At 55.6% G+C, this 57,671-nt stretch carries 42 protein-coding genes, 4 tRNA genes, 3 pseudogenes and 1 riboswitch (1 of these 50 running past the window's edge); of the genes and pseudogenes, 27 read left to right on the top strand and 22 right to left on the bottom strand.

The genetic code is table 11. From position 1 onward, the window contains the following. The 5 genes from astA to astE all read left to right on the top strand — a co-directional run. Positions 1-446, top strand: the 3' portion of a protein-coding gene (gene astA, locus P406_RS23210) for an arginine N-succinyltransferase (RefSeq protein ID WP_046237487.1). It extends 583 nt beyond the left edge of the window; only the last 446 of its 1,029 coding nucleotides appear in the window; the start codon falls outside the window, past its left edge; the stop codon is at positions 444-446. Next, positions 443-1,909, top strand: a complete 1,467-nt coding sequence (astD, locus tag P406_RS23205; RefSeq protein ID WP_046237486.1) for a succinylglutamate-semialdehyde dehydrogenase — start codon at positions 443-445, stop codon at positions 1,907-1,909. The genes astA and astD overlap by 4 nt, the downstream gene beginning before the upstream one ends. Before the next feature lie 46 nt (positions 1,910-1,955). Beyond that, positions 1,956-3,302, top strand: coding sequence for an N-succinylarginine dihydrolase (astB, locus tag P406_RS23200; protein WP_046237485.1), 1,347 nt, complete (start codon positions 1,956-1,958; stop codon positions 3,300-3,302). A 61-nt stretch (positions 3,303-3,363) separates the two neighbouring features. Next, the gene (locus tag P406_RS23195) at positions 3,364-3,651 is read left to right on the top strand and encodes a hypothetical protein (RefSeq protein ID WP_032699247.1); all 288 of its coding nucleotides are present in this window, start codon (positions 3,364-3,366) and stop codon (positions 3,649-3,651) included. 11 nt (positions 3,652-3,662) lie between these two features. Then, on the top strand, positions 3,663-4,670 hold the full coding sequence (astE, locus tag P406_RS23190; protein ID WP_046237484.1) for a succinylglutamate desuccinylase: 1,008 nt from the start codon (positions 3,663-3,665) through the stop codon (positions 4,668-4,670). A 78-nt stretch (positions 4,671-4,748) separates the two neighbouring features. Here the strand turns inward: astE and P406_RS23185 are convergent, their stop codons facing one another. Further along, a complete protein-coding gene (locus P406_RS23185) occupies positions 4,749-5,261 on the bottom strand; it encodes a 6,7-dimethyl-8-ribityllumazine synthase (protein WP_003369893.1) in 513 nt (170 codons plus the stop codon). A 126-nt stretch (positions 5,262-5,387) separates the two neighbouring features. Continuing rightward, positions 5,388-5,553: riboswitch (FMN riboswitch) on the bottom strand. A 212-nt stretch (positions 5,554-5,765) separates the two neighbouring features. On the opposite strand from P406_RS23185, the gene ltaE reads away from it, so the two are divergent. From ltaE to P406_RS23150, 7 genes are all read left to right on the top strand, one after another. Continuing rightward, a complete protein-coding gene (gene ltaE / locus P406_RS23180) occupies positions 5,766-6,770 on the top strand; it encodes a low-specificity L-threonine aldolase (RefSeq protein WP_046237483.1) in 1,005 nt (334 codons plus the stop codon). Positions 6,771-6,914: 144 nt separating this feature from the next. Then, a complete protein-coding gene (gene alaS / locus P406_RS23175) occupies positions 6,915-9,539 on the top strand; it encodes an alanine--tRNA ligase (protein WP_004412798.1) in 2,625 nt (874 codons plus the stop codon). 91 nt (positions 9,540-9,630) lie between these two features. Next, entirely contained in the window at positions 9,631-10,863 is a 1,233-nt protein-coding gene (locus P406_RS23170) for an aspartate kinase (protein WP_003369901.1), read from the top strand. A 169-nt stretch (positions 10,864-11,032) separates the two neighbouring features. Continuing rightward, positions 11,033-11,221 (top strand): carbon storage regulator CsrA, encoded by a 189-nt coding sequence (gene csrA, locus P406_RS23165; RefSeq protein WP_002554426.1) that lies wholly within the window; start codon positions 11,033-11,035, stop codon positions 11,219-11,221. 62 nt (positions 11,222-11,283) lie between these two features. Next, a tRNA-Ser gene (locus P406_RS23160) sits at positions 11,284-11,374 on the top strand. A gap of 109 nt (positions 11,375-11,483) precedes the next feature. After that, a tRNA-Arg gene (locus P406_RS23155) sits at positions 11,484-11,560 on the top strand. Between the two features lie 87 nt (positions 11,561-11,647). Next, a tRNA-Arg gene (locus P406_RS23150) sits at positions 11,648-11,724 on the top strand. Between the two features lie 44 nt (positions 11,725-11,768). Here P406_RS23150 and bamE read toward each other — a convergent pair. Beyond that, the gene (gene bamE, locus P406_RS23145) at positions 11,769-12,260 is read right to left on the bottom strand and encodes an outer membrane protein assembly factor BamE domain-containing protein (RefSeq protein ID WP_046237482.1); all 492 of its coding nucleotides are present in this window, start codon (positions 12,258-12,260) and stop codon (positions 11,769-11,771) included. Between the two features lie 325 nt (positions 12,261-12,585). On the opposite strand from bamE, the gene mgtE reads away from it, so the two are divergent. Next, positions 12,586-14,028 carry a magnesium transporter gene (gene mgtE / locus P406_RS23135; RefSeq protein ID WP_003412626.1) on the top strand — a complete coding sequence of 481 codons (1,443 nt, stop codon included), beginning with the start codon at positions 12,586-12,588 and terminating at the stop codon, positions 14,026-14,028. A 187-nt stretch (positions 14,029-14,215) separates the two neighbouring features. On the opposite strand, the gene P406_RS23130 is transcribed toward mgtE, so the two are convergent. From P406_RS23130 to P406_RS23120, 3 genes are all read right to left on the bottom strand, one after another. Beyond that, on the bottom strand, positions 14,216-14,542 hold the full coding sequence (locus tag P406_RS23130) for an Arc family DNA-binding protein (protein WP_002554423.1): 327 nt from the start codon (positions 14,540-14,542) through the stop codon (positions 14,216-14,218). A 429-nt stretch (positions 14,543-14,971) separates the two neighbouring features. Further along, positions 14,972-15,157 carry a PA3371 family protein gene (locus tag P406_RS23125; protein WP_003369912.1) on the bottom strand — a complete coding sequence of 62 codons (186 nt, stop codon included), beginning with the start codon at positions 15,155-15,157 and terminating at the stop codon, positions 14,972-14,974. A gap of 36 nt (positions 15,158-15,193) precedes the next feature. Further along, the gene (locus P406_RS23120) at positions 15,194-15,433 is read right to left on the bottom strand and encodes a hypothetical protein (protein WP_010434882.1); all 240 of its coding nucleotides are present in this window, start codon (positions 15,431-15,433) and stop codon (positions 15,194-15,196) included. A gap of 317 nt (positions 15,434-15,750) precedes the next feature. On the opposite strand from P406_RS23120, the gene P406_RS23115 reads away from it, so the two are divergent. Further along, positions 15,751-15,827, top strand: a tRNA-Arg gene (locus P406_RS23115). 99 nt (positions 15,828-15,926) lie between these two features. Here P406_RS23115 and P406_RS23110 read toward each other — a convergent pair. Next, positions 15,927-16,259 carry a hypothetical protein gene (locus P406_RS23110; protein ID WP_046237480.1) on the bottom strand — a complete coding sequence of 111 codons (333 nt, stop codon included), beginning with the start codon at positions 16,257-16,259 and terminating at the stop codon, positions 15,927-15,929. Between the two features lie 357 nt (positions 16,260-16,616). Continuing rightward, positions 16,617-17,071 (bottom strand): annotated as a pseudogene (locus P406_RS23105) (DUF2280 domain-containing protein). Between the two features lie 142 nt (positions 17,072-17,213). On the opposite strand from P406_RS23105, the gene P406_RS23100 reads away from it, so the two are divergent. Next, positions 17,214-17,480, top strand: a complete 267-nt coding sequence (locus tag P406_RS23100) for a hypothetical protein (RefSeq protein ID WP_046237479.1) — start codon at positions 17,214-17,216, stop codon at positions 17,478-17,480. Between the two features lie 496 nt (positions 17,481-17,976). Here P406_RS23100 and P406_RS29210 read toward each other — a convergent pair. Further along, positions 17,977-18,112 (bottom strand): annotated as a pseudogene (locus P406_RS29210) (IS3 family transposase); the annotation flags it as partial. 301 nt (positions 18,113-18,413) lie between these two features. Here P406_RS29210 and P406_RS23095 point away from each other — a divergent pair. The 5 genes from P406_RS23095 to P406_RS29890 all read left to right on the top strand — a co-directional run bounded on the left by P406_RS23095 (position 18,414) and on the right by P406_RS29890 (position 33,840). Further along, a complete protein-coding gene (locus P406_RS23095; RefSeq protein ID WP_046237499.1) occupies positions 18,414-19,820 on the top strand; it encodes a TolC family outer membrane protein in 1,407 nt (468 codons plus the stop codon). Positions 19,821-19,874: 54 nt separating this feature from the next. Further along, a complete protein-coding gene (locus P406_RS23090; protein ID WP_046237478.1) occupies positions 19,875-22,037 on the top strand; it encodes a type I secretion system permease/ATPase in 2,163 nt (720 codons plus the stop codon). After that, entirely contained in the window at positions 22,030-23,451 is a 1,422-nt protein-coding gene (locus P406_RS23085) for an HlyD family type I secretion periplasmic adaptor subunit (RefSeq protein ID WP_046237477.1), read from the top strand. Before P406_RS23090 ends, P406_RS23085 begins: the two co-directional genes overlap by 8 nt. A 100-nt stretch (positions 23,452-23,551) precedes the next feature. Then, positions 23,552-24,310, top strand: a complete 759-nt coding sequence (locus P406_RS29205) for a hypothetical protein (protein WP_144431114.1) — start codon at positions 23,552-23,554, stop codon at positions 24,308-24,310. Between the two features lie 2 nt (positions 24,311-24,312). After that, a complete protein-coding gene (locus P406_RS29890; protein ID WP_052739354.1) occupies positions 24,313-33,840 on the top strand; it encodes a calcium-binding protein in 9,528 nt (3,175 codons plus the stop codon). A 438-nt stretch (positions 33,841-34,278) separates the two neighbouring features. Here P406_RS29890 and P406_RS29885 read toward each other — a convergent pair whose 3' ends face one another. From P406_RS29885 to P406_RS23055, 4 genes are all read right to left on the bottom strand, one after another. Continuing rightward, a complete protein-coding gene (locus P406_RS29885; protein ID WP_235810431.1) occupies positions 34,279-34,617 on the bottom strand; it encodes a hypothetical protein in 339 nt (112 codons plus the stop codon). Between the two features lie 918 nt (positions 34,618-35,535). Beyond that, positions 35,536-36,057, bottom strand: a complete 522-nt coding sequence (locus P406_RS26880; protein WP_144431147.1) for a hypothetical protein — start codon at positions 36,055-36,057, stop codon at positions 35,536-35,538. 893 nt (positions 36,058-36,950) lie between these two features. After that, complete coding sequence (locus P406_RS29480; protein WP_052739351.1) at positions 36,951-37,187, bottom strand: hypothetical protein; 237 nt, start codon at positions 37,185-37,187, stop codon at positions 36,951-36,953. Between the two features lie 644 nt (positions 37,188-37,831). Beyond that, positions 37,832-40,243, bottom strand: coding sequence for a DUF3772 domain-containing protein (locus tag P406_RS23055; protein WP_046237476.1), 2,412 nt, complete (start codon positions 40,241-40,243; stop codon positions 37,832-37,834). 339 nt (positions 40,244-40,582) lie between these two features. Between P406_RS23055 and P406_RS23050 the strand changes: the two genes are divergently transcribed. Continuing rightward, a complete protein-coding gene (locus tag P406_RS23050) occupies positions 40,583-41,284 on the top strand; it encodes a glutathione S-transferase family protein (RefSeq protein WP_010422548.1) in 702 nt (233 codons plus the stop codon). A 198-nt stretch (positions 41,285-41,482) separates the two neighbouring features. Further along, on the top strand, positions 41,483-42,067 hold the full coding sequence (locus P406_RS23045; RefSeq protein ID WP_046237475.1) for a TetR/AcrR family transcriptional regulator: 585 nt from the start codon (positions 41,483-41,485) through the stop codon (positions 42,065-42,067). 39 nt (positions 42,068-42,106) lie between these two features. Here P406_RS23045 and P406_RS23040 read toward each other — a convergent pair whose 3' ends face one another. From P406_RS23040 to P406_RS23025, 4 genes are all read right to left on the bottom strand, one after another. Beyond that, the gene (locus tag P406_RS23040) at positions 42,107-42,919 is read right to left on the bottom strand and encodes an oxidoreductase (protein ID WP_046237474.1); all 813 of its coding nucleotides are present in this window, start codon (positions 42,917-42,919) and stop codon (positions 42,107-42,109) included. A gap of 65 nt (positions 42,920-42,984) precedes the next feature. Continuing rightward, the gene (locus P406_RS23035) at positions 42,985-43,986 is read right to left on the bottom strand and encodes an NADP-dependent oxidoreductase (protein ID WP_046237473.1); all 1,002 of its coding nucleotides are present in this window, start codon (positions 43,984-43,986) and stop codon (positions 42,985-42,987) included. Positions 43,987-44,045: 59 nt separating this feature from the next. Next, on the bottom strand, positions 44,046-44,834 hold the full coding sequence (locus P406_RS23030) for an SDR family NAD(P)-dependent oxidoreductase (protein WP_046237472.1): 789 nt from the start codon (positions 44,832-44,834) through the stop codon (positions 44,046-44,048). A gap of 255 nt (positions 44,835-45,089) precedes the next feature. Then, positions 45,090-45,692, bottom strand: a complete 603-nt coding sequence (locus P406_RS23025; protein ID WP_003412585.1) for a TetR/AcrR family transcriptional regulator — start codon at positions 45,690-45,692, stop codon at positions 45,090-45,092. A 117-nt stretch (positions 45,693-45,809) separates the two neighbouring features. Here P406_RS23025 and P406_RS23020 point away from each other — a divergent pair, with 117 nt between their 5' ends. Together P406_RS23020 and P406_RS23015 are read left to right on the top strand one after the other, a co-directional pair. Further along, positions 45,810-46,673, top strand: a complete 864-nt coding sequence (locus P406_RS23020; protein ID WP_046237471.1) for an alpha/beta hydrolase — start codon at positions 45,810-45,812, stop codon at positions 46,671-46,673. 217 nt (positions 46,674-46,890) lie between these two features. Then, the gene (locus tag P406_RS23015) at positions 46,891-47,205 is read left to right on the top strand and encodes a hypothetical protein (RefSeq protein WP_032699219.1); all 315 of its coding nucleotides are present in this window, start codon (positions 46,891-46,893) and stop codon (positions 47,203-47,205) included. Positions 47,206-47,279: 74 nt separating this feature from the next. Here the strand turns inward: P406_RS23015 and P406_RS23010 are convergent, their stop codons facing one another. The 3 genes and pseudogenes from P406_RS23010 to P406_RS30415 form a co-directional block, all read right to left on the bottom strand. Then, entirely contained in the window at positions 47,280-48,074 is a 795-nt protein-coding gene (locus P406_RS23010) for an NYN domain-containing protein (protein WP_046237470.1), read from the bottom strand. A gap of 117 nt (positions 48,075-48,191) precedes the next feature. Then, positions 48,192-48,956, bottom strand: coding sequence for a methyl-accepting chemotaxis protein (locus tag P406_RS30420; protein ID WP_370737613.1), 765 nt, complete (start codon positions 48,954-48,956; stop codon positions 48,192-48,194). Positions 48,957-49,046: 90 nt separating this feature from the next. After that, positions 49,047-50,081: pseudogene (locus P406_RS30415) on the bottom strand (HAMP domain-containing protein); the annotation flags it as partial. Positions 50,082-50,475: 394 nt separating this feature from the next. On the opposite strand from P406_RS30415, the gene souR reads away from it, so the two are divergent. Continuing rightward, positions 50,476-51,459, top strand: coding sequence for a transcriptional regulator SouR (gene souR / locus P406_RS23000; protein WP_046237469.1), 984 nt, complete (start codon positions 50,476-50,478; stop codon positions 51,457-51,459). A gap of 57 nt (positions 51,460-51,516) precedes the next feature. On the opposite strand, the gene P406_RS22995 is transcribed toward souR, so the two are convergent. From P406_RS22995 to P406_RS22985, 3 genes are all read right to left on the bottom strand, one after another. After that, entirely contained in the window at positions 51,517-51,855 is a 339-nt protein-coding gene (locus tag P406_RS22995; RefSeq protein ID WP_054991838.1) for a hypothetical protein, read from the bottom strand. 1 nt (position 51,856) lies between these two features. Continuing rightward, positions 51,857-53,932 (bottom strand): hybrid sensor histidine kinase/response regulator, encoded by a 2,076-nt coding sequence (locus P406_RS22990; protein WP_046237467.1) that lies wholly within the window; start codon positions 53,930-53,932, stop codon positions 51,857-51,859. A gap of 289 nt (positions 53,933-54,221) precedes the next feature. Then, the gene (locus P406_RS22985; RefSeq protein WP_003417967.1) at positions 54,222-55,673 is read right to left on the bottom strand and encodes an NCS1 family nucleobase:cation symporter-1; all 1,452 of its coding nucleotides are present in this window, start codon (positions 55,671-55,673) and stop codon (positions 54,222-54,224) included. Positions 55,674-56,017: 344 nt separating this feature from the next. On the opposite strand from P406_RS22985, the gene P406_RS22980 reads away from it, so the two are divergent. Continuing rightward, complete coding sequence (locus P406_RS22980) at positions 56,018-56,737, top strand: GntR family transcriptional regulator (RefSeq protein ID WP_046237466.1); 720 nt, start codon at positions 56,018-56,020, stop codon at positions 56,735-56,737. A 10-nt stretch (positions 56,738-56,747) separates the two neighbouring features. Next, positions 56,748-57,479, top strand: coding sequence for an aspartate/glutamate racemase family protein (locus P406_RS22975; RefSeq protein ID WP_003412566.1), 732 nt, complete (start codon positions 56,748-56,750; stop codon positions 57,477-57,479). Positions 57,480-57,671 lie beyond the last annotated feature (192 nt).

Here is a 57,671-nt window from a genome sequence, read left to right as displayed (position 1 = left end):
TGGGCAACAAGGCATTCATCGCCGAACTGATGCCCAAGTTTCCGTTGTACAGCTGCTTTCTTTCCGAAGATGCACGCAACGTGATCGGTCGGGTGCATGCCGACACCGAGCCTGCGCTGACCATGCTCAAGAGCGAAGGCTTTTCGTATCAGGGTTATGTCGACATCTTCGATGCCGGCCCGGCCATCGAGTGCGAGACCGGCAAGATTCGCGCAATCAAGGACAGCCAGGCGCTGGTGCTGGCCATCGGCACGCCAGGTGACGACGCTCCACAGTTCCTCATCTACAACCGCAAGCGTGAAGACTGCCGCGTCACGGTAGGCGCTGCGCGTTTTGCCGCCGGTACGCTGGTCGTCGCTCCGCAAACCGCCAAGCGGCTGCGCATGAGTGCGGGCGACAATGTGCGCGCGGTGCCCTTGTCTGCGGCGCGGGAGGGCGTTCGATGAATAGCCTTTACATCGCAGGCGCGTGGCAGGACGGGCAGGGTGAGGTAGTCAATTCGCTGAACCCGGTGACCCAGCAAGTGCTGTGGTCCGGGCGTGGGGCGAGCGCCGTGCAGGTCGAGCAAGCGGTGCAGACGGCGCGACAGGCATTTCCCGCCTGGGCGCTGCTGTCTCTGGATCAGCGCATCGCGGTACTGGAGGCCTTCGCTGCACGGCTCAAACATCACGCCGACGCGCTGGCGCAGTGCATCGGTGAAGAGACCGGCAAACCGTTGTGGGAATCAGCGACCGAAGTGACCAGCATGGTCAACAAGATTGCCATCTCGGTGCAGAGCTATCGCGAACGAACCGGCGAAAAGAGCGGGCCACTGGGCGACGCCACTGCGGTACTGCGCCACAAGCCGCACGGCGTGGTCGCCGTGTTCGGGCCGTACAACTTTCCCGGGCATCTGCCCAACGGCCATATCGTCCCGGCCTTGCTGGCGGGCAATGTGGTGCTGTTCAAGCCCAGCGAACTGACACCGAAAGTCGCTGAACTGACCGTCAAGTGCTGGATCGAAGCCGGGCTGCCTGCCGGGGTCCTGAACCTGCTGCAGGGCGGTCGCGAAACCGGTATCGCGCTGGCGGCCAATCCGGGTATCGACGGCCTGTTCTTCACCGGGTCGAGCCGGACCGGCAATGCGCTGCATCAGCAGTTCGCCGGTCGGCCGGACAAGATCCTTGCGCTGGAAATGGGCGGTAACAACCCGTTGATTGTCGATCAGGTTCAGGACATCGATGCAGCGGTGTACACCATCATTCAGTCGGCTTTCATTTCTGCCGGCCAGCGCTGCACCTGTGCGCGTCGTCTGCTGGTGCCCGAAGGCGACTGGGGTGATGCCTTGCTGGCACGACTGGTTAGCGTCAGCGCTACTATCGAAGCCGGTGCGTTCGATCAACAGCCTGCGCCGTTCATGGGTTCGGTGATTTCGCTGGAGGCTGCACGCGGCTTGCTCGACGCGCAGCGCAATCTGCTCGCCAACGGCGCACTGACCCTGCTGGAAATGCGCCAGCCGCAGCCCGGCTCGGCGCTGCTGACGCCGGGCATTATCGATGTCAGCGCGGTGCCCGATCGACCCGACGAAGAGCTGTTCGGCCCGCTGCTGCAGGTCATCCGCTACGCCGGTTTCGACGCCGCCATCGCCGAAGCCAACGCCACCCGTTATGGCCTGGCGGCAGGTCTGCTGTCTGACTCCGAAGCGCGCTATCAGCAGTTCTGGCTGCACAGCCGTGCCGGGATCGTCAACTGGAACAAGCCGTTGACCGGAGCCGCCAGCAGCGCCCCGTTTGGCGGGGTAGGCGCCTCGGGCAACCATCGCGCCAGCGCCTATTATGCGGCCGATTACTGCGCCTATCCGGTGGCTTCGCTGGAGGCCGGCAGGCTGACCCTGCCTGCGACACTGACCCCCGGTATCAGGCTGAGCTGACAGTGCGCACGATTGCTTATAAAAACAGATCCACGGAGCCTTGCCGATGAAGTCCTGTGAAGTGAATTTTGACGGTCTGGTCGGGCCAACCCACAACTACGGCGGGTTGTCCTACGGTAACGTTGCCTCCCAGAGTAACAGTCAGCAAAGTGCTAACCCGCGTGAGGCGGCGCTGCAAGGCCTGGCAAAAATGAAAGCGCTGATGGACCTGGGTTTTACCCAGGGCGTGCTGGCACCGCAGGAACGTCCTGATGTGTCCGGCCTGCGCCGTCTGGGCTTTACCGGCAGCGATGAGCAGGTGATTGAAAAAGCGGCCCGTCAGGACATGCCGTTGCTGGTCGCCAGTTGCTCGGCTTCCAGCATGTGGGTGGCCAACGCGGCTACGGTCAGCCCCAGTGCCGACACTGCTGATGGGCGCGTGCATTTCACGGCCGCCAACCTCAACTGCAAATACCACCGCAGCATCGAGCATCCGACCACCACCCGCGTGCTTGGCGCGATGTTCGCGGATGCAAAGCATTTCGCTCATCACCCTGCGTTGCCGGCTGTCGCGCAGTTTGGCGACGAAGGCGCGGCCAACCACACCCGTTTCTGTCGTGATTACGGCGAGGCCGGTGTCGAGTTCTTCGTGTTTGGCCGCAGTGCCTTCGACACGCGCTACCCGGCGCCGCAGAAGTACCCGGCCCGTCAGACCCTGGAGGCGTCACGCGCCGTTGCGCGGCTGCACGGCCTGAGCGAGGCCGGCGTGGTCTATAGTCAGCAGAACCCGGCGGTCATTGATCAGGGGGTGTTCCACAACGATGTGATTGCGGTCGGCAACGGTGAGGTGCTGTTCTATCACCAGGACGCGTTCCTGAATACCGAACCGATGCTCGATGAGCTGCGCGACAAACTCAGTCGTGTCGGCGGGCAGTTGCGGGCGATTTGCGTACCGCGTGCCGAGGTCTCGGTTCAGGATGCCGTGCGCTCCTACCTGTTCAATAGCCAGCTGTTGTCGCGGCCCGATGGCTCGATGCTGCTGATAGTGCCGCAGGAATGCCAGGCGAACGCGAGTGTCTGGGCTTACCTGCAACGATTGATCGCCGATGACAGCCCGGTTGCCGAGGTCAAGGTGTTCGACCTCAAGCAAAGCATGCAGAACGGCGGTGGTCCAGCCTGCCTGCGCTTGCGTGTAGCACTCAACGACACCGAGCTGGCGGCGGTGAATCCGGGGGTGATCATGACGGCGCCGTTGTACGAAACGTTGACGCAGTGGGTCGACAGGCACTACCGGGACCGCATGAGTGAAAGCGATCTGGCCGACCCCCGATTGCTCAACGAATGCCGCACGGCATTGGATGAATTGACGCAAATCCTTAAACTGGGCGCGGTTTATCCGTTTCAACTGAATTGAAGCATCCTGCGCGTCGGGCCACTGTCCGGCGCACTATTTCCTTTATAGAGAGCATTTTTATATGAGCGACGCCCTGCAACTGATCCTTGAAGACGCTGATGGCACCCAGCTGGAAACGTCCTGCACCCGCGTTGCCGTCATCTGGCAGGGCAAGGAATTGTGGATTCAGCAGGATGGCCGTGGCCAGTTGCTGATCGGCGTTGACGTCGAAGAAGACGATGCCGAATACGCCAACCTGTTGCTGCGTCCGCTGGCGACCAACCTGGTCAGCCTGCAACTGGAAATGGAACCGGCCGACATGGGCGTCGAGGAAGACGGTCACGTTCACGGTCCTGACTGCAACCACTAAGGAAGCGCGCCATGCTCGCCCTCGGCAAACTGCTTGAACTGACCCTGGCTGGACGTGAGCCGGCGGAGAAGACTCAACTGACCGTCGAAGGCGTGCGCATGCGCTGGATGGGCGAGGGCGCACTGGAAGTCCGCCCGCCGGAGGCTCGTGACAACGGCACTGACCTGCTGCTGTCTGCCGGTATCCACGGCAACGAGACTGCGCCCATCGAGCTGCTGGATGAATTGATCCGCAGCATTGCGCGCGGCGACCTGAAACCGCGCGCACGTATTCTGTTCCTGTTCGGCAATCCCGACGCAATGCGACGCGGGGCGCGTTTTGTCGAGCAGGATGTCAATCGGCTGTTCAACGGCCGTCATCTGCAAAGCGGTGGCGCCGAGGCCTTGCGGGCCTGCGAGCTGGAACGACTGGCCGCCAGCTTTTTCAGTCTGCCGGAGCGTTATCGGCTGCATTACGATCTGCACACCGCCATCCGTGGTTCGGCCATCGAGCAGTTCGCGCTGTACCCGTGGAAGGAAGGACGTCAGCATTCCCGGCTCGAGCTTGCCAGGCTACGAGCGGCGGGCATGAGTGCGGTGTTGCTGCAGAACAAGCCGTCCATTGTGTTCAGCGCCTACACCTACGATCAATTGGGGGCCGAGGCTTTCACTCTGGAACTGGGCAAGGCGCGGCCGTTCGGGCAGAACCAGCAGGTCAATCTTGGGTCACTGCGCGTGTGTCTCGAGCAGCTCATCGAGGGCGCCGAGCCCGAGTGGGATGACGATCTTCAAGGGTTGCAACTGTTCAGCGTGGCGCGGGAAGTGATCAAGCGCACCGATGCGTTCACGTTCAACCTGGCCGATGACGTCGAGAACTTCTCCCCGCTGGAAAAGGGCTACGTGCTGGCCGAAGACGCGGGTGGTTCACGCTGGGTAGTGGAAGAGGAGGGCGCGAGGATCATCTTCCCCAACCCCAAGGTCAAAAACGGCCTGCGGGCGGGGATTCTGATCGTACCTACTGATGCGGACAGCCTCGGCTGATCGCTCGGCACCCTCAGGACCTGACGCAGAGCGTCCAGAACGATAGGTGTCCGGGAGAACACCTACCGATGCTGCGTCTCAGCAGGCCGCTTTCTGCTGTGCATCCAGACGGCGCAGGCTGCGTACCTTGTTCAGGGTGTCAGCGCAGGTCTTGGCTGCTTCTTCGCCCTTGTGCACGAAGTGATCGAAGAAGAACTTCTGATGCTCTTCGCCGGCATGGAAGTGATGCGGTGTCAGGACCACGGAGAACACCGGTACTTCGGTTTCCAGCTGGACCTGCATCAGCGCGCTGACCACTGACTGCGCGACGAATTCGTGACGATAGATGCCGCCGTCCACTACCAGTGCGGCGCCGACGATGCCGGCGTAGCGGCCGGTATTGGCCAGCAGTTTTGCATGCAGCGGGATTTCAAAGGCGCCGCCCACTTCAAAGATGTCGATATCGCTTTCGGCGTAGCCCTGATTGGCCATCTCGGCGATAAAACCTTTACGGCTCTGGTCGACGATATCCTTGTGCCAGCAGGCCTGGATGAACGCGACACGCTCGTTTGCGTGGCTTTTGCTTTTGCTGTCGATTGCAGTTGGTTGCACGTGTTCTGACTCCTGTTTATGGAAAAAACAGGGCGTTTGGATCGAAAGGGATTCAAGCTGCGTAGGAAAGCCTCCTGAACGATGTCGTTCATGGATAGGTTTTACAGACGTTCTTGCTGACACCAATCCCGCTCTCTCTTCATCCGGACTATGACCGTCGGCCCCGGAATCACACCGGGTCTGCTGACCTTGCAGATCGCGGCCAACGCCACGACCCCCAAGCGCTCGCGGGCTAGACGCATTGCGCGTCATTACCGCCGGTGGGGAATTACACCCCGCCCTGAGAACGTTGCCGTCACTTTACGTAGCCGGCGCGAGATTTTTATCATAGTTCGCTGGATCATGCATGGACACTTTCGTACGGTATACCTGCCTTTTTCTTATAAGGGGTCGGAGTATCGAGAGCGGCGGCGCTTGATTATCATGTACCGCGTCGTCAGTAATGCCTTGTTGCAAGCCAAAGGTTGCATGCATTATCGATCTTCAACTTCAGGGAGCTTTTTCGTGACTGTCATCGATCTGCGCAGCGACACAGTGACTCTGCCCACGGCCGGCATGCTCGATGCCATGGCACGTGCGCCCGTTGGCGATGACGTCTACGGCGAGGACCCTACCGTCAACCTGCTCGAAGCAACGCTTGCCGGACGCCTCGGGTTTGATGCCGCGCTGTTCGTGCCGTCGGGCACCATGAGCAATCTGCTGGCGCTGATGGCGCACTGTGAACGCGGCGACGAGTACATCGTCGGTCAGCAGGCCCACACCTATAAATACGAAGGTGGCGGTGCGGCAGTGCTGGGCTCCATTCAGCCACAGCCGCTGGAGGTACAGGCCGACGGTTCTCTGGACCTGCAGCAGGTGCTCGACGCCATCAAGCCCGATGATTTTCACTTTGCCCGCACGCGCCTGCTGGCCCTGGAAAACACCATGCAGGGCAAAGTGCTGCCCCTAGACTACCTGGCTGCCGCGCGTACCCTGACTCTGGAAAAGGGGCTCGCCCTCCATCTGGACGGCGCACGACTGTACAACGCCGCGGTCAGGCTGGGTGTCGATGTCCATGAGATCACCCGGCACTTCGATTCGGTTTCGGTCTGCCTCTCCAAGGGGCTGGGCGCGCCGATCGGCTCGGTGCTGTGCGGTTCGCAGCCGTTGATCGCCAAGGCCCGCCGCTTGCGCAAGATGCTCGGCGGTGGCATGCGTCAGGCTGGAGGGCTGGCGGCGGCAGGGCTCTACGCGCTGGATCATCAGGTCGAGCGGTTGGCGGACGACCATGCCAACGCGGCGTTTCTGGCTGAAGGCCTGAGCGGGCTCGGCTACTCCGTCGAGCCGGTGCAGACCAATATGGTCTATGTGCAGATCGGCGAGCGCGCGGCATCGCTCAAAGCGTTCTGCGCCGAGCGTGGCATCGTACTCACGGCCGCGTCGCGGCTGCGCATGGTGACCCACCTGCACGTGTCGCGCGCTCAGATCGAACAGGTCATCGCCGCATTCGCAGCCTTTGAACACTCATGACATGCCGATAATCCAGTTACTTGTTTCTATCGCACAAACACACTGTACCGAGGGCGCAACGCCTATATAATGCGGCCCTTTGCCGTCGCTACGTCATTTGACGTTTTGCACTTGCCTCTGGCCGCAGTCTCCGTGGAAGAACCTATGAAAAGCGCAGAAATCCGTGAAGCCTTCCTTGGCTTCTTCGAAGAGCAAGGCCACACCCGTGTCGCTTCAAGCTCCTTGATTCCGGGCAATGACCCAACCCTGCTGTTCACCAACGCAGGCATGAACCAGTTCAAGGATTGCTTCCTGGGCCAGGAAAAGCGCGCCTACACCCGCGCCGTTACCAGTCAGAAATGCGTGCGTGCCGGTGGCAAGCACAACGACCTGGAAAACGTCGGCTATACCGCTCGTCACCATACTTTTTTCGAAATGCTGGGCAACTTCAGCTTCGGTGACTATTTCAAGCGTGATGCCATCACCTACGCCTGGACCTTCCTGACCTCCGAAAAATGGCTCAACCTGCCCAAGGAAAAACTCTGGGTCACGGTGTACGCCACTGACGACGAAGCCTACGACATCTGGACCAAGGAGATCGGCGTACCTGCCGAGCGCATGGTCCGTATTGGCGACAACAAAGGCGCACCGTACGCCTCCGATAACTTCTGGACCATGGGCGACACCGGCCCATGCGGCCCTTGCAGCGAGATTTTCTTCGACCACGGCCCGGAAATCTGGGGCGGCCCGCCAGGCTCGCCGGAAGAAGACGGCGACCGTTACATCGAGATCTGGAACAACGTATTCATGCAGTTCAACCGGACTGCAGATGGCGTGCTGCACCCGCTGCCAGCGCCATCGGTCGATACCGGCATGGGCCTGGAGCGCGTCAGTGCGGTCCTGCAGCACGTGCATTCCAACTATGAAATCGACCTGTTCCAGAGCCTGCTGGCTGCGTCGGCCAAGGCCATCGGTTGCAGCAATGACAACCAGGCTTCGCTGAAAGTCGTGGCTGACCACATTCGCTCGTGCGGCTTCCTGATCGCCGACGGCGTGCTGCCGTCCAACGAAGGTCGCGGTTATGTGCTGCGCCGCATCATTCGTCGCGCCTGCCGTCACGGCAACAAACTGGGTGCCAAGGGCAGCTTCTTCTACCAGATCGTTGCCGCGCTGGTTGCCGAGATGGGGTCTGCGTTCCCTGAGCTGGTGCAGCAGCAGTCGCATATCGAACGCGTACTGAAAGGCGAAGAAGAGCAGTTCGCCAAGACCCTCGAGCAAGGTCTGAAAATTCTCGAGCAGGATCTGGCCGACCTCAAAGGCACCGTGGTTCCGGGCGAAGTGGTGTTCAAGCTGTACGACACCTACGGCTTCCCGATGGACCTGACCGGCGACATCGCCCGCGAGCGCAACCTGACCCTGGACGAAGCAGGCTTCGAGCGTGAAATGGACGCCCAGCGCGTGCGCGCCCGTTCGGCCAGTTCGTTCGGCATGGATTACAACAGCCTGGTCAAGGTCGATGTGGCCACGCAGTTCACCGGTTACTCGGCGACCACTGGCAGCGCCAGCGTCGTGGCCCTCTATAAGGAAGGCCAGTCGGTTTCTCACCTGAATGAAGGCGAAGAGGGCGTGGTGATTCTCGACATCACCCCGTTCTACGCCGAGTCGGGCGGTCAGATCGGTGACAGCGGTTTCCTGCTGGCCGGTGACGCGCGCTTTGACGTCAGTGATACCACCAAGACCGGTGGTGCGTTCCTGCACCACGGCGTTGTGGCGTCCGGCAGCCTGAGCGTTGGCGCGCAGGTTGAAACACAAGTGGCTGATGAAGTTCGCGATGCAACCAAATTGAACCATTCGGCCACTCACTTGCTGCACGCCGCATTGCGTCAGGTGCTGGGTGAGCACGTTCAGCAGAAAGGCTCGCTGGTCGACAGTCAGCGTCTGCGCTTCGACTTCAGCCATTTCGAAGCGATCAAGCCCGAGCAACTGCGCGCGCTGGAAGATATCGTCAACGCCGAGATTCGCAAGAACACCGAGGTAATGACCGAAGAAACCGATATCGACACGGCGAAGAAGAAGGGCGCCATGGCGCTGTTCGGCGAGAAGTACGGCGACAGCGTTCGTGTACTGAGCATGGGCGGCGAGTTTTCCGTCGAGCTGTGTGGTGGCATTCACGCCAGCCGCACCGGTGACATCGCGCTGTTCAAGATCGTCAGTGAGGGCGGTGTTGCAGCAGGCGTGCGCCGTATCGAGGCCGTCACCGGCGCTGCGGCCCTGGCATGGCTGAATTCGGCCGAAGATCAACTCAAGGAAGCCGCGACGCTGGTCAAAGGCAATCGCGACAACCTGCTGGACAAGCTGACGGCGGTGATTGAACGCAACCGTCTGCTGGAAAAACAACTGGAACAACTGCAGGCCAAGGCAGCCAGTGCCGCCGGTGACGACCTGTCGTCAGCTGCGCTGGATGTCAAAGGGGTCAAGGTTCTGGCCACGCGCCTGGATGGTCAGGATGGCAAGGCGCTGTTGGCGCTTGTCGATCAGTTGAAGAACAAGCTCGGCCGCGCAGTGATCCTGCTCGGCAGTGTTCATGAGGACAAGGTTGTCTTGGTCGCAGGCGTGACCAAGGACCTGACTGGCCAACTCAAAGCCGGTGATTTGATGAAGCAGGCAGCTGCCGCCGTAGGTGGTAAAGGTGGTGGCCGTCCTGACATGGCTCAAGGCGGTGGTGTCGATGCCGGTGCGCTGGATTCAGCGCTGGCACTGGCCGTTCCTTTTGTAGAGCAGGGTATCTGAGTCGGGTCAGCGGGCCTGCCGCACACCGGCAGGTCGTACTGGGGCTCGAATGTTAATGGGTGCTCTTAACGGGATTTGAGGCGGCTTTGAGATGGCTTTAATCGTACAGAAATTTGGCGGCACCTCCGTGGGCTCTGTAGAGCGCATCGAGCAGGTGGCCGACAAGGTCAAGAAATTCCGTGAGGCGGGTGACGACCTTGTGGTCGTGCTGTCGGCCATGAGCGGTGAAACCAATCGTCTGATCGAGCTGGCCAGGCAGATCAGTGATCAGCCGGTTCCTCGCGAGCTGGATGTCATTGTCTCCACGGGCGAGCAGGTCACCATCGCGCTGCTGGCGATGGCCTTGATGAAACGTGGCGTTCCGGCGGTGTCCTACACCGGCAATCAGGTGCGTATTCTCACCGACAGCGCGCACAACAAGGCGCGCATCCTGCAGATCGACGACCAGAAGATCCGCTCCGACCTGAAAGCGGGTCGCGTGGTGGTGGTCGCCGGCTTCCAGGGTGTCGATGAACACGGCAACATCACGACCCTCGGGCGTGGTGGCTCGGACACGACCGGTGTTGCCCTGGCGGCGGCGCTGAAAGCGGACGAGTGCCAGATCTACACCGACGTCGATGGCGTCTATACCACTGATCCGCGCGTCGTGTCGCAGGCCCAGCGCCTCGACAAGATCACCTTCGAAGAGATGCTGGAAATGGCCAGCCTCGGTTCCAAGGTGCTGCAGATCCGTGCGGTCGAATTCGCCGGCAAATACAATGTCCCGCTGCGCGTTCTGCACAGCTTCAAAGAGGGGCCGGGCACCCTCATTACAATCGATGAAGAGGAATCCATGGAACAGCCGATCATTTCCGGCATCGCCTTCAACCGCGATGAAGCCAAGCTGACCATCCGTGGCGTGCCAGACACCCCCGGCGTGGCGTTCAAGATTCTCGGTCCGATCAGCGCGGCCAATATCGAAGTGGACATGATCGTGCAGAACGTCTCGCACGATAACACCACCGATTTCACCTTCACGATCCATCGCAACGACTATCAGGCGGCCTTGCAGGTGCTCGAAGCCACTGCGCGTGAAATCAGCGCGCGTGAAGTGTCCGGCGATACCAAGATCGCCAAGGTGTCCATCGTCGGCGTTGGTATGCGCTCGCATGCCGGCGTTGCCAGTCGCATGTTCGAAGCGCTGGCCAAAGAGAGCATCAATATCCAGATGATCTCCACATCGGAAATCAAGGTTTCCGTGGTCATCGAAGAGAAATACCTGGAGTTGGCTGTGCGCGCATTGCACACGGCCTTTGAGCTGGATGCTCCGCGGCAGGGTGAATGACCCTGTCATCGAAGGTCGCGGCGTGACCGCGTCTTTCGGGTGCTGCGCAGAAGGGCTTTTGTTTTCTTTGCGTTAGTCGATATACAGGTAGTGGTCATGGCGTTTTGCTAGTGTCACTGCCTATAGGTTGCAGACTGTTGTCCCTGAATAAAGGCGTAAGGAGAAAAGTATGCTGATTCTGACTCGTCGGTGCGCGGAAAGCCTGATCATTGGGGATGGTGAAATCACCGTCACCGTGCTCGGAGTGAAGGGTAATCAGGTGCGTATTGGTGTCAATGCGCCCAAGGAAGTCGCTGTCCACCGTGAAGAGATTTACCTGCGTATCAAGAAAGAGAAGGACGAAGAACCAAGCCATTAATTTTTATTGAATTTTTGGTTTGCAAACGGGGAAAAGGGTGGTTATTATACGCCCCGTGTTGCGGAGAGCTGGCCGAGTGGCCGAAGGCGCTCCCCTGCTAAGGGAGTACACCTCAAAAGGGTGTCGGGGGTTCGAATCCCCCGTTCTCCGCCATTATTTATGTAGTGCGTAAAACTGGGCTTGATCTGTAAGTTGTTGAATTTACTAGAAAAAGTGCTTGACTAAACAGTTTTACGACCTATAATGCGCGGCACCAACACATGCACTCGTAGCTCAGCTGGATAGAGTACTCGGCTACGAACCGAGCGGTCACAGGTTCGAATCCTGTCGAGTGCACCATTTAAAGTTGTTTGAAGTGTTGTAAGCAATTACAAGGTTTCCGATAACTGGCTCCAACCAGAGGTGATCTGGTATAAAAACACCAATGCACTCGTAGCTCAGCTGGATAGAGTACTCGGCTACGAACCGAGCGGTCACAGGTTCGAATCCTGTCGAGTGCACCATACAAACGAAAAGCCCACATCGAAAGATGTGGGCTTTTTGCTTTCTAGCGTTTTCCTTTAACGCATCCGTGCTCGTCGAATGTCACCTTATTGCTGCGGCCTTTTTTCTGGTTGTACACATAGTGCAATTCGCCGTTGCGGTTGGTGACCTTGTCGGGGCGCCCCAACAGGCTCTCCACATCACGCTGCGTCATGCCGGGAGGGGTACGCTGGTTGATGATCGCAGCCCGGCGCTGTTCGGCGCTCAAGCGGTTGCCGCAGCCATCATCGCGTGTGCCGACCACGACCAGTGTCTGATCTGCCGGTTTTCCACGCGCGGTTTGCGCAGTGTTGGCGGGCGGCAGCACATCGATACGGGTGCCCGGTGGTGCATTGAAGGCTCTCTGCAGGCGGGTGCTGTGCCCATCCGGGCAGCCGAGGGTGGTAAACGTAATCTTTCCGGATGCATCCTCGCAGCGATGAACGTTGCTGGCGGTTGCAGTTGCAGATAGGCAGAGCAGGGCGCTCCACAGCAGCAGGTGATTGGCAGGTCGCATGCTCAAGGTCCTCCGTGACGGGTGTCAGCAAAGGCTAACTGCCGTCTTTGGACGGGGCGAGCGTGTTTTGTTGGCTGAATGTGACGTCGAACTCTGGCTGGCTTACGGAGTTGTGCAGGTTTGCACTGCAAACGGTTGTTCTGAGCTGAATTTTCTCGCGTGCGCTTCGCTCAAAGCGGTGTATCATTGCGCCCGTCAGCTCCGCCGGGGCTTGTGGAACACCTCCATGGACATACCCAGTCGTTACTCGATAATGTTTTTCAACAATCATGAATTAACTGATTGATCTCCCGGCGTGCTCCGCTGCTGGGAGTGGAGTTCGCCTATGACCGAAAGAGAAGTAAAAAAAACGCAGGAAAGCTTGCAGGATCGCCTGGCTCAGGTTGTCGATCTGCTGCAGCGCCAGCGTATTGTTGAGGACCTGACCCATCGTCAGGAAGGTCAGCATCAGGACCGTGTAGAAAACCTGGTTCACCGGCAGAACCTCGTCGAGTTGCAACGCAAGCTCGAAGACCTTCACTCTGCCGACGTCGCTTATATCCTTGAAGCCTTGCCCCTGGAAGACCGTCTGACCGTCTGGCAGTTGGTCAAGGCCGATCGCGACGGCGACATTCTTCTTGAAGTATCCGATTCCGTTCGTGAAACCCTGATCGCCGACATGGACGATCATGAGTTGCTCGCGGCGGCACGGGACATGGACGCCGACGAACTGGCCGACCTTGCTCCCGAGTTGCCCCGCGACGTCGTTCACGAGCTAATGGAAACACTGGATTCACAGCAGCGTGAGCGCGTGCGGTCGGCCCTGTCCTATGACGAGGATCAGGTCGGTGCGCTGATGGACTTCGAGATGGTGACGATCCGTGAGGATGTCAGCCTTGAAGTCGTGCTGCGCTACCTGCGCAGGCTCAAAGAGCTGCCCGGTCACACCGACAAACTGTTCGTAGTCGATTCCGAGGGCGTGCTCAAGGGCGTGCTGCCGATCAAGCGTCTGCTGGTCAATGACCCGGAGAAGCAGGTTGGCGAAGTCATGGCCAATGATCCGGTCAGCTTTCACCCGGAAGACGATGCCTACGATGCGGCACAGGCGTTCGAGCGTTACGACCTTATCTCCACGCCGGTCGTGGACAAGAACGGCAAGCTGATCGGCCGTCTGACCATCGATGAAATGGTCGACCTGATCCGTGAGGAAAGCGAAAGCGAAGTCCTCAACATGGCGGGTCTGCGTGAAGAAGAAGACATCTTCGCGTCAGTATGGCGTTCGCTGCGCAACCGCTGGGCCTGGCTGGCAGTCAACCTGGTAACCGCGTTTCTGGCCTCGCGTGTGATCGGCCTGTTCGAAGGCTCCATCGAGAAGCTGGTGGCGCTCGCTGCGCTGATGCCTATCGTGGCCGGTATCGGTGGCAACTCCGGTAATCAGACCATCACCATGATCGTGCGCGCGATGGCGCTGGACCAGGTCAATACCGGTAACACGGCGCGATTGCTGCGCAAGGAGCTGGCTGTTGGCCTGATCAACGGCCTGATATGGGGGGGTGTGATCGGCGTGGTCGCCTACTTGCTGTATGACAGCTGGTCGCTGGGTGTGGTCATGACCGCAGCCATGACGCTCAACCTGTTGCTGGCAGCGCTGATGGGCGTTTCCATTCCCATGGCGCTTTCCCGCCTGGGACGAGATCCCGCGATGGGGGCAAGCGTCATGATTACGGCGATGACTGACAGCGGCGGCTTCTTCATCTTTCTCGGACTGGCGACGATCTTTCTGCTCTAAGCCTCGCGACTGCTACAGTCTTTTGAAATAAAAAAACCGCCATGACCAGGCGGTTTTTTTATGCTTCGGCCAAGTCTTCATGTCGCTGTGTAACGCAATAAGCCGACGACTAATAAAGAAAAAGACTACAAAAAGGCTACAACGAAAAAGGCCAGCTTTCGCTGGCCTTTGTCTGTTACGTCAAGTCTCAGGACTCTTCGGAAGCGAGTTCCGTGTCATGAGCAATCAGCGAAACAAGGGCGTTCTGTTGACGATGTGAAAGCTGACGAAAGCGCTGCAGCAGCTCGCGTTCGTGCAAGGACAGCTCAGGACTATCGAGGCGCAGGCTTGGTTCATCACCAAGAGCACCTTCCTGAATCAGGCTTTGTTCGAGACGAGCGATGATTTCCGAGTTCATGCTGCGGTGATGATTCTTGGCTACCTCTTGCACGCGATTACGCATGCCGTCTGGTAGGCGAACGACGAACTTGTCAGCCGTGCGGCTGGAATAAGTAGCCTGTTTCATAGGGCTCATATATTTAACCGGTTAGTTCAGGGGAAGCGGTTCTAGCAAGTGGCCGCAAGATTGTCACAGTCAGACAATCATTTTGGCCAAATGTTCAACCGGGGTTCCAAGGGGCCGACATCATGCCGTATTACGTCGAATCCTTGGCGTCAATTCTGTGACAAATATTGACTCAGGTAGCGGCGTATTGCCAGCACCAATTATCAGAAATGCGAGCGAATTTGCAAAGTCATCGTATTTGTCCCCGGATAAAAGGGCACGCCACTGGCCTTTTTAGCTGTCATGGCCATTTGACTCTGAGTATGCGTCTAAATTCAGCTTGACCGAGGTTAGCCGACAAAGGGTTGGCTGCGGTGCAGGAAGGTTCTTTCGGAGGAGGGGAGATTCTGGATGCGAACGGTCAGACGACCGGGCAAATTGATGCAGGTAGCTTCGCTGTCAGCGAAGCACCGGGTCGAACTTGAAGCGACGACCGACGAACAACGCAACCACGAAGAGACTGGCGAACACACCGGCGGCGATGTTTGCAGCGATACTCATGGCTTGTGCATTAACAGGAAGCAAAAGGTCGGCGACGACAGCCATGATCGCCAGGACCAGAAATGACAACGCGGATTTTGACATGGCTACTCTCTCTTGAAAGGGTCGTTGCGGGCGTTATCAGAAAACCCAGCGCTGTTCGGCGCGTGGAAACTGAAGTGACTCATCATCGTCATTGGCCAGCATCGCTGCGCTTGCAACGCGTTCAGTCATGATTGCCAGCTTTGGCGCCTGGCTGATCTGGTGGTGGACAGGAGCAGGCGTGATGGCCTGAGCATCCTTGATACCAGAATCCTGGAAATGAAATGCCACCAGAGCCACCAGAGCTGCCGCGTTCAACGCTGAGAGAGTCTTGTTCATTTTCCAGTACCTGTGCCCGACCGTTTGGGATGAGATGTGTTCCACAGATATCAATAATGCAGTCTGCATGCCAATCAGAAAATGATAAAAAATCCTTTTAAATCAGTAACTTATTAAATTAAAAAAAGTGCTCTGCAGTGCGTTTTGCAATGATGGCTTTTTGGGGTATTGCAAATTGCATGATCGGTTTATCAGGCCGTGGATCCAGGCGACATCGGCTACAGGGTCGAAGGGCAATGACGACATGACAAAAGCGCCACATGCCGCTAAGATGCACGCCGTCCTCGCTGGCACCGATCGGTGTGTCGGCACGCAGTGTCTCAGTAGCTCAATTGGATAGAGCATCCCCCTCCTAAGGGGAAGGTTGCAGGTTCGAACCCCGCCTGGGACACCATATAAATCAGCGCTTTCAACGACTTCTTATATTTCCGAACGGCGGCCGTGACAGCGGGCATACTTTACGGTCTGCCTTTTTGATCTTTCATCGCGTGTCTTAATTCTCCAAGTTCATTGAGCGCATAAGCAGCCCACGCTCACGGGTGTAGGCAATGGCAATCTCTGCGCTTACGAACTCGTCCTTCTTAGGCGCGGCCCTTTTAGGTATCTGTTCGTCTGCGTACTGTTTCAATTGCGGAAAAACACACTCCTTGTCTGCCGGGTCGGTAACGTTGTCCTTGAAAACAAAGATTTCCTTCTCCAGCGCTTCCATCCGTGCGATCAAACGACTGGGATCGGCGACGCCAGATTCGCGGTTGATGTAGTCGATCTCATCAGCAATTTTTTTCAGCGTCTCACATACACCGGTTCGTGCCTCCGTACGCAGCACGCAATCATCGCGAGATTTCGTCAAAAACAGGCTTTCGGATATCGCGTAGTCCGATACGCGCTTGGAGTCTGTCGTGAATAGCTCTACGCCCTGCCGTAAGTCGGGATACAGGGCTATAGGAAAAGTGATACAGGGTTGGGATTTCAGCTTAATGATCCAGCCTTAAATTGAAGTTGTGGCAGCAACTCCCCCTAGTGGGAAGAGTTAGTCCGCGCCATAAAATGAAGGTGCGCGAAATTGTGGCCCGAGATGCCGGGGATGCAATAATTTGGTGAGTACCGCAGTGGATACCAGCTTGGAATGGTTCTAAACCTTGGAAACCTCAGTGGGAACCATCGCCTTTTTTCTCCGCCAAGATCATGGCCGGATTAGTGCATTTAGCGAGCCCGGAATACCTGGTGCGAGTGATAACTCAGCTTCGATACGCGTCGCCGGCTCTGCGCTAGATTCTGCACCAGCGGTACGGCGCACGGTGTAGATATCGCCACACTCCTTGGCGGCCTGCTCTAACAACTTGGCACACTGAGCAAGATGCCTACGCTCCTCTGCCTACTCCTCCATCCGTCCGAGCGCACGGAAGACGGTAAGCCCGGTTTGCCACTGGCACTTCTACCATCGTTTCGCGAAAGTTCGTCCGTGTGTCTTTGAAAAGCGTTACCCAGCGCTCGGCTAGATCGTGATTCTCAACCTACTGGCGCGACAAAGTCACCCATGAAATTAGTCTTGACAGCCTCAGCGACCTGCGACGGCGAATCGAAACAAGTCAGAGCTTGGGCGATAAAGGTTTTGATTTCGGGAGTGAGCGCGGCCATGGGGTCTATTCTGCCTAGGGGCAGTCAATAATACCTCCGTCTAATAAGACTGTCAGGAGGTCGATCGGATAACTCGTCAACTCAGACTTCAGGTTTACCTATTTAGGCCGAAATAAAGTCAAACCATCAAGGAAGAATTGCGATGCTCTCTTACCTCGGTGTTACCGGATCAGCGATCGAGCTTATACTGAAAACCGTGACCGGCATTAGTATCAAAAAAGCTGCTCCAGAGGAGTTCAATCATGCGAAGCTGCAAGCGGAGACTATGTCCAGCATCGTTTTGGCCCAAGCCAGAGCTCAGCAGGAACAGGCAATTGCGCCAAGGGTAGCTTGTGCGAAAGAAGTCCAGGTTGAGGAGTATTATGACTTCACCGGCAAGGGGCACTTGGGCGTTACTGCGATGGAATAGGGCATTACAGCTTGACTCGTAGGCGAAGATCGTCGTGTCGCCAAGCGTATCATCAAGTTCACAGGGAATCTCTGTCCCGAGGCTATTTATCAGAGCTTTTCAATCGGAAGCGGCATAGAGATTGATAAGTGATCTGACGATGGTGCGTCTACTCCGACGTGCTGTCAGGCTCTAGGGGGGGGCTACTCCCACAACGTCTCGTCCTTTTTTCACCATTGTATAACTCCGGAATGCTGCCCTGACTACAGTCGGCAGATCGGCCGACTTTGAACGGCTATCGTTTTTTGAAAGCGTCGATGGCTCAGTCGTCGAAAAATAAGCGGCTACTTCAGACCATCCTTAGTTATCAGGCCAGCTGATAGGTTTGCCACGGAAAAAATAAAGATCTATGAAGAACGCTTCGAGTCCAAAAACCGGATCCAGTCAGTGCTCAGGCGTGCTTCAGCGCCTTTACCTTCAATCCCTTGCGTCAAGTAAACTTGACAGGAGGCTTACGCTTATTAATGCAGCACCGCAACTTGGACTGGACAACCCCAGGTGAGCTGCTGGCTTCGATGGCTATAGACTTGATCAAGCACGAGGCCTGTGGCCTCGCGTTTGAATTCAGCGGAACGATGTTGTTTGGCCGTCAGACACCCGGGTTCGACGGGGGCTCTCGCCCAAATTGGGGGGCGCAATAATAGACTGCTGCGGGCGGCGGTGATAGTGAAAAGAATTCAGGGTAATTCTTTAAAATGATGATTAATTTTCATAACCTTTGGGGAGGTACTGACGTATGATTGCTAAATTGTAAAAAATAATACTGAAGCATCGGTCTCGCTGCTGGAAGTCTTATTGCGGATATCAAGCGCCCGGGCGCTGATCGCTATAGTTCAGCCTTAAGTAGGACTACAAATGCTCTGTCGAATATGCATCATCTTTTTAACCGTCCTAATGATATTGGTTCCCAAGTCGGCCGCCGCTACAGAGGTGCCCGATGGTATTCAAAGGGCTGATTTACTAGGTGTATACCAAGCTGCTCTACTGAGCGATCCACAGCTTTCTGCTTCCCGTCACGCATTCAAGGGACAGGTTGAAGCTGTCCCCCAGGCTATGGCAGGACTCCTGCCTACTGTGAACGCGGGCACCAAAACAGAAGTTACACACCTTGATCGCAATCGTCCCTCACTTGATCGTTCGCGCAGTGGAAATACCTTTCAAGCCAACTTGAACCAACCATTGTTTCATGCGGATCGCTGGTACCAGCTCAAGGCTACTCAGTCTTCTGTGGATCAAGCTGAGCTAGAGCTTACGGCGAAAGAACAAACGTTGATTCTTACATCCGCACAGGCATATTTTGAGACTTTGCGCATGCTCGATTCGTTAGCGGCTGCAAGAGCCGAAGAGGCAGCTTTGTCTCGTCAACGTGATCAAGCGCAAGGCAGGTTGGATGACGGCGCTTCCAGTATCACCGACGTGTACGATGCCCAAGCGGCTTATGACAACGCGCGGGCAAACCGTCAGCTTGCTCAACGTAAAGTAGATGATGCCTTTGAGGCATTGTCTCGGCTTACCAATTCCAACTATACCTCTATTGTGGGTATGGGGCATCAGCTGCCAACCGGGCCACCTGTACCCACCAACCCAAACGTCTGGGTTGAGAAAGCGGTGCAGCAAAACATTGAGCTTCTCGCCGCTGCGAAAGCAGTAAACGCTGCCCAGCAGACTATCTCACAACGCAAAGCAGGTTATGCACCAACTGTTGATGTGGTCGCTAGCTACAGGAAAGGAGACAACGACAGTTTTGGGTATAGCAATCCTACAGATTTCGGCACTAATGGATACGGCGGCAATATTTCCCAAAGCACTATCAGCATTGAGCTGAATGTTCCGCTTTATAGCGGAGGAATGACGCGCTCCCAGGTGCGGGAGTCGACCGAGCGTTTGTATCAACGTCAGGATGAACAAGAGGACAAACGTCGAGAGGTTGTGCTTACCACGCGCAATGCTTTTCGGGGCATCAGTGCGAGCGTGGAGCAAATATTTGCCCGTCGCCAAAGTATCTTCTCAGGCATGAAGTCTGTGGAAGCTAATCAGGTTGGCATTGACGTAGGCTCACGCAATATCTCTGATCTACTCAACGCCCAGCGTCAGCTGTACGCCGCGGTGCGGGACTATAATGACGCGCGCTACGATTACATAGTCGACACCTTGAAGCTCAAGCAGGCCACCGGCAGCCTCGCCCCATCTGACCTTCAGGCTCTTGCCGTTTACATGAAGCCGGACTATGACCCTGATCGCGACTTCCTGCCCCCCGGGTCGCTACATCTTTCTGACAACACAGCCAATACGCCCCGCTGAGCCTTCTGCAGCGCGACAAGTTTAAGCGGCAAGCCATGCCCAACAGGAGTCAGAATGCTTAATCAAGCCAAACCTCTGGAGGCCCCAAAAGCCTTGCCCATACTCGACACCGGCTTGGCATGCCTTGTGATGCTAGCGCGTGTGAATCAGTGCCCTATCTCACCAGATCAAATTCTTCATGAATTCGGCAGTTCCGATGGGCCACTACCCCAAACTTCATTGCTGCTTGCGGCAAAAAAAATCGGTTTAAAGGCCAAAGCTGTTTACACCTCAAGTGACCGGCTCGACCGTACCCCGTTACCGGCGATTGCATGCCATGTGAACGGTGATTACTTTGTCTTGGCGAAACTGGATCAAGGAAAAGCTTTGATCCATGACCCGCGCTCACAGCGGCCCGAGGTCATTACGCTCGAACAGCTCAATGAGCGATGGAGCGGAGGGCTTATCCTAATTAAATCACAGGCTACCGGCGGTACAGAAGCATCTCGTTTTGACTTCACCTGGTTTATCCCTGCCATTGTCAAGTATCGAAAGCTGCTGGGTGAAGTGCTTTTGGCTTCGTTCGTCTTGCAGATATTTTCCCTTATTACGCCGCTTTTCTTCCAGGTCGTGATGGATAAGGTGCTCGTGCACCATGGGCTGACAACCCTTGATGTCATAGCTGTCGGGCTGGCAGGGGTAATGCTGTTTGAGTCATTACTATCGGGGTTGCGCAGTTACATTTTTTCTCACACCGCGAGTCGTATCGACGTTGAGCTTGGGTCACGACTTTTTCGTCACCTAATCACTTTACCAATAGGATACTTTCAGGCACGACGGGTCGGCGACTCGGTGGCGCGAATGCGTGAGCTGGAGAACATCAGAAGCTTTCTTACAGGGAATGCGATAACCCTGGTGCTAGATGTGTTGTTTTCCGTAGTTTTTATCGCGGTAATGTTTTATTACAGTGGCTGGCTCACACTTATCGTGGTCTTATCGCTTCCTTTATACCTCGTAATATCTCTTTTCATAACCCCGCTCATGCGAGCGCGCCTGAATGAAAGCTTCTCAAGGGGGGCTGAAAACCAAGCTTTTCTTGTTGAAACCGTTAACGGTATCGACACCGTGAAGGCGATGGCAGTCGAACCCCAGGTCATAAAAAAGTGGGATACACAGCTGGCAGGATACGTTGCCGCAGGTTTCAAAAGTCAGAACCTATCAAACATAGCCAATGAAAGCGTATCGCTTGTTGGCAAGCTGGTAACCGTTGCTACGCTGTGGTTTGGCGCAAAGCTCGTAATCGAAGGTCACCTGTCTGTCGGCCAGCTTATTGCCTTCAACATGCTGGCCGGTCGCGTCGCACAGCCCATTATGCGGCTTGCCCAGCTGTGGACGACCTTTCAGCAGACAGGAGTCTCTGTTCAGAGACTGGGAGATATTCTCAATACAAAGAACGAGCTGAATCAAACCAACAAAAGCACTCTGCCTCCGATAAAAGGACGAATTGAATTTGACCAGGTGCATTTCAGATATCGACCTGATGGATCTGAAATCCTTCGGGGTATCAACCTCACTATTGAGGCTGGTGAGGTCATCGGAGTGGTCGGTCGCTCTGGCTCAGGCAAGAGTACCCTGACGCGGCTATTGCAGAGGCTCCACGTCCCGGAGCGCGGGCGCTTACTAGTTGATGGAATGGACTTGGCTCTCGCGGACGTCTCTTCGTTGCGGCGTCAAATCGGTGTGGTTCTTCAGGACAATATGCTCTTCAACCGAAGCATTCGAGAAAATATCGCCCTGGTTGACCCCGGCGCGCCAATGGAGGCGGTTATCCGTGTGGCTACGCTGGCCGGCGCACACGAATTCATCATGGAGTTGCCCGAGGCTTATGACACGATGGTTGGTGAACATGGCGCTTCGCTCTCAGGAGGGCAGCGGCAGAGGATCGCAATCGCTCGAGCCTTGATGGGTAACCCGCGCGTCCTGATCTTTGATGAAGCGACCAGTGCTCTGGATTACGAGTCGGAGCGAGTTGTTCAACAGAACATGCAGTCGATCTGCAAAGGGCGCACTGTGATCATTATCGCGCATCGGCTTTCTGCGGTGAGGGATGCAAACCGCATTATCGTTGTGGATCGAGGCCAGATTGTGGAGCAAGGCAATCACGCAGAGCTACTGACCTATCAGGCAGGACATTACTCAAGGTTGTACCGTTTGCAACAAGGAGGTAGTCATGTCTGAACCTAAAAAAAATGGTCTGACTCAACGCTATAAGCATGTCTGGAAGCAATCTTGGAAGCACCGGCACGCGATGCAGCCTCCGCACCGGATGACGCATGAGCTTCAGTTCCTGCCCGCAGCCCTGGAACTACAGGAAAAGCCAACTCATCCAGCTCCGCGAGTAATAATGTGGAGTATAGTGCTATTTGCTTCATTGGCCTTGGTATGGGCATGCGTGGGCAAAATAGACATCGTCGCAACGGCCAATGGGAAGGTAATTCCAAGTGGCAAGAGTAAAGTTGTCCAGTCAAGCGAAACTGCAGTGGTCAAGGTCATCCATGTTGTCGATGGCCAGCAGGTGAAGACTGGAGACGTATTGCTCGAACTCGACTCTACAGCAGCCGAAGCAGATGTTGGACGAGTAACTAGCGATTTGATTGCTGCCCGCATTGATAACGCCCGGGCATCAGCAATGCTGGATGCCATAAACACGAAGAAGCCGCCAAGACCTCTGATTGGCGCGATTAGCGGTGCTGACTCGTCTCAAGTGCTGGCCGCTGAACGCTGGCTCCAAGGACAGTACCTTGAGTACCGCACCAGCCTGGATACCGCTGCGGCCGAAGTCGAGCAGCGTCAAGCAGATATCCAATCTGCCCGCGCTCAGGTGGCTGGACTGCTAAAAAGCCTTCCTATCGCAACCAAGCTGGCTGAAGACTATCAACACCTACTGGAAAAACAGTACATAGCCCGACACGCGTATCTGGAGAAAGAACAGGCGCGGTTAGAAATTGAAAGGCAACTGAGCGTCCAGCAAGCGAGCTTGCTTCAATCCTCCGCGGCCCGGCATGAAGCAGAGCGCCGTGCCGACGGGATAGTCGCACAAACCCGACGTGCGATGCTTGACTTGTTACAGCAGTCGGAGCAAAAAACGAATTCCCTGACTCAAGACTTGGCTAAGGCCCAGTACCAAGATCTGCTTACTACGCTTAAAGCTCCCGTTGACGGAACTGTTCAACAACTGAACGTCCATACTGTCGGCGGGGTGGTTACGCCTGCCCAGCCACTTCTCACCTTAGTGCCGGACAATCAGCCTGTCGAAGTAGAGGCAATGCTGGAGAATAAGGATATTGGCTTTGTGCATCCGGGGCAGAAGGTTACTGTAAAAGTAGAGACGTTTACATTTACCAAATATGGGACTGTCTCCGGAGAGGTTGTAAGTGTTTCTAACGATGCTATTGAGGATGAGAAGCGGGGACTTATCTACGGTGCAAAGGTTAGGCTAGATAAAAACCATTTGTCAGGCGGGGGGGGGCATATGGCGCTTATTCCTGGAATGGCTGTAACTGTAGAGGTCAAAACAAATGAGCGCCGTGTTATAGATTATTTTTTGAGCCCGCTTGAGCAACACTTCTCAGAAAGCTTAGGGGAGCGATAATAAAATTACGATCGTTACACGACCAGCCTGATCGACCGTTTTTTCAGGCATCAGATCCTTTCATTTGCAATTCTATGTTGAGTGATTTTTGGTGACTTTAATGTCCAGTATGAAAGTTATATTTATAATAGTTAGCAGCTTTTTAAGCTTCTCATATTCTGCTGCATCGCAATCTTCAGAGTTTAAAGTTTGTAGCTCTGGAAGTGATGTTTTCACGGCGAATGGAGAAAAAGTAGATCTGGCAAGTCTTTTGGGGCTCCATGTCAGCGCGGGAGCGCACGGAGGTGTTTGTCAGATCGAAGCCATCGAAGGACTGGTCTGGTGGCGGGACGGTAATCTGACGGCGGTTAAACCGGCCGATACAAGTGGCTGGATGCCATACAAAGTAGCATTTAGTTTTCTTATGTCACCCGGGGTCGATAAAAAAGCTGAAATACGTGGTTTTTTGCGTCGGCCTGATTGGGATGGAATCACTTTGAATTTGGCCCAATACCCAAGACTACAAATAAGGTTGAATCCGCAAAATCATCCGAGTCAACCTGCCGGATTTGAAGGCGTTTTTGTCATGGAAGATTTTAGAGGTGAAGATGGCAGGCGTAAGCTAATATATTGCTCAGTTGCAGCGACGTCACTTGCAGCAGGCAAGGGGAAAGGTGTCAAAAATTTAACTGCTTTAGAGTTGACTGCTCGTGATTTTTCTCAAGATTACGATTTGTGCGAAATGGATCTATTGGATTTTTCGCTCCATAACGGAGCTGGACGTATAACGTTTTCTATAGAATTGTTGCGCTCAGCAACAATTGTTCTGCCTGCCATATTTGATTATATCGAAAAAGCGTCCCCGAAAAAAGGAGTCTGACTGTGGCTTATATTTTTACAGCTGAAGAGCAAAATGTAATAAAAAATGCACTCAAGGAAAGTGATGGCCTCATTTTGATAGAAGGGGCGTCGCAGTATCGGTATAACGAACTTGGTGGAAATGCTGTTCCTGTTTATACAGCGATTTATGAAATATTAACTGCAAGGATGACAGATCCGCATATTAGTCAAGCGGATCTAGAGAGTATAAAAAGTGCCAGGCTCTGGCTTTCGGTGGCAATTGAGGCAAACGGCGGGGAGGGCTTTTATTCGGACATTATAAGAAGTTATACCATAAGACAGGGAGAGCTGAGGCTAGGTAGAACTTTCACGGATGAGGAAATTCAGGCGTCGTCCAATGTTGTGGCTCGAAACGTCGTTAACGGCTTGATCAATGGTTCACCCAGAGATGCCTTAGCTGCGTGGTCTGTCCCGACTATTTCACAGATTGCAGCTTTGGACGCAGCAGCAATCGGCGAGCAATTATTCGAAGCGTCACTAGGCACTCAAGATACGGCTACCAGCCAAAATTCAGCATGGTCAGGTACTATAGGTTTCTCGCTTCTTGGTGGTGAGAGCCCCTACGAGACCTGGCGTTTAATAACATCTGGGGATCCAGACAGCACAAATCCAGGCACGCATCAAACTGCGACTGTAAATAGATTGGATGATTTCAAAAATATTTTATATGCCATAGATTCCTATCGGTATGCAAGTTTGAAAGCGGTAGCCGGTACCCTCACTTCAATCCCTCAGAATGAATTGGCCGATAGGCTAGTATCATTTGTACCGAAGCAAATCGCTATCGCCTTGGCTAGCGGTAACTACATTCCACTTATCCAATATGTCGTCAAGGATACACCGATCTCTGGTTCAGTCCAAGCTATATTAAACTATGGCACTGACAAATTTTTATCTATGATAGCCTCTGTGTATACCGGCAGTTTTGTCAGAGAAGGTAGCGATTTCACAAAGGATGCATATAGTTTTTTTTCTACCATCGCATTGGAAAAAAATCAGAATACGGTCGTTAAGTTAATAACTGACTATGATGATTGGCAAACGTTAGCACAAAGCAATAGCGATACCGGGATGGCAATTCGAAACTCGCTAAAGTACTTCAGTCCGGTCGTCATCGAAGATGCGACGCTACAAAACGGTCGAGGGCTAGATCTTTATTCGGAGGCGGAAGGGACTGGCACGATCACCGAGAGCTGGCTTAACGACCGAGCTGAGATGCTGAAAAGACTTCTAGGCAAATACAATGATTTGCCATCTGACTTCAAGCTTCAAGAGTTTTCTTATACAGACATGGAGTCACAGTATCAAGCCACTATGACAGTCGGTGTCGGTAATCCCCTAGTTATATTTGGTGGTAGTTCGCCATCTAGCTTTGCGGGCGCAAGTAAGGGTGATCATTTATATGGCGGTGCAGCCAACGATATAATTGACGGCCAGGCTGGAGATGATTACATAGAAGGCGGAAGTGGTGACGACACTCTTACAGGTGGTGTCGGTTCAGATACCTTGTTTGGTATGTCTGGAAATGATCGGCTCAACGGGGAGGCTGGACAGGATGATCTAAACGGTGGTGCTGGTAATGATGCGTATATTTTTAAAGATGGTGACGGAGTAGATGTAGTTAGGGATGTCGATCTTAATGGCGTTTTGAATATTAATGGGCTAAATAGTTTTTTAGCTTTTGAAACTTTTCCCGAAAGTAACATCTGGGCGACTGAAGACAAAAAGTATCAATTTAGTCTTGAGGCGGGCGAAGGTAATACCAAAGACTTGTCTATAATGTATTTTGGTGGGCAAGTTCAGATTAAGAATTTCCAAAAGGGGGCATTTGGGATCACTTTAAAGGATTACGAGGCAATCCCGGGAGTTGTCCTTCCCTCCGAGAACCCTATAATTTATGGCGACCTTCAACCTGCAGATCCGGATACACCAGACTTGGACGCATGGGGCAATCTGATTACAATTCCCGACGCCTTGGATCCTGATAGTGACGATATAATCTACGACATGCCGGGCAATACATCGATCTATAGCCTGGGTGGTGACGACATCATCATAGGCAAGCAAGGCGGCGACGACCTATATGACGGCGGCAACGGGCATGACTATATCGTCGCCGATTCGGGGGAGGACATTATCATTGGTGGTGCGGACAGCGACATTTTGTTTGGGGGGGCGGATAACGATTTCTTGACCGGTGACACCGTCATGACCCTCGACGCTTCTCTTAAAGAGATCGAGCCCTTGAACGTTCGAGGTGACTACATAGACGGCGGGGATGGGGACGATATTATTATTGGTAGCGCGGCTAACGACATGTTAAACGGAGGGCGAGGATCTGATGTACTCTCTGGAGGGGCGGGTAACGACATTATTGTCGCCAGCGGTTCCAATGACCGCGGTGGTGATGGAGTTGAGCGCTTCCTGGGTGCAGTAGGCTTCGATTGGACGACTAGTATCTCTGGCCCATTCTCTGTTACACAAACCCAAGGTTGGGCAGAGGACGCCAACGAGATAGCGGATGAAGATCCGCTCTCGATAGATACCATTTATGGTGGTGCCGGTGACGATCTAATCTACGGCGGCATTGGGGTCGACATTCTAGACGGCGGAGCGGATGATGATTTCATTATCGGCAACGGCGGTGACAATATAATTGACGGTGGCACCGGCAATGACACCATCTATGCCGACAGCGCCTACGTGCAAGGCGATAAGGGTCAGTATAGCAGAATCGTAGGCAATGACTTTCTGAATGGCGGTGATGGCGATGACATCGTTGTCGGAGGGACGGGCGATGACCGTATATTCGGCGGTAACGGTGACGATTCTCTTTTTGGCGATTATTCAGAGAGCAACGGATCTTCCGATATTTTCAATGGTATCAACTATATTAGTGGCGGATCGGGTAACGACACTCTTCAAGGCGGTGGCGGCGTTGACAGCCTTTATGGTGATGATGGTGATGACAGTCTTTCCGGCGACTTAGCGCAAGGTCCGCAGGGCGACGACTATCTTGAGGGCGGCGCAGGCGACGACAGAATTGTAGGCGTTGGCGGCAATGATAAGATATATGGCGGTACCGGTAATGACACTATCAACGGAGACGCTACCAATCTAGACCCTCTCCTAACTGGCGATGACTGGATTGATGCTGGCGAAGGTGATGACTATGTGCTGGGGGGCGGTGGCAACGACACTCTATACGGAGGTGATGGTAACGATAAGCTCACCGGTGATGACATCGGGCTGACGCCGGCTTATGAGGGTGCGGATTATATCGACGGCGGTGCAGGTGATGACGCTATCCTAGGTCAAGGGGGCGACGATACCCTTCTTGGCGGCAGCGGTGCCGACTCTATAGATGCCGGGAGTGGCGATAACTACATTGAGGGTGGTATCGGCGATGACCTCATGTGGGCAGGTGCTGGCAACGATATTTACAATTTCTCCCTTGGGGATGGCACTGACTTTATCCGCGACGACGGCGGGAAAAATAAATTTTACTTGGCCAGTACTTTCACTCCGGATTCAGTAGGAATCACGAAAACTACCGAAGATTATCTCCGGCTTAGCTTCGGCGGCGATGTCCTTTATTTCGATAAATATCAAGCGCTCTACGGATCCAGCTTTTATTTCGGCGATGGTACGGTATTGGCGTTCTCCGAGTTGATGCGGCTAATGAAGGTGCCGCTGAATTTCAGCGCCAGCGACGCAGTGCCTACGGCGATAGGTGGGGCAGAGGCGGACGATATCACCGCAACCTCTGCAGATAATACGCTGGCGGGGAACCAAGGCAATGACACGCTCAGAGGTTTATTCGGCAACGATATGTATCTGTACAGTGCAGGGGACGGGGACGATACGATTATTGACTCGCGCTTGAACGAAGACGGCACCGTTGCCCGGAACGTAATTAAGTTTTCCAGTGACGTACAGGAAAGCTCGCTTTCTTTTGATGTAGCTTACAAGCCAGACGGCTCTGAGAGTCTCAGGGTCAGTTATCCTGGCGGATCGATCACTATTACTGACGGATTTTTTGGTGCGATTGCTGCCTTTGAGTTTGCTGACGGCTCTGAACTCAGCTTTATCGATGCAATAGCAGCGATACCTGGCCTGCAGCTTGTTCAATCCTCGGCTCTGGGCGGGTTGATGTATGGCAGTGATAATGCGGATCAACTATACGGCGGCTTCGGTGCGGACACGGTGTACGGCAGAAGCGGGGACGATCAAATCCGTGGTGCGGACGGCAATGACGAACTCTATGGAGAGAGCGGTAATGACAGGCTCAACGGTGATTCCGGCAATGATATGCTTGATGGTGGGGATGGCGATGATCAGCTGATCGGTGGTATCGGGGACGACTTACTGCATGGCGGTGCCGGCAACGATACGTTAATTGGAGGCGCAGGCAATGATACCCTCGAAGGTGGCGACGGTACCGACACGTATGTCTTCAGTGTGGGAATGCAGCAAGATCTTCTAATTGATACCGGCGCCGAAAAAGATACGATCAAAATCGATTCGTTAGTGGATCTTCAGGACTTGAAGGCGTCGCGGCAGGGAACGGATCTCTTGATCCAGACAACTGATGGCAAAGACTCGCTTGCTATCAAGGGATACTACGACAATCCTGACAAATGGAAGGTGAGCATAGCTGATGGCGTTCCATTTTCGGTTGGAGAGCTGATAGCAAATTTGGGAAATCTTCCTACCAGTGGTCTCGCCTACTATGCGCATGTTTTTGAGAGGGATTTGAAAAACGCTTTTCGGCAAAATATGGAAGGAAACGGCTATCAAATGGAAGCCGATGGAAAGTTTCATATTAGCCAGTACTCGTACTTTTCCAGTTCCGAACTATCGGCTTCTATAAGTATTCAGGCTGGCTCTTTGGCTGAGACGAAAACGGATACTAATCCGCAGTTACCTACCGGCTTGTCGGTAGTTTCAGAGCTGAATACTTCTTCCCTGAGTAAATATGTGCAACAGGCAGTCGGAACTGTTTCTATTCCTGACGGAGGGCTGGCGCCGCACCCGGTTTTTTATCCCGCTGGAACGAGTTTCGCATTCGACAATGAACATGTCGTAGTCGAAAAGTTGGACTCTGCCGGAAATGTTCAGGGGCACTTTGTTTATGAGACAACTCACACTACAGCAGTTGTTTACAGAGATTTTTCTACGTATGAGGAAAATCAGACGTATAGCTACAAAGTGGTTAAAGGTAATGACGATGGACAGTATATTAATGTGATGGCTGGAAATCAGTTCTATGGGGGCGATGGGAATGACACCATTATAGGTTTCACTGGGCCACTTTTTTCTGGTTCTAATTTGGGCGCATTTGAGTCGGGGGGGGCAGGAAATGACGTACTTGTTGGGAGTACTAGTAGCGACGTACTTGCCGGCGGTTCAGGTAACAACCTCCTTTGGGGCAAGCAGGGCGCTGATACCTATGTCGTGGATTCGGCAGCAGGAACGGACATAATTTCTGATTTTAGTACTCCGTGGTATGCCTACAGTAAAGAAATTTCAGGATGGTATGGGCTCGGCGAAAGCGACCTCTCTACTGATGTAGTTGCTCTTCCAGACGATGCTACTCTAGGTAATATCCAGGTCAGTTGGGGGCAGACACTTGCCGAAGGTGTGAACTACAGCGGTATCTATAGCAATGGCAGTGGTGGAATTGATCATAGGCCACAATGGGCATTAGGTTTGGGCATTGATGCGCTGATGATGTACACCACCTTGAACGTCACTTGGGGGAGTGGCAAAACTGTCAAGATCGTTATACCGCACGCTGACCAACCTTCGGGCGAAGGAATTGAAGTCATCCGGTTCGCAGACGGCACGGAGATGTCAGTGAGTGATCTTGCAAGTCGGTTCCAATTGGGAGAAGCACCTGATCCTTCAGTAGATGGTGCGGTTATTGATACGACAGGAGTTGTCTCGCCATTGACTGGCGAGCAGTTGTCAATAGCTGGCGGAGCCGGCGCAGATATTCTTCACGGCAAAGGCACGCTTCAGGGTTGGGCGGGCAATGACACGCTAACAGGTGGCGACGGAGATGACTCACTCGATGGTGGTCGAGGTGGCGATATTCTTTCAGGCGGAGCAGGTAACGATCTCATCTATGGCGGTGCTGGCAATGATCTGATGGATGGGGGGGCTGGGGACGACATTTATGCCTTCACCTCGCTCGAGGGATTGGACACTATTCGCTCAACGGGTGGGGGAGTTGACACGCTAATGGTCAGCTACCTTGGTTCGCTTGCTTCTACTGCCAATGGAAATGGAATCGGTCTTCCCGGGGTTGGTATGCCTGGGGTTAACATGCCCGTGGTTAACAGCCCAGCACCGCTCGGGTTTTATCGTCAGGGTAATGATCTTGTAATCGTAGACGTGTATGCGCCCCGCAATCAGATCCGGGTAGAAGGACAGTTCGCCTCGGATACGCCTGTAATCGCCGCTATCCGGGATCAATACGGAAACGAGCTAGCCGCTGCTGACATAGTTAGCCTTCTGTCCAAGACCCCAATTAACGTCCACGACAATCTTGTCGGTGATTATCTGGTTGGGGATAGCTCCCCCCTCATGTTCAGTAATGACCTGACCGCCCGGGATGGTAATACCTTGCTCTTCGGCGCAGGTGGGAATGATACTATTATGTCATTTCGCGGCTACACCCTCATGAACGGGGGCAGTGGTGACGACGCCTACGGGTTCTATGGCGGAAAAGGTGTGATAGAGGATAGCCAAGGTAGCGATATCGTTACCTTTGGCAACGGGTCGTCCATCGAAGATATCCGAAACAGGATGTTCAAATCCAATGACGACCTGTTAATTGATTTCGGTAATGCCGCGGGCGACACGCTCACCGTTAAAGGATTCTTTGCCAGCTCGGCTCATCAAGTTGAAAGCTTCCAGGATGCGCTTGGTAGCACACTTACCGCCAGCAATATCTTTGCATCGTTCGGCCTGCCTTTCCCCGCTCGAGATATGGACTTCGACGCTGTTATTCAGTCCAATGACGATACCAAAGCCAGCACCCAGGCCGACGGTAATGTCACGCACGTAAGCACTACGGTAGCAATGCATGAGATCAAGGGTACATCTGGCAAGGACAACCTTACAGGCACGGCTGCTGCGGACTTAATACTAGGCGGCGCCAGCAACGATATCCTTAATGGCGCAGGCGGCGACGATGTCATCGCGGGTGGCGCAGGCAAGGACACCCTTACCGGTGGCGACGGCGCGAATACCTTCCGATTCGATGCGGTGACTGACAGCTATCGTACCAGCACGGAGTCTTTCGGTGACCTGATCACCGACTTCAACGCCACCCGAGACACACTTGATCTGAGCGCCCTGAGCTTCACAGGCCTCGGCAATGGTTACAACGGTACGTTGGCTGTCGTTTACAACAGCAGCAACGACCGCACCTATGTCAAGAGCCTGGAAGTCGACACGAACGGCAACCGCTTTGAACTGGTATTAGTCGGCAACCTTGCAGGGAGCCTGACTACCGATAACTTCCTGTTTAAATATGTACAAGGTACTGACGCGGCGGACACCCTTACCGGTACCGCCTACAACGAGACCCTGTCCGGACTTGCTGGGGCCGACACTATCAACGGAGGTGCTGGTAATGACATCATTTACGGAGGCGCGGGCGCGGATACCCTTCTAGGCGGCGACGGCGCGGATACCTTCATGTACAACGCTGTGGATGACAGCTACCACAACTACTATGCGGGCGGCACTGCCCAAGGCGACAAGATTAACGATTTTAACGTGACCAACGACAAGATAGACTTGTCGGCGTTGGGCATCACCGGCTTGGGTTCGGGCTACAACAATACCGTGCAAGTGATGCTCAACAGCGCCGGCGACATCACCTACATCAAGAGCCGTAACTTGGACGCCAATGGCCGCCGCTTCGAAGTGGCAATAGATGGCAACCACCTTGCTAACCTGACCTCGGCTAACTTCGTTTTCGCCAGTGCTGCGGTGGGCACTACCATGCAAGGCACTGCAGGTAATGATGTGATGACAGGCACCGCAGGTAACGATGTGTTAATCGGCGGCGCAGGCCTGGACAAAATGACCGGAAGCAGCGGCGCGGACACTTTCCGTTTTGACAACCTCAGCGACAGCTATCGAACAGCAACCACCAGCTATAGCGACCAGATCCTGGACTTCAACGCCAAGGAAGACAAGATCGACGTGTCCGCATTGGGCTTCACGGCGCTGGGCGATGGGCATGTCAATACCCTATCCGTTGTTTACAACGCAAGTAACGACCGCACCTATATCAAAGACCTTGACGCGGATGTCAACGGCAACCGCTTTGAGGTAGCGTTGACCGGTAACCATTCTACCGACCTAACGGCAGCTAACTTCGTGTTCTTTAACAACACGCCAGACAGCACTGAAGGTCAAGGCGTAGGTATAGGTACATTAAGAGGCACCGGCCAAAATGACCTCATTCAAGCTTCTAATGGTGACGATGTACTGTTCGGCGTTGCGGGCGATGATCGTCTAGAAGGTGGTAATGGGAACGATATTTTGGTAGGTGGTTCAGGGAGAGACATCTTGATCGGCGGACGTGGTAATGATGTTTATCACTTCACCCAAGGGGATGGCCATGACACTATTGATAACCGTGGTGGCGGACACGACACTGTTGTGGTTGACGGCATGTCGATAGCCGATTTTTACCAGTCGTTCAGTCAAGCTGGGAGTGATCTCAGTATCTTGGGAGGTGCTGGTGAAGATTCAATCACCATCAGAAATTGGTTCTCAGGTGGTGATCAGATGGTTAGTACCTTTGAACTGGACGACGGTGCTGTCTCAGCTGAGCAGATTCTGCAAAAGCTCGGTGCAACTACTTCATTGGGCTACACTTCCCCCATTTACTCAGATTTGCCCGAAGAGCGAAAATTTGCAGCAGTATCAGACGACGCATCAATAGAGGCAGTAAGTTTGATGGGCTCTTCCAGTGACGATCTATTCATCGCTGGTCAAGGGGATGACTTTCTAGATGGTAAAGCTGGGAATGACTACTTAATTGGTGGTGATGGCAATGATGTATATGCCTTTGGCCGAAACTATGGCCAAGACACCATTGATAATCATTCGAATAGTTTAGGCGCCAGTGATGTGCTTGAGATCGACGTGAGTGATGTCAGAGAGTTGTGGTTCTCTCAATCCAAGGATGATCTGATTGTTAGTGTTTTAGGCTCTGACGATAATATTACCGTGAAAAACTGGTTCGATAGCCCTGCAAACCAACTTGCATCAATTGACGCCGGCGGGCATCAGTTTGATAATGGGCAAGTTGACAATTTGGTTAATGCTATGGCATCTTTTGGGGCGCCGGTAGGCGGGGATATTGCGTTAACACGTGAACAAAGAACATCTATTGATTACATGCTAGGCGTAAGTGGCGTAAGTGGCGTAAGTGGCGCAAGTGGTGTAAGTGGTGTAAGTGGTGGTGGAATGGTGAATTAAAAAAGCGACTACCGTGAGCGGATCGACCGCTCACGGTATACCAATATGTGACTATGTGGGGTCTCTTTATTTTGAACCATTTCACCCAAATTAATTATAACCACACAATGTGGGTTGTAAAGTTTGTTGCATCGACGCCCCTCCCCCCTGGCCAAGCAACTTATCTCTCGAAAACCAGTGTCAGACGGCAGGCCAATCCAAGTAACACAGCCCCAAGTAGTAGATGAAGGCGTTTGGCAATCTAGGCATTGGTAGCCAGCTTGATCCCTGTTTTACTCGCCAGCAGAATCATCGAATCGTTCACGAGTAAACCAATGAAGTTCAAGATGGTCGCGAACATGAGCATTTGAGCGACCATCGAACCTTTCGAACGATCAAGAAACTGTGGAAGTAGCGCCAAAACGAAGAGTGCTATTTTGAGGTTTATTAGATTGGTCGCTACGCCTTGCCAAAAATACGCAGCAAAGTAGTTAATGTGAGGGCACCATAGGCTAATTTCGATGGTGCGCTAGAGGTGAAAGCTTTCCAAGCAAGAAATGGTAGATAAGCAGCTCCCGCAGATCGCACAGCGTCGGGAATATTGATCAACAGTTGTGAGAGGCCCAAGGCCGCAGCCAGTGTGTGACAGTAAGTGCCGCCTGAATTTCTGCCAGAAAAACCCGATGCCTTTCCTTGGCTAAAGCTCTGGGAGGCAATCAATAACATCTTTAGGCCAGGCGTTAAGGTGAGCGCAAGACAAGCACCTGCGAAAATTCCTTCTACGGATATATCTATCATTAACGTCCATTCCATGGGGCAAGTATGGCGGTATATACGAGTCATCGTATTTTACGAGATTTGGTCGTTTGAGGGGATTACTTAGGGTTTTGACGGAAGGAAAGGCGGGGATACGATCCAGCTGATTGGGTATTCATCCACTCATATGGTGTCCGCTGCTTGGGAGATGAATTCGACCATCGAGCAGTTCAACAGAGATTTGCTACGCCAGAATAATAAAATCGATCAGCCAGCCCTGCAATCAATCAAATAGCCTCTGCTACCCCCTTTGCTCAGGCTGGCAAGGTCGTGGCTTTGGTCTAACGAGGTTCTCAACTGCTAAGAATGGCTGCCGGGGATGCTGCAGCATCTGGCTACAGACGAGCAATAGAATTAGTAAGGCATTTTAAATATTTTCCCCAACGGCGGCGCGCGCCAGCTAAAACCCAAGCGCGTGCCATCCGGCGATCAGCTATCAGTCGTTGATTTGCGCTCAAAAATATAGAGTACCTCGTCTGGCCGAGCACTGAGCGTCTTGTCATTTGTCGGTATGAGAAATCCATTCGCAATAACGTGCGTTCACGTTGTAACGGCCATAAAGCAAGACCTGTGCCGCTCGACTCACGTCAACTCACTTTCATCGTCAGTATTATCGCTCCTGACTCGCCATCTAAAACGCAGCCTGTCATCATGATCCATCACGCAAAGCCCTGACCAGATAGCAATCCAAAATTGAGCAGTCACAAGGAAGGGCAGCGCCATAAAGCCACCAAAGGTTCTTAAGATTGGACGGCTGAATGACCTAGGGTTCGATTTCTTAGCATATGGTGAATAAATTCGTACTCTCGGCATCCCGAAGCCAAGACGCCAGTACATGGCAAGCTCACCCTTCGCAAATTTTATGGCGTTGCAGTTCCACCAGCAGTCCCATTTCCGCCTTCAGTCATCGTTCATTATCCAGTTATGAGTGAGGTAGGCTCGGACAGAGTTTCTTGGGAACGACTGCTGATTGTTCCAGGGTTTCACTACACAGTTGAGTAATTGATACTCCTCCACCGAGAAGTGTATTCCTTCGTCGGGCCAATCTAAAAATCTCTGGACTGGAATGTTATTCAAGTTCCAGATCATAGGCGATCGGTCTACGTCGTAGGCCGATATTTTGTCTTGATACCGAAGCCCTGCGCCTGATGCCTCAAAATACAGATCGACTGTTTCCAGACGGCTGCCAGTGGAGCGGATAGCGAAGCGGGAAACTTGCGGCTTAGGGTCGGTGGGCTGCGCGAGTCTTACGGAGTACTCAAGGTGCTCACCAAGCGTCTGCCATCGCGCCCCAAGACGATGGCGTGCATTCCACTTTCGATGCGATTGCAGATATATTTTCTGCAACATAAGCTTAGTAATGCAACCCCAAGTCCACTTCATTGCTTTTACAATAAAATTGATAGGTATGGGTATATTCAAGCTGAACTCCATAGTTGGTGCTGATGGGCGTTGAAAGAGTAGGCCTATGGTCGTTCACAGGCCAGGGCGGGATATATATTACTAATACATGTGGACTAATCGAATGGCGTTTCCACTGCTGCATCAGCTTGGCGACGGTCGTTTTTTGAGGAAGTGCCACAGCCCCAGAATGTTGATTCTTTTGGTACGTAGCCATAAGTGTCCGGCAACCGGGCATTGCGGATGTTTCATATCGCGGTCGCGGTCGTCGACTCATAGCGGATACCCCCCCGGGTCGATAGGTCGCCTGGTTTGCATCCTTTTCGATACTCTTGGGCCAAATAACGAGCCATTTCCAATCTTTGGCTTTACCAGAGGCTTGGCCATGCGTGCTAGGCACGATGCTAGAAAAGGAATCATTTTTTTCAATTATATGCGACTCTAGAAGCTGAACATCTGAATGAGGATAGCGAGCAACTGCAACGTATCTCAGTCCTTTTGGAAGAGGGTTTTAAATCCCATAAAGCGGCTGGCATATCGAAGGCTGGAAAGCTTGATGCTACGGTCAGGTAGTAGGTTCCTAAGTCGATAATGGCACCTCGAGCACTGCCCAGTAAAGCCTCGCCGCAGCGAGTGGCTGCTATAAAACTCTTGAGGTAATCCCGCCTCCTTGAAGACAAGGAGCAGGACGTGACCCAGGGTGTGCGGCTGCATAGCCTTTCCTGAGAAATTTCCCCAGCGATCGGTACGCTGAAAGATTGGACCTTTCGCAGCCCTGGTGGCAGTGATCCATCTAATGTAGGCCTCGACAGGGCAGAGCCTCGTCAGTACCGGCTTCCGGAAGGTTGTGCCTTCGTGCTGGCGGTAACCGTTGGTGTGGACAGGAAAAAGGTAATACCCTCGGCGCTAAAGGCCTAGTTGTTCTCAACCGTGAGCTTGGCCAGTTCATTTCTACGGAATCCTCGCCAGAACCCTGCCAAGATGATCGCCACCGAGCGGCGGTGGCTTACCAGCGCCTGGTAGTCACTTCGTGCGAGAGCTGGGGCCGCATCACCCTCAAGCCAGCTAACCGCCGGCTCCAGATGCCTCAAGAGCAGTGGCGCGGCTTGTTCCGCCTGCGCAGGGTGCACTACCCTGATCACTTTGTTCATCTGGCAAACTTTGGGTGCCTTCGTCGTATCGGGAAAGCCGTGTGAGGTGCCACTGCGTCAGAGCAGTAAGACGCTGCTTGAGCGTGTTGATCGAGAGCTTATTAGCGTACTAGGCAGGTAGCGAACAACCCCATCGCCGGTTGTATGGCGTCGCCCAAGCCTCCGCTATCTAGAGCCTACGTCAGATTGTCAGCGTACTTCGAAAACCTCGACGCAGAGGTTGATGTCGGGCCTTTGCTAATGAGGTCTGCGGACATCTTTCACGCTGTTCAAATCACGCGACCCGACGTCGTTACGGTTATGACTTCCCCATGAAGCATCTTTTCAATATTCAGGTTGCATCTTGGCAACTGGCGATCCCGGACAATATTATGGTGCAGTTAGGCTCCTACACTCAGAAAAGCTGGCGCAGCCGATAGTCCCCAGGGCAACTGTATGTATCAGAATGCATCAGATTTGTCCTGCGACACCATAACCGTCGACCTCGTTACCAAACACATGTAGTTGGATGGACATGCGGCTGGGGTATTTTGAATCAACCAAAGGCAACGTTAAGATATATCTTATTATAATTTTTCTCTAGCGCTGTGGGCTCACAGAGCCTGTCTACTCATTCGTGGCCTGTGACACCACACAAACAAGCATCACTGACTCTCCTCCGCCGCCGCCTCCTTCCCAGCCCCCTCATTAATCAACACCATGCTCTGCGGTGCAGACAGCGCTACACCCAATTCCCTCAGACGTCCCAAGACCGTAAACAACAGATCACTCCGTGCGCCACCCACCGAGCGTGGGCTGTTCACGTAGCCGCTGGCGCTGATGATCAAACCGGTATTGGTCAGGTCCTTGAAGGTGACTGAAGGCGCTGGCGCATCGAGTATGGCTTCATGCTCGGTGAAGGCCTGCAACAGCAGTTCGCGTATTTGCAGGACGTCTGTTTCCAGGGGCAGGGTAAGGGTGATTCCGACCACGCCCAGCGCATTGCCCATGGTGACGTTGCGCACGTTCTGCGTGATGAACTGCGAGTTCGGCACGATCACTGTCGAGCGGTCGCCCATCTGGATTTCGGTCGCGCGGACGTTGATCCGGCGAATATCGCCTTCGACCCCCGCCAGGCTCACCCAGTCGCCGACTTTGACCGGACGCTCGGTCAGCAGAATCAGGCCGGAGATGAAGTTCTGCACAATGGCTTGCAGGCCGAAACCTATCCCCACCGACAGCGCACTGACCACCCAGGTCAGATTGGTGAGGCTGATGTTGAGTGTGGACATCACCACGGCCACCACCAGCACAAAGCCGATGTATCCGATCAGAGTCACCAGCGACGCCTGCATGCCCGCGTCCATGTTGGTTTCGGGCAGCAGGCGTTCTCCAAACCATTCCTTGAGTACACGCACACTCAGCAGGCCGACGACCAGGCAGACCAATGCCACCAGAATGTCGCTGGGGACAATGTTCAGGTTGCCCATGGATTTGGACGTGACATCCAGCTGAGTAAAGCTGGCGAGCAGGTCGCCCGGGCTCGACCCTGAGGGCAGGAACGCCAGCAGGACAGCGGTTAGCAGCAGCAAGGTGCGGCCTATGCCGGCCAGTACGGTACTTGCCTGCGCCTGATGGCGAGTGGACAAGCCCAACGCTGAGCCCAGCGCCAGGCCGCCAGGTTGTTTGGGCGACAGGAGGGTTTCGCAGATGTCACCGAAGCAGGCGATCAGCAGGTACGCAGTGGACGCCACTACGCTGACCCAGAGCAGTTTCACTGCCAGAAAGTAAGCCAGCGTCAGGTAGCCGCTCAACAACGCCAGCAAACTCAGGCCGACCCACACCGCAACGATAAACGGAATCAGCCCGGCGAAGCCCGCCGGGCGCTCCAGCTCAAAGCGGCGGCGGGTTCGGCGATAACGCAGCAGGGCGTAGAAAAACACCAGCGAAACCGCCAGTGCCGTCAGGCCGTTGACCGCAACCGTCAGTGCCAGGCTGCTGGCAATCACACTGTTGATTCGTTCCTGTGTGCCGATGACCATCAGTGCCAGCGCCAGGGCAGGGGGGAAGCGGCCCAGTGCGGTGGCGATCTGGTCAGGAATTTGCGGCAGGCGCCACGAGGCGTGCGCCAGCATCAACAACGCACGGCCCAGACCGACGATGAAGGCGCAGAAGGTAATCAGCGTCTGCACCTGATCGAGCAGATTGACTACGTCATTGCTGAGCACCGCGTTGTGGACGATTCCCCAGCGCAGCAAGGAAGTGGCAATGGTGATGGTGAGAATGGTCGACAGCCCGACAGCCAGGGCCAGCGCACTGCGGCGCAGGCGGCCTTCGGGCAGCCAGCGAATCATCGCCCAGATCAGCAGGCGCTCCAGCAGGCGCCGGACAACCACCCAGATGAACAACGCGCCCAGCACCACGCTGATGAATTGCACACGGTTGTCCGGTGCCATCGCGTTGTTGAGCACCTGGCGCACATCCACCAGAAGCCTGTTCAGGCGTCCCAGGTCGTCATCGGTCGGGCGAATCAGCGTGGACCAGAATGCCGAACTGAGCGGGCTCGCCGTGCGCGTGCTGATCTGTGAATCGAAGAGGCTGCGGCGCAGGTTGAATATCTGCGTGGCCAGATCCCGGGCTGACTGGCTTAGCTCATTGGTCTGACGTTCATCATTGACCATCGCGTTTTTCTGCGCCGTCAACGTCTTGCGCTGACTGGTCATGCTTTGCGCTTCGTCCGGTTGCACCGGCCCGAGAATGTTGAGCTGATCATTCAGGTGTTCGATGTCGACAGCTTGCTGCGCAACCAGATTGTCAGCTTGTTTCTGAACCTGCAAAGCCGCCTGGCGCAGGCTTGAAAGCAGGTCGTCGTTGGCGCTGACCGTCACTTTCTGACGGATCTGATCGAGCTGTTGGTTCAGATCATCCAGGCTCGGGGCTTCCACGGCAGGCGCTGCGCTGCTGGCACTATCGGCTTGGGGCGCGGGGGCATTCTGGGCCAGGGCCGGCAAGGTCACGCACAGCAAGAGCAAGGCGAGCAACCCGGTACGAAAACGGTTCAGCGAAGCGTGCTGCATTCTTTTTCCTTCTTTCTCTGCGCGATGCGGCCTGGCAAGGCCTGTGGTTCGAGCCTGGGTCTTGTACGTTTTTGAGCAGCGTTCACTGGCCGCCCGAGATCGACGCACAGGATATCAAGGCGCTCACGTTTGAGCGCTGTCAATGCGGGCCAACCCATGCCTGAAGGCTGCATTTTCAGCAGAATCCTGCCCGGTTGCCAGGCTTGCTGATCAGCCGAGCCAAATACTTTTCACCTAACAAATGTTAGGTAGGCGTTGACTTGGCGAGTGAGTACCGCTACGTTATGGCTACCTAACGATAGTTAGGTAGGTTTTCTACCCTACCTCACAGGCCCGACCATGACCTCTAAATTGCGACTTTTCACCTCTCCTTCGGCTTTTCCGAATCCTCAACGCCTGCGTTTGTTCATCCACGAAAAAGGCATTGCGGATCAGTTCGAAGAAACCATTTATGACATGACGCCGGGCGGAGAGCAGCGTGGCTGGCGTCACCTGAACATGAACCCGTGGGGTGAAACACCGACCCTGGAACTGGCAGACGGCAGCTTCATTTCCGAGACGGCCGCTATTGCTCGCTATCTGGATCAGGCTTATCCGGGCCGCAAGATCATGGGCGAGGGCGCCCTGCAGCAGGGCCTCGACAACATGTGGGATAACCGCATCTGGGTGCATATCCTCTATCGGATCGTTACGGCCTTTCACGTGCTGCACACCGGCCTCGGTTTCAAGCTTGAACTGACCAAGAACGAAGCATGGGGCGAGCACTGCCGCAAAGAGGCGCTGAGCCATGCGGCATTGGTCAATCGTCATTTGTCCGATGGTCGCGAGTGGCTGCTGGGCGGCGATGCGCCAACGTTCGCGGACATCACGCTTGCAACCGCCATTGCCTTCTCCAAGTTCCCGGTCAACGCCACGCCACTGGATGAGCGTTTCGAGTTCCTGGATCTGTACTGGCAGCGCTGGCAGAAGCGTCCGGCTTTCCAGGCGGCTTATGCTGATCGCAGCAGCGGTATTCCTGAGCTGGACTCGCCGGCCGAATGATTGAGCTGTTGTACGCGCACCTTATCGCCGGGAACGTCAAGCAGGATGTTCCCGGCGATAGCCGTTGCAGCTTGGGAGAAACCGACGATGGCCGTTCAGCAGCCATGCGCTACACCGTCTTTCTACCTAACAAAAGGCAGGTTTTTGAATTAGCATGTGTCGGTTTCCAGAAACGCGTCCGAAGTACAAGGCACTACGATGACCATCAACGCCCGTGAGGCGATTCTGCTTGCTGCCAGAAACATCGCCCAGTCCCAAGGCTACAACGGCCTGAACTTTCGCGATCTGGCCGCTCAGGTCGGAATCAAGCCGGCCAGTATTTACTACCACTTCCCCAGCAAGGCTGACCTGGGTGTCGCTGTTGCCAGGCGATACTGGCAGGACGGTGCCGCTGCACTCGAGACGATCTCCGCAGAAACCCCCGATCCCGGCGAAGCGTTACAGCGTTTCCCGGAAATTTTCCGGCGTTCGCTGGAGGTTGAAAACCGCCTTTGTCTGGGCACTTTCGTCGGCGCTGAAACCGACAACCTGCCGCCGGAGATGACTGAGGAAATGCAGCTGTTTGCCCAGGTCAACATTGCCTGGCTGAGCAAGCTTCTGGTGGCCGCGAACATTTGCACGCCTGCGGACAGCGAGGTGCGGGCGCAGGCTATTTTTTCCGCTGTGGCGGGCGCTCAACTGGTTGCCAGAAGCAGGTCGGACATTTCCCTTTTTGACACGTTGATCAACACCTATCGTGCCTGTGGGCCGCTGCCGAACCAAGTGAGTGTGGAACGGCGCTGACACTCGAATTCGAGAAGCTGCCAACCCGACCCACGCCATTCACTCCGGCAAGCGAAACTGCTTGCGCAAGCTCTTATCGAACGCCCCGGCAGGTGCTAAGCGCCGTAGCAGGCTGATTTGTCGGGCGGTCTTGCCGGCGGTGTATCGATGCTGGGGACGAACATCGCTCGCCGCTTTCAGCACCACCGCTGCCACAACCTCGGGCAGGTCGGCTGTCGGCATGACATCGGCGAGCAGTGCACGGACACCGGCTCGTGCCTGATCGTACGCCTGCAACTGCGAGTCAGGCTCGATGCCATTTTGATCGAAGACGGTGCGTACGTAGGCTGGCTCAATGACCGAGACCCGGACGTTGAAGGTACGAATTTCATGATCGAGCGATTCCGAATAGCCTTCCAGAGCATGTTTGACCGCCGAATAATGAGCCGAGTAGGGCGCCGGTATCAGTCCCAGGACCGATCCGATATTGATAATGCGGCCCTGACCTCGTTGGCGCATTGATGGCAGTACTGCGTTGGTCATGCGCATGACGCCAAACAGATTGACGTCGAACAGTGCCTGCACTTGCGGGATCGAGAATTCCTCGGCACCGCCCAGCATACCGATGCCGGCATTGTTGACCAGCAGGTCGATACGCCCGGTTTGCGCGAGGACGGTGGCAACGAGCGAGCGGACAGAATCGTCATTCGTGACATCGCAGGTCAGCATGGAGACCTTTGCATAACTGTCACCAATTTTGCGGCTTGTGCCAAACACGGTATACCCCGCGCGCGCCAGCGCCTCTGCGGTGGCACGACCGATGCCCGATGAGGCACCCGTGACGATGGCGGTTCTTTCGGAAGAGGTGTTCATTTGATACTCCAATGCTCGACAGGCGCGGGCCTTAATGGTGGCTGGGCGGGGCGTTGAATAAGCGCTTACTTGATCTTCACGACGACCTTGCCCTTGGCGCGGCCCTGACCCAGGTATTCAAGCCCTTCGCGGGCCTGTTCAAACGCAAAGACGCTGTCAATCACCGGTTTTATCTGGCCACGTTCGAGCAACCTGGCAATGTCGCCAAGTTGAGCGCCATCCGCGCGAACAAACAGAAACGAGTACGACGCACTTTTCTTCTTGGCCAGGCGCGTGATCCTGCGGCTCATCAACCCGAATACGAAGGTGAAGAAGGCATTCATCCGCCGGGCTCTGGCGAATGCCGTATCCAGCGGGCCGACCAGGGATACGATCCTGCCGCCGGGCTTGAGGATGCCGACAGCTCTTTCAAGGTCGTCTCCCCGGATGGTGCCGAGCACCAGGTCAACGTCGTGCAGCACCTGTTCGAATGCCTGCTCTTTGTAATTCACCACTTCATCTGCGCCCAGGCTGCGAACCAGCGCCATATTTCCTGTGCTGGTGGTCGTGGCCACTGTGGCGCCCAGGTGTTTGGCCAGCTGGATGGCGAAGGTGCCGATACCTCCAGCCCCGGCCGGTATGAACACCTTCTGGCCGGCTTGAAGAGGGGCGCGATCCTTGAATGCCTGCCACGACGTAAGCCCGACCATCGGGATGGAGGCTGCCTGAACAAAGTCCAGGTTGGCGGGTTTCAGGGAGGCAGCGTGTTCCGGTACGGCGGCGAACTCGGCGATGGCGCCCCCACCCAGTTCGAACAGGCTGGCGAAAACCGCGTCGCCTGCCTTGAATCGAGTGACTGCGCTGCCCACTTGAATGACCACGCCCGCCAGATCGCTGCCCATGGTGGCCGGTAGTTGCAACTTCACCACCGACTTGAAGACGCCCGTAGTGATGATGTTGTCGATCGGGTTCAACCCGGCCGCGTGAACTTCCACCAACAGTTCGTCAGGTTTGATGGCCGGTATGGGGACGTGGGTAATCGCAATCTCAGGCGACTTGCCGTAATTCTCAAATGTCAGTGCTTTCATGACGCTCTGATTCCAGTGTCGTCGAACAAGGATGTGCATCTGCCGCGGCTTGAGCCGCTTCAGGCTTGCGGGCGATAGCGCTCGGCCGCCTGAGCCTGTCGAATGTCCGACATCAGCCCTAGTCGCGCCTCATCCAGCGAGTCCCAACGACCCGCCACATGCAGCGGTGGAATGGTCACCTGTTCGCGGCGGTCGAAACCCACCAGTGCCGCATCAACCAGTTCGTCGACGTCCATCACCTCTGCAATAGTGTTCAGATCGATCCCCGCACGCTCCCAGATTTCGGTGCGCGTGGCCGCCGGAAGCACCGCCTGGACGTATACGCCCTTGGGCGCCAGTTCCACGTTCATTCCCTGGGAAAGGAACAGTACGTAGGCCTTGGTCGCACCGTAGACCGACATGCCGAACTCTGGCGCAAAACCCACCACCGATCCGAGGTTGACGATCGAGCCCGAGCCGGACTGCGCGAAACGCGGGGCCACGGCGGCCGCAAGGCGTGTCAGGGCGACGATATTGAGTGTGACAAGCTTGTCGATGGACTCGGCGTTCTGTTGAACGAACCCTCCGGATTGGGCAATGCCCGCGTTGTTGATCAGCACACCGATGCTGGCGTCCTCACGCAGACGGGTTTCCAGAGCTGTGAGATCGGCAGATTGAGTCAAATCCGCCTGGATGACTTCAACGGCAACGCCGTTTTCTTCACGAAGGCGAGTTGCCAGGGCATCAAGACGTGCCTTGTCACGAGCGACCATCACGAGATTGTGACCGCGACGGGCGAAGCGTTCGGCATATACCGCGCCGATGCCGCTGGAAGCACCGGTAATGAGAACAGTGGATGGCGTTGTCATGGAGGAGGTACTCGTAATGTGCGTTGAGGCAGTCGCACTTATAATTACGATCGAAATCTAAAATGTCAACGTATTGATGTTGATCGACATCAAAAATGGTCGATGCCGATCTTGCCCGGTTTTCGGAAGGGGACGTGGGGAACATCGTCGCAAGACGTGCGGGCAAATGGCATGCACACCGTCGGACCTGCTTCTGCGCCAGCGCAGTCACGACGGTGGTTGTTTATCGATAGGGTGGCGGCAGTGCGCCTGTTTTCAGTCTGACGGCGTGAGCACGGCGCGTGCCATCAATTGGAATATCGACTCGGCAGAGGGAATAGGCGGTTGATCGGTCTTTCTGTCGATGGTCAGGGACGCGTAGCCATGCGCGGTGCTCCAGGCGAGGAAGGTGCGCTGTTCAAGCAGTTCCGGCTCGGGCTCGCTATCGTATTTCGCTATCCAGGCGTTGCGTATCGACTGGCGGAGCACTTGCAGCGCACGTTCACCCGATTTTAGAAGCCTGGGTAACGTGCGGTTTACACCCGCGCCAAACATCAACCGGAAGTGCTCGGGGTAACTTCTGGCGAAACTTACATAACCAATGCCGCAACCCAGGAGGGTGTCGTCAAGTTCCTGTTGCACGGCAATGATGACGTCGGCCATGCGCTCATACCCATCGGCCACCACCTCCGCCAGCAGATTTTCCAGAGAGCCGAAATGGTGGGCGGGGGCGGCATGAGAGACATTCGCCCGTCTGGCGCACTCGCGCAGTGACATGCCGCGGACTCCCGCTTCCCCCACGATATCCCAGGCGGCCTGACGCAGGACGGCGGGCAGATTGCCGTGGTGGTAGGTCCGTGGGGCGTCTGAAGTCGACATGTAAGGCTCCCTATCATGAAACAAAAGTTATATTCCCATCGGTTCAGCCTATCTTGTCAGTGACAAGATAGGCTGTTCTAATGGCGCCAGATCATCTGACGGGCGTGGGGAATACCGATGAGCGACATCATCAACAGGCTTCGACTATTGACGCTGCGCGGCACGTTCACGCTGATCAGCCGTATTCTACCGGGCATCACCGGAAGATATCTCGCTCGACGTTTTGTGACTCCGCAGGCGTCCGGACGTGCCAAGGCTGCCGAAATCCTGAGTACAGCGACGGATGTGCAAACCGGTAGCCTTGAACTGGACGGCATCAGAATTGCCACTTATGTCTGGGGCGATCCCTCCAGCCAGCCATATGTGTTGCTGGCCCACGGCTGGTCAAGTTACGCGATGCGTTTTATCGGATGGGTGCCGTTACTGCGCTCGATGGGCTACGCCGTGGTGGGGTTCGATCAGCCCGCGCACGGGTTGAGCGCGGGCAGCATCAGTCATATGACCCAGTTCGTGGCTGTGCAGCAGCACGTGGGACGCCATTTCGGAAAGCCTGCGGCGGTGATAGCGCATTCACTGGGTGCTTCATCGATTGTTTTCGCTCAGGAACAGTCGTGGCGCCCTGATCGTTTTATCCTGATTGCGCCGTTCCTGGCACCTACGGACAGCGTCCTTCAACTGTTCGATTCAGTCGGTGTTGCCCACACAGTATTCAAACCTTTCGAGGGCGTCCTGCATTCGCTGACCGGTCGCCGCTTTGCAGACTACGACGCCAGTTCGCGACTGCCGCTGCTTGATCGTCCCGCCCTGGTCATTCATGACCGCCGTGACCGTGAAACACCGTGGGAAAAGGGCGCTCGTTTTGCAGAACTATGGCCGGGGGCGCGTCTGTTTACCACTGAAGGGCTTGGCCACAATCGGCTGATTGATCACCCTTCGGTGATTACGGAAGCGATGAAATTTCTGAAACCGGATCATCGTTAACGGCATCCGCAACGGATGGCCTTTCCAACGATTCCACTCTAAAGCGTCTACACGCAGCTTCATGAAATCCGTATGTGCCAGCTGGATCTGGCTCGTTTAATTGCAAGATGAATAACGGAAGCCAGATGCGTTTCCGCTCATCACGAGCTGAGCTTCTTTTAAAAGTCCTGATGTAGCCGGACAGGCGAGTCAGCGTCTTCAGAAGTTGGAGGCCGCTATGGGTTTTAATAATTTTTCCGATGAATTGGCGGTGCTTGAAATCGTCCGCAGCGCGAACTTCGTTCGCCCTGGAAAGTTGACGTCCGGTCAAATTTATCTCGCGTTGATACGTCTTCAATCAGACGTGCCGGCGGCCGGGGATTTTATGGCCATGATTGATGAGCTGGTCAAAGAGGGGCTGCTGGTTTCAGCCGCTGTGCTGGAGCACGACATCTCGTTTCCCTATGTCCAGCACATTGTTCTTGGTGTTACCGAGACAGGTGCGGCCGTCCTGGAAGACCGGAGTTTTCAGGCTGACCTTTTTTACATGTGATCGACGGTGCCGTTCCAGCTACAGCGTCAGGAAAGAACCGACAGTCGCAACCGTCAGTCCCGGACTGACGAACCTCACTTGCCCTGCAGCTTATGCCGCGCATAGAGCACTGCCGTTCCGCCCGAGGCCGGACGGGCCTGTAGCTCGAACGTTTGTGGATAGCCTTTGATCAAATCGCTCAGTTTCTTGTAGCCATGGGTACGAGGATCGAACTCAGGCCGCAGTTTGGTGATGTTCGTGCCAATGGCGCCCAAGGGGGCCCAGCCGTCTTCATCAGCAATATCGTCCATTATCTTTGCAATGAGGCCCACAGGGGCTTTGGGTTTCTTGCTCGGCTCGGTTGCCACTGATTTGACGTTGCTCGGTGTTGCAGCTGCATCCGGCGTAGAGTCTCCGGTGGCCGGTGTGGTGATCTCTTCACGAAGCAATTCGATGTAGATGAACTTGTCGCAGGCCGCCACGAAGGGTTTGGGTGTCTTTTCTTCGCCAAAGCCATAAACGGTCAGACCTTCCTCACGCAAACGTGAAGCCAGGCGTGTGAAGTCACTGTCGCTGGACACCAGGCAGAACCCGTCGAAACGACGCGTGTAGAGCAAGTCCATAGCGTCGATTATCAATGAGCTGTCAGTGGCATTCTTGCCTTTGGTGTAGGCGAACTGCTGGATGGGCTGGATGGAGTAGTCGAGCAGAACTTTCTTCCAGCCGCCGAGTTGCGGGCCGGTCCAGTCACCATAGATGCGTTTGACGCTGGCCACGCCATATTTGGCGATCTCTTCGAAAAGGCCTTCTACGATCGCTGCTGGCGCATTGTCGGCATCGATCAGCACCGCCAGGTGCTTTTGAGAACTGTTGGGGTTTTGGACGGCCATGGATCACCCTCATAAGAAAGCATAACCATACCGCCAAAACGAGAGATTGGCGCTATTCCCCGACATCTATGCAAGGCAGGCCGCTGCCGAACAGTTCCCGGCAGCGGCCTTGGCACCTCAGATTCGGAAACTGCCCACCAGTTGCGTCAGCCGGGTGGACTGCTGTTCAAGGTCAGTGCACGCACGCAGGGTCGCGTTCAGGTTCTCTACGCCTTGCTGGTTCAGCGTATTGATCTCGGTGATGTCCACGTTAATCGCTTCAACGACGGCGGTCTGCTCTTCGGTGGCAGTCGCCACCGACTGGTTCATGCCGTCGATTTCGCCGATACGCTCGGTGACGTTCTCCAGACTTGTCACGGCCTTGTTGGCAATCTCGACCGTTTCAACGCTTTCGCGCTGGCTGTCGTTCATGATCGACACGGCTTCACGAGCACCGGATTGCAGTTGCTCGATCATCTCTTGCACCTGGCTCGCTGATTCCTGGGTTCGGTGCGCCAGGCTGCGGACTTCATCGGCGACCACGGCAAAACCTCTGCCAGCTTCACCCGCACGCGCGGCCTCGATGGCCGCATTGAGGGCCAATAGATTGGTCTGTTGCGAGATGCCGGTAATCACGTCCAGGATCTGGCCGATGTTGGCTGTTTTGGTATTCAGCGTTTCGATCTGCTCGCTTGCGCTGCTGATGCGCTTGGAAAGACGGCTCATGGCCGAGATGTTCTGCCCGACCACATCCTGCCCGTCCGACGCCAGTGTCCGTGCATCGCTGGAGTGACCCGATGCGCGCGCGGCATTCTGGGCGATCTCCTGCGTTGCGGCGCCCAGTTCATTGATGGCTGCGGCGACGCTGTTGGTGCGGTGGGACTGTTGATCGGAGTTGAGCATCGACGAGTTGGACGCATTCAGTACCCGCTGGGCAACTTCATTGAGCTGCACGGTGGAGGAGGCAACTTCACGCATCGAGTCATGGATTCGTTCTACAAAGAGGTTGAAACCATTGCCCAGATGCCCGAACTCGTCCTGGCTCTCGATGATCAGACGCTTGGTCAGATCACCTTCGCCGGCAGCGATATCGTGCATGGCGCGACCCATCAGGTTCAGTGGGCGCAGCAGGACACTCAGGAGCATGCCCAGCAGCAGGATGATCAGCACCACCGCAATCACAGTGGCCACGATGGCCGAGTTTCTGAACTCGCCCAGTGCCGCGTAGGCGATGTCTTTATCCATCGCTACACCGACGTACCAGTTGACCGAGGGCAGGCCGTCCACGTGAGCGAAGGTCAGGATCTGAGTCTTGCCGGCATGCTCGCTTTCACTCAGGTCTTGCGACAGCCTGGGCGTGTTCGCCGGGTAGACCTCGGCCAGCGTCTTCATCACCAGTGAGGTGTCCGGATGAACCAGGATGCGGCCATTCGCGTCGACCAGAAACGCGTATCCGTCGCCATGCAGCCGCAGCGAACTGATCATCTTCACCAGGATTTCCAGGCTCAGGTCGCCGCCAATCACACCGGCCACGCCAGACTCACCCTTGATCGGTGTGGCAAGGGTCACGATCAAACCCTTGGTCACGGCGTCCAGATACGGCTCGGTGAGGATGGTTTTGCCGGCGCGAACGGCATCGACATACCACGGCCGGGTTCTGGGGTCGTAATCGGCCGGCATGTCATCAGGCGGCTGGGTGACGAAGGAGCCATCACTTCTGCCCTGGTAAATGCTCATGAAGGTGGCGATAAGCGTGGGTTGGCCGAGCACCCGATTCTGCTCTTCCGGGGACTGAGGCGAAGAGGCGTTTTCCGCCAGGTTCTCTACCAGAAGAATTCGTCCTGAAAGCCAGTTACGGATATTGCCGGCGGTGCTTTCGCCCGTCTGGTTAAGGTTCTCCTTGAGCTGAACGCGCAACGCATTGCGCTGCAGATAATCGTTATAGAAGGTGAACAGGGTGAAGGCGGCGATCACCACAAGGGACGCCGCCAAGAGGATTTTATGACTGAATTTTAACGATTTTCTCATGCCGGTATGAGCCTTTAGGTATTACTCGGAAATGATGTACTGCGCACGCAACGGCGTGTTATCGGCTGGCAGGCTGATTAATGAATGCCGACCGTCATATAAATAGACGGTGCACAAAACGACAGGATTCATTTCGGAAAGCGACGCAGCGTTTTTCATGATGTTTTGATAACGTCACGAAAACAAAAATGAAGTGCATGGAACGCATTCAGCGCGTGGTTTCAATGTATACCTTTCTGCAACGTCTCACGTTTCCTGCGCTCTGCGGTTTTTATGGGGATAAAAGACATGGACCGTTCACCAGGCGGCACAGGTACGTCGGCAAGAGTGGTGTTCAATTGGCGTGAATCAAGCGAGGTTTCAAGTGATCGCCAGGCGTAAATTCAGCGACGCAATGCAAGGGAAAAACCTTCGCTTTCTGCAAGAGGAAACCCCCGGGTCCACACGGCAAACGTGTGCCGGTTTTCTTCTGCTGGAGCATTTTTCGTTACCTGCTTTCACCCAGGTGCTGGACGCCATTGTCACGGCCAATCTGCTGCGACGAGATCTGTTTTCGACCACCACGCTGGGTCTTGGTGAGGGCGAGGTGGTCAGTGATCTTGGGCTGGTGATTCGCCCGGACGAGCTGTTTGGGCGTGACAGCCTTGCAGGACTGGACCTGCTGGTCATCTGCGGAGGCTATCGCACCGAGTTGAAGGCAAGCGATAGCCTGATCCGCTTATTGCGCGACGCTGCTGCTCAAGGGGTAACCCTGGCAGGATTATGGAATGGCGCCTGGTTCCTGGGGCGGGCCGGCTTGCTGGATGGCTACCGATGCGCGATTCACCCGGAGCATCGACCCGCTCTCGCGGAAATTGCCAGCGTGGGCCAGGTCACCAGTGAAGCGCATGTCGCAGACCGGGACCGACTGACCGCATCAAGTCCGACAGGCGCCTATCATATGGCCTTGGAGTGGATCAAAGGTCTGCATGGCAAGGCGCTGGTAGAGGGTATCGAAGACATTCTGTCATTCGAAGAGTCCAGATACCGGCGTATCAAAACCTCGCCGTTACTGTCCGTGAGCGCTCCTTTGCGCGAAGTGATCCGGCTCATGGAGTCGAATCTGGAGGAGCCTCTGGAAATGGAAGAGCTGGCCGTTTATGGGGGGCGTTCGCGACGTCAGCTCGAGCGATTGTTCAAAGAGCAATTAGGCACTACACCACAGCGCTATTATCTGGAACTTCGCATCACCGAAGCTCGGCGGTTGCTGCAGCACACCGAGTTGTCTCAAACCGAAGTGCTGGTGGCGTGCGGATTTGTATCGCCGAGCCATTTCAGCAAGTGTTACAGCTCCTACTTCGGCTATCGCCCCTCTGCGGAGAAAAGGCGTGTCAAATAAACAAGTGAGCGAGCAGCACAATGGTGTCGATCATCACGTGTTGTGGCATGAACGTGCTTACTCACTGCTTGTCTGTTTTTCCGACGCTTCGTGCTCTGAATACCACTGTGCGTAAGGCGTGTTTTTTACCTTGCGCCGATTGAAATCCTCGGCGCCATCGGTCCACCACACTTCACCGCGCTCGCCCAGGGCAACTTTGGCCTTGTCGACACTGGCCCGAGCCGCCTTCAGGGCTGCGGGGTCTTCGGATGCCTTGGCAGCTTTGACTGCACGACGCGCAGCCATCAGCTCATCCACCAGATGCTGGCGGACGTCGTCGCTCAAAGAGGGATTGGAGCATCGCCAGAGTTGCCCATTGACCACAAAATACCGACCATCCGGCGTGGTCGGATTCACCCTACGAATATCCGCGGGCGACCGCGTCAGCGCCGATCAGGCCTGTCACCCGTCCGGCCAGTGCGTCCAGCCCGAACGGCTTGGTCAGCACTTGCGTGCAAGGCCGCAAGTGGCAATCGTCCAGCACCGACGTCTTGGCGTAACCGGTGATGAACAGGGTCGGCAGGCCTGGTCGACAGTCACCGGCCGCATCGGCCATTTCCCGGCCATTCATGCCGCCCGGCAAACCTATGTCACTGATCAGCAGGTCGATGCGTGTGTCCGACTGCAGGATCTGCAAACCTGACTGTGCGTCTGCCGCTTCCAGGCAGTTGTAGCCCAGACCGCTGATGACTTCGGCGACGAGCATCCTCACCGAGGGTTCGTCGTCCACGATCAGAACGGTTTCGCCGGTGTGATGCGGCGGTTCTTCGATGACTTCCGGCTCGACGGGGCGGGGAGCGTTTTCAGCGGTGTGGCGGGGCAGGTGCATGACCACGCTGGTGCCCTGGCCTTCGATCGACTCGACGCGAATCTGCCCCCCGGACTGGCGCACAAAGCCATACACCATCGACAGCCCGAGACCGGTGCCGGCACCTATGGCCTTGGTGGTGAAGAACGGTTCAAAGGCTTTGGCGGCAATGTCCGGACTCATGCCAATGCCCGTGTCGGTCACGCGGATGCTCAGGTGCTCGCCGGCGGGAATACCGTGGTCCGGGTCGGTGCACTCTTCAAGGGACGCATTGGCAGTCTCGATGATAATGCGCCCGCCGTTGGGCATCGCGTCACGGGCGTTCAGGCACAGGTTCAGCAGCGAGCTTTCCAGTTGGGCGTGGTCGATCAACGCAGGCCACAGGTCATTCTGCGCAACGACCTTTATGTCTATCTCCGGGCCGACGGTACGGGCGATCAGCTCTTCCATGTCATGAATCAAGCCGTTGACGTCGGTGACTCTCGGCGACAGTGTCTGGCGTCGAGAGAACGCCAGCAGGCGGTGGGTCAGCGACGCCGCGCGGCGCACCGCGCCCTGGGCGACCGACACGTAACGGTCGACGTCACCGACGCGCCCCTGGGCCAAGCGTTTGGTGATCAGTTCCAGGCTGCCGGAAATGCCAGCCAGCAAATTATTGAAGTCATGGGCAATGCCCCCCGTCAGTTGCCCGACGGCATCCATCTTCTGCGAGTGGCGCAGGGCATCTTCGATTTGCTCGCGTTCGAAAACTGCCTGTTCGATGCGCTGTTCAAGTGTCTGGTTGAGCTCTCTGACCGCCTCTTCGGCTTTTTTTCTGGCGGTGACATCGATCGATGAGCCGATCAGACCGATCACCTCGCCGTTTTCATCGAGCAGGGGCGCTTTGGTCGAGAGCCATATCGCTGCAGAGCCATCAGCCAGGTTGACCTGTTCTTCGATCTGTTCGCTGACGTTGTTCTGCATGATCCGGCGGTCGGTTTCCATGAGGATTCGCGCCTGTTGCTGGTCATCCAGGAAATCGAGGTCCGTCTTGCCAATGAAAAACTCGGGCGGCTTGCCGATCAGATCAGCGGTGCCACGATTGGCGACCAGCATGCGGCCCTCGAGATCCTTGGCGTAGACAACGCCGGGCACGGCAGCGGTGAATATTCTCAACAACTCGTTGAGCCGGTCGCGCTCGTCTTCGGCAGTGCGACGGCTGTCTATATCGAGCAACACGCCCGGACTGCGAACAGGTTTGCCGCGACTGTCGCGCTCGATTTTTCCGCTGGCTTCGATCCAGCGATAAATGCCGTCTTCATGCAGAACCCGGTATTCGCATCGATAGGTTTCGCTGCTCTGCAGCGCTTCCTCGATCGACTTGTCGACTCTGGCCGAATCGTCAGGATGAATGGAGGCAATCACCAGTTCCAGTGGCAAGCCTTTGGCGCACAGCTTCGGGCACAAGCCGAAGGTCCGGGCAAAACGCTCATCGCCGGTCAACTGATCGGCAATGATGTCCCACACCCAAGTGCCGACAACTGCCCCCGAATCGAGGGTAAGTTGCAGCCGCTCGGCCGCTTCCTGCGCCGCGGGAAGGGGTGGCTCAAGGGCGAAAGGCCTGCCGCCGGATACATCATTGCTCATCACTATCGACCCACTTGAACGCCTGGTTCACAAAGACTCAGTCATAGGGCAGCGCAGCGGCCTGAAAGTTGTACAAAATTTATTCTATTTTGTGCCTGATGCCCGACAAAGCGATGAGTGACACTCGATCATTTCATGATCCTGGAGGGAGTGATATTAAATTAATATCATCTAGGGTGCGCGCTATTTTCAGCGGAGCAGGCAGGGCGGCGCTTTCAGGTCATGCCGGGGCTGGCGAATCACCTGAAAGCGCTGGTTTCATTCAAGTACTTAGCGTCTTGCCAACATCTCAATGCTGTCCGACAGGCGCAGGCAGGTTGGCAGCCTGCACCGGCGACCAGCGGGTCAGCGCATAAAACACTGCGCCGCCCAGGATGCAGCCGGTAAACCAGGCGAAGTTGGCAATCGGTTTGAACCACTCGACAAAGGTGAAGCACAGGCCGACCAGTGCGGTGAGCAGCAATGCCTTGACCGCGATCCAGTTCACGCCGTTGGTGTACCAGTAGCGCCCGCTCGGCGTGTCATTGAACAGGGCGTCGACATCGATTTGCTGCTTCTTGATCAGGTAGTAATCCACCAGCAGGATGCCGAACAGCGGGCCGATGCAGGCCGCCAGCACGTCCAGGGTGTAGTGAATCACTTCCGGGTTGTTGAACAGGTTCCAGGGTGTGATGAAGATCGACGCCACCGCAGCGATCATGCCGCCTGCACGCCAGCTGATGCGGCTGGGCGCCACGTTGGCGAAGTCGAAGGCGGGGGAAACGAAGTTGGCGACGATGTTGATGCCGACCGTAGCGGTCACGAAAGTAAAGGCACCGAGCAGCACGGCCGTGGTGTTGTCGATGCGCGCAACGGTCGCGATCGGGTCGTGGATCATCTCACCGAAAATCGGCAACGTGCCTGAAACAATCACCACCGTTACCAGTGAGAACGCCAGAAAATTCACCGGCAAACCCCAGAAATTGCCGCGGCGCACGTCGGCCATGCTGCGGCAATAGCGGCTGAAATCACCGAAGTTTAGCGTCGGCCCAGAGAAATACGAGACTACCAGCGCAATGGCCATGACCACCTGGCCGAACGCCGCCCAGCCGGACAACTCCTTTTCAGCCAGGGTAAAACTGATGTTGTCCCAGCCCGCGCGCCAGACAATCCAGCCTGCCAGCGCGAACATCACCGCGTACACGGCCGGGCCGGCCCAGTCGATGAAGCGCCTGATCGATTCCATACCTGTCCAGAACACCGCGGCTTGCACCACCCACAACGCGAGAAAGCCGAACCAGCCGAGCCAGGACAGACCGAGAAACGTCACGCTTTGATACGCGGCCAGTTCCGGGAAGAAACGCAGCACCACGATCACCAGTGCGCTGGACGCCAGGTAAGTTTGAATGCCGTACCACGCCACGGCGATGAGCCCGCGAATGATGGCGGGAATGTTGGCACCGAACACGCCGAAAGCCAGGCGGCAGATGACCGGGTAGGGCACGGCGGCTTGCTGACTGGGTTTGGCGACCAGATTGGCAATCACCTGAATGATGCAGATCCCCACCAGCAGGGCGATCAGCACCTGCCAGCTGGCCAGGCCCAGGGCGAACAGACTGGCGGCGAAAACGTAGCCGCCGACGCTGTGCACGTCGCTCATCCAGAACGCCAGAATGTTGTACCAGGTCCACTTCTGCGGCACCGGCCCCAGATCGTGGTTGTGCAGGCGCGGGCTGTACCCGGCTGGGCGTTGATCTGTCATTGCGTGACTCCCTCGGTGTGTCGTGACGGGATCGGAGTACGATCGATGTTTTTTTTGTATACGATCGTGTACGCAAAACATGTGCCATGCGATTTCTCGTTGATAGGGAATGGCTGCGAGTCTTGTTTTAGGGCGTTTCCACTCAGGCGGGCGGGTAAATCGGGAAAGTCCGAGCAGGTGCTTGAAGTGCACGTAAACAGGGCGCTTTTGCTCATTTACGGTGCGACTCATGCGTTTTCAGTTGAGTGGCTAGCTGGCGTTTTATTCAAATCGCGCTACTCATCATGTTCCGCATCAGGCACTATTCTTGTATACGATCTGTAATGCCAATGTGATGTGAAGCCATGATCCGACCTGACAGTGCCCCGTTGTTTCTCACGCCTGCCGCTGATGAAAAGGGCCGTGACGAACAGATTTACCAGCATGTCCTGGAAGCCATCGTCGAACACCGGCTCGCTCCGGGAACGCGCTTGCCCGAGGACGCCCTGGCCGAAGTGTTCGAGATCAGCCGCACCGGCATTCGCAAGGTTTTGCAGCGCCTGGCGCTGGAACGACTGGTGACCTTGCGCCCCAAGCGTGGCGCTGAGGTCGCGCAACCGTCGGCTCAGGAGGCACAGGATGTATTGGGTGCCAGGCAACTGATCGAGCCCGCGCTGATGGCCGATATCGCCACCCGAGTCGGTGGTCAGCGTCTGCAAGCCCTGCGTGCGCTCTGCGCTCAGGAGCATGAGGCGCAACACGCCGGGCGCCACAGCGAAGCGATTCAACTGTCGGCGCGCTTTCATGTGCAGTTGAGCGCGCTGGCGGGCAATCAGGTGTTGACCGAACAAGTCGCGCAGCTCACCACGCGGTCGTCGTTGATTGTGGCGGTGTACGGCTCGCGACGCAGTGTCGGCTGTGATTGTGGCCAGCATGTCGACTTGCTGGCCTTGCTCGAAAGCGGGCAAGGCGAACAGGCACGCGAGTGGATGGCCGAGCATTTGCGCCGCATCCGCGCCAGCCTGAATGTAGATACGCCGCTCAGCGAGACAGTGGATTTTCATAGCATTTTCAAACGGCGCTGAAGGAGTTCCGGTGCGTATTCAAGTAATCAACCCCAATACCAGCGAAGCCATGACCCACAAGATCGGCCTGGCCGCGCAAGCCGTGGCGCGCCCCGGCACGCAGATCATCGCCTGCAGTCCGGCGGATGGCCCGGTGTCCATCGAAGGTCATTTCGATGAGGCGATAGCGACGCTGGGCGTGCTGGAAGAAGTGCGCAAGGGACGCGAGCAACAGGTCGACGCGCACATTATCGCCTGTTTCGGCGACCCTGGCCTGCTGGCGGCACGCGAGTACGCCAGCGCCCCGGTGATCGGCATCGCCGAAGCGGCCTTTCATATGGCCAGCCTGATTTCTACCCGTTTTGCCGTGGTCACCACGCTGACCCGCACGCGGATCATTGCCGAGCATCTGTTGCAGCGTTATGGCTTCAGTGAGTTGTGCACATCGGTGCGTTGTATCGATCTGCCGGTGCTGGCGCTGGAGGAAAGCGGACCGGAGCTCATCGAATGCATGGCCGAACAGGCCCGTCGCGCCCGTGACGAAGAAGGGGCCGGAGCCATTGTGCTGGGTTGCGGCGGGATGGCGGATCTGGGCAGGCAACTGAGCGAGGCGATCGGCCTGCCGGTCATCGACGGCGTGGCTGCGGCGGTGAAACTGGCCGAATCACTGGTGGATCTGGGCCTGACCACCAGCAAACACGGCGACCTGGCCGACCCCATCGGCAAACCGTTCAAAGGCCGGTTCGCCTACCTGAGCCGGTGATGGCGTTTGCCCGCAGGGCGCAGGAGCGAACGTGTTCGCGAAAGGGGCGGCATGAACGATGAACATACACCGTCTGCAATACCGTTCGCGAACAAGTTCGCTCCTACGGCCTGCGGCCAGAGTCAAAAGCGAACGTGCGCATAACGATGAGCGCTCTGCGTGGTAGTGACATTTTCAAGCTTCTGCCCGCAG

It is taken from the genome of Pseudomonas syringae pv. coryli str. NCPPB 4273, from assembly GCF_000972175.1.
Taxonomy (GTDB): Bacteria; Pseudomonadota; Gammaproteobacteria; order Pseudomonadales; family Pseudomonadaceae; genus Aquipseudomonas; species Aquipseudomonas syringae.
Note: the sequence above shows the minus strand (reverse complement) of the source record. Positions and strands in the feature narration are given on the sequence as shown.

What these genes read in the sequence shown, in the direction of transcription:
- astD (WP_046237486.1), top strand. Translation starts at nt 443, where the DNA reads ATGAATAGCCTTTACATCGCAGGCGCGTGGCAGGACGGGCAGGGTGAG.
- astB (WP_046237485.1), top strand. Translation starts at nt 1,956, where the DNA reads ATGAAGTCCTGTGAAGTGAATTTTGACGGTCTGGTCGGGCCAACCCAC.
- P406_RS23195 (WP_032699247.1), top strand. Translation starts at nt 3,364, where the DNA reads ATGAGCGACGCCCTGCAACTGATCCTTGAAGACGCTGATGGCACCCAG.
- astE (WP_046237484.1), top strand. Translation starts at nt 3,663, where the DNA reads ATGCTCGCCCTCGGCAAACTGCTTGAACTGACCCTGGCTGGACGTGAG.
- alaS (WP_004412798.1), top strand. Translation starts at nt 6,915, where the DNA reads ATGAAAAGCGCAGAAATCCGTGAAGCCTTCCTTGGCTTCTTCGAAGAG.
- P406_RS23170 (WP_003369901.1), top strand. Translation starts at nt 9,631, where the DNA reads ATGGCTTTAATCGTACAGAAATTTGGCGGCACCTCCGTGGGCTCTGTA.
- csrA (WP_002554426.1), top strand. Translation starts at nt 11,033, where the DNA reads ATGCTGATTCTGACTCGTCGGTGCGCGGAAAGCCTGATCATTGGGGAT.
- bamE (WP_046237482.1), bottom strand. Translation starts at nt 12,260, where the DNA reads ATGCGACCTGCCAATCACCTGCTGCTGTGGAGCGCCCTGCTCTGCCTA.
- mgtE (WP_003412626.1), top strand. Translation starts at nt 12,586, where the DNA reads ATGACCGAAAGAGAAGTAAAAAAAACGCAGGAAAGCTTGCAGGATCGC.
- P406_RS23130 (WP_002554423.1), bottom strand. Translation starts at nt 14,542, where the DNA reads ATGAGCCCTATGAAACAGGCTACTTATTCCAGCCGCACGGCTGACAAG.
- P406_RS23125 (WP_003369912.1), bottom strand. Translation starts at nt 15,157, where the DNA reads ATGTCAAAATCCGCGTTGTCATTTCTGGTCCTGGCGATCATGGCTGTC.
- P406_RS23120 (WP_010434882.1), bottom strand. Translation starts at nt 15,433, where the DNA reads ATGAACAAGACTCTCTCAGCGTTGAACGCGGCAGCTCTGGTGGCTCTG.
- P406_RS23100 (WP_046237479.1), top strand. Translation starts at nt 17,214, where the DNA reads ATGCTCTCTTACCTCGGTGTTACCGGATCAGCGATCGAGCTTATACTG.
- P406_RS23095 (WP_046237499.1), top strand. Translation starts at nt 18,414, where the DNA reads ATGATATTGGTTCCCAAGTCGGCCGCCGCTACAGAGGTGCCCGATGGT.
- P406_RS23090 (WP_046237478.1), top strand. Translation starts at nt 19,875, where the DNA reads ATGCTTAATCAAGCCAAACCTCTGGAGGCCCCAAAAGCCTTGCCCATA.
- P406_RS23085 (WP_046237477.1), top strand. Translation starts at nt 22,030, where the DNA reads ATGTCTGAACCTAAAAAAAATGGTCTGACTCAACGCTATAAGCATGTC.
- P406_RS29205 (WP_144431114.1), top strand. Translation starts at nt 23,552, where the DNA reads ATGTCCAGTATGAAAGTTATATTTATAATAGTTAGCAGCTTTTTAAGC.
- P406_RS29885 (WP_235810431.1), bottom strand. Translation starts at nt 34,617, where the DNA reads ATGATAGATATATCCGTAGAAGGAATTTTCGCAGGTGCTTGTCTTGCG.
- P406_RS29480 (WP_052739351.1), bottom strand. Translation starts at nt 37,187, where the DNA reads ATGAACAAAGTGATCAGGGTAGTGCACCCTGCGCAGGCGGAACAAGCC.
- P406_RS23055 (WP_046237476.1), bottom strand. Translation starts at nt 40,243, where the DNA reads ATGCAGCACGCTTCGCTGAACCGTTTTCGTACCGGGTTGCTCGCCTTG.
- P406_RS23050 (WP_010422548.1), top strand. Translation starts at nt 40,583, where the DNA reads ATGACCTCTAAATTGCGACTTTTCACCTCTCCTTCGGCTTTTCCGAAT.
- P406_RS23045 (WP_046237475.1), top strand. Translation starts at nt 41,483, where the DNA reads ATGACCATCAACGCCCGTGAGGCGATTCTGCTTGCTGCCAGAAACATC.
- P406_RS23040 (WP_046237474.1), bottom strand. Translation starts at nt 42,919, where the DNA reads ATGAACACCTCTTCCGAAAGAACCGCCATCGTCACGGGTGCCTCATCG.
- P406_RS23035 (WP_046237473.1), bottom strand. Translation starts at nt 43,986, where the DNA reads ATGAAAGCACTGACATTTGAGAATTACGGCAAGTCGCCTGAGATTGCG.
- P406_RS23030 (WP_046237472.1), bottom strand. Translation starts at nt 44,834, where the DNA reads ATGACAACGCCATCCACTGTTCTCATTACCGGTGCTTCCAGCGGCATC.
- P406_RS23025 (WP_003412585.1), bottom strand. Translation starts at nt 45,692, where the DNA reads ATGTCGACTTCAGACGCCCCACGGACCTACCACCACGGCAATCTGCCC.
- P406_RS23020 (WP_046237471.1), top strand. Translation starts at nt 45,810, where the DNA reads ATGAGCGACATCATCAACAGGCTTCGACTATTGACGCTGCGCGGCACG.
- P406_RS23015 (WP_032699219.1), top strand. Translation starts at nt 46,891, where the DNA reads ATGGGTTTTAATAATTTTTCCGATGAATTGGCGGTGCTTGAAATCGTC.
- P406_RS23010 (WP_046237470.1), bottom strand. Translation starts at nt 48,074, where the DNA reads ATGGCCGTCCAAAACCCCAACAGTTCTCAAAAGCACCTGGCGGTGCTG.
- P406_RS30420 (WP_370737613.1), bottom strand. Translation starts at nt 48,956, where the DNA reads ATGCTCAACTCCGATCAACAGTCCCACCGCACCAACAGCGTCGCCGCA.
- souR (WP_046237469.1), top strand. Translation starts at nt 50,476, where the DNA reads ATGCAAGGGAAAAACCTTCGCTTTCTGCAAGAGGAAACCCCCGGGTCC.
- P406_RS22990 (WP_046237467.1), bottom strand. Translation starts at nt 53,932, where the DNA reads ATGAGCAATGATGTATCCGGCGGCAGGCCTTTCGCCCTTGAGCCACCC.
- P406_RS22985 (WP_003417967.1), bottom strand. Translation starts at nt 55,673, where the DNA reads ATGACAGATCAACGCCCAGCCGGGTACAGCCCGCGCCTGCACAACCAC.
- P406_RS22980 (WP_046237466.1), top strand. Translation starts at nt 56,018, where the DNA reads ATGATCCGACCTGACAGTGCCCCGTTGTTTCTCACGCCTGCCGCTGAT.